Consider the following 57671-nt stretch of genomic DNA (forward strand, 5'->3'; position numbering starts at 1 on the left):
GGATCAGGCTGCCCCCAGCTCCACCGCCCTGCTGCGACAGGGTCAGCGGCGAAGGTCTCTCACCTCCACTCGAACCACAGCGCCTCACGGCGCACGCACGACCTGCGCCACACCGCGGCCAGCATCATGATCGCCGCCGACATCCCCGTCGCCGTCGTCTCCAAGACCCTGCGCCACTCCACCATCGCCATCACCATCAACCTCTACGGCCACCTCCTCAAGGACTCCGCCGACGAAGCCGTCAAGGCGCTCTCCGCCGCCCTCGACCACGCGGACGCCCAGGCAGCCCGCCAGACGGACCCCGCCGTCGGTCGCAACTTCGGACAGGCGGCGTGAGCCGGACGGAATCCACCAGTGCACCGGGCAGCGCAGGCATGGGCTGCCCGGCGGCGTCTGGGGCACGGGATCGACCGATCTCCCGTCGTCTTCCAGGTCAGGGGCAGCTGCACGGGGATTCCGGAGGTCGTCTCCACTCGCGCGACCAGGTCGGTCGGGATCGGCACATCGAGCCGTACTGCGGCCGGTGTGTAGAGGTCCGTCTCGATCTCAGGCGTCGTGAGGGACACGAGGAGGTCGTAGGAGGCTGGCTGGCCGACGCGGTCGGATCTGTTGTGGGACTTCCACCAACCACCGGTCGGGTAGACCGCCAGGGCTCCGCAGTCGGCGAGTCCGGCCGCGGTGCCGCGCCAGATGTCGGCGGGCAGGGAGCCGCGGTTGCGGTTCTCGGAGCCGACGAGCCAGGCCTTGTCACCCTCGAACTTTCCGGGGTGGTCATGCCGTCGTCCTCGGCCTGTGCGTCCTTCCCGATCCGTGTTTCGAAGTCGGCCAGGTTCTCCATGCCCTTGACGCGAACCGCAGCCGGTGGGACGCGTAGGTGTGCTGGCCGAGGACGCCCTGCCGGCCGGGATGCCCGCAGAGCAGTCGCCACCATGTGCGCCGCCAACTTCGCCACCGCCGGACGCCGGTAAAGCCGGTCCTCCACAGAACCATGACACGCGGCCCCGCCCCAGAAAAGGCCGTTCCCCGCATCGCTGCGGGGAACAGCCTTCCGGCCTGCATGAGCGTAACGCCGACCGGGGCAGCAGGATCTGAATCTGTGCCCCCTTCCCCCCATTCACCCTGTGATCTTTCCCGCCGAAAAGGCGGACATTTTTTCGATCACGAGTCGCAGAGCCAGGGATCCTGCCTCAGTGATCTGCATATTCGCCTCCTCGCGATCGTCCTACCGGTAAATTCTCCCGGCACTTTCGAGGATACTCCTTGCTGCGAGAATTCGAGCCCACCATGCACATTAATATTTGAAAATTCCTCCGCGTGGAGTTAGCCCAGAAATTCCACCCGAGAGATTTCCTGCGCCTCACCCCACAGTCGCAGGATCCACCCTGGCCGAGGTGTCGCGAAGTGCCGGTGAGGCGTACGCCGATCCGCGTGGAGACCAGGCGGTGAAGCCGGCCGACGGAGAGGACCGCTACGGGCAAACCGGGGTGCGTGGCGGAGTTCGAGACGAAGGTCGACCAGCGGCGACCCATCGACCACCCCTGCTCACCCCGGAGGGCGGGGCTGCGGCCGGAGTACGGTGGAAGAGCGCACCGTCCACGAGCTGCAGACTTCTGCGGCGCCCTGGCGGTAGCACGTGGCCGTTCACGAACGAGCCCGAGGCAGGTGTCTCGACATGACCGCGACCCCCGATCCCGCCGCCACCCAGCCACCTGGGCCAGGGCCGACGGTCCGCCTGTCACTGACACCCAAGGGCGCCACGCGCGGCCGGCTGGACGGAGCATGGTGGCCGCGCTCGCACGATCTCCTGCGCGAGCTGCCCCCGCTGGCGGCAGCACTGGACCCCACGTGGGGGAAGGTCACCCGTGTCACCGTGAATCCGACGCACTGGCCGGTCATCCCCCGACGCGTCCAGGTCGCAGGCCACGTCATCCACGTCGGGTGGTTCGAACAGGAGCAGGACGCGGACGAGGTGATCGTGTGTTCCTTCACCCCTCTGCGCCTGGAGCTCCTGGTGATTCCCCCCGAGGCCGAAGCCTCCGCCGCCGAGTGGCTGATGACAGCGGCGTCCGACCCGGCCAACACGCGCACCGGCACCGACCTCCTGACAGCCGCGGGCGCGCCGACCGCAGACCCGCGGGCAGACGGGTGACGCCGTTCACCAACGGACACACCACACCGACCATCGTCGGCCCCGGCCCTCCTCCCCCGGTCGGCTGCGGGCTGCTCCGGCTACTTGCGTGACCACTCGGTCCCGGCCTGGGGCTCGCCGACCGTGTGCTGCCCCTCCCAGACCCGGACCCTGATCGCCGACGGTGGCCGTACCGAGTCGCCCTGCCGGCACACCGGGCAGATGGCGGCGGCACACGCCGGAGGGAGAATGGGAAGTGCCCACCGACATCGGAGGTTGCCGATGTTCGAAGCGGCTGACATCCGGGAATGGCGCGGCCCTCGACGCGGTGGATGCCGACCGCCACAAGATCGGCACGCTGGAACCCGTCTACGTCGACACCGCGACGGATCGGCCGGCGTTCGCCACCGTCACGGTCGGGCTGCCCACACGCCGCCGCCTGGTCTTTGTTCCTCTCGCCGACGCGCGGGTCGGCCCGGGCTATCTGCAGGGTCCGGCCCAGGAGCCGGGTCAAGACGGCGCGGGGATCGGCATCGACGGCGTACTGCCGGCCGAGCACGAGGCGGCGATCTTCGCCCACTACAAGCTGGACTACGCGCCGGGCACGAGCGGTGAACGCCGCCTGGCACGCCGATAGGACCCGCGCACGCATCGAAGGAGCCCGAACGATGGCACTGGTGCTGTTCCTGATCATCCTGGCGATCGTGCTCGGCATCGTCGGCGTGGTCATCCACGGCCTGATCTACCTGCTGTTCATCGGCATTGCCGTACTGATCATCGCCGTGGCCATTTCCGCCGTCCGGTTCCGGCACGGCGGCCGCTCCTCCAACCGCTGAGACCCGCCGGTAGTCCGCCAGTACGGGGAACCGCTTCGCAGTAGGTGCCTGCGACACGCCGAGTCGGGGCCGCCGGTCCGGAACCGGGTGAGGCGAGCGAGGCACGGCCCTGCGCTCCGAGCACGAGACAGCCTGCGTGCGCCTTGCCCCCGGCAGGGGACGCCATGCGTAACACTGTGTGCCGTGTCGGATACGAGTCGAGGCGGCGAGGGCGGCGCACCGAGCCCCGACGCCCTGCTGTCGGCGCTCGACGCGGAGCAGCTCGGGGTGTTGCGCCGGGTGGGGCTTGAGTGGGGTCGGGTTGCCGGGGATCCGCAGGCATGGCGGCGTGCGCTGCCGGTGGATCCGGATCTCGGTCGTTATCCCGCTCCTTCGGAGATCCTGCCGGTCCGCTTCGGTCGTTTCGTGCGGGTCGCCGCGGTTGGCGGAGGACCGCCTGCGGTTGAGGCGACCAGCGAGGACACACGGACTTCTCGGCTCGGCCGGGTCGGTACCGGGGTGCGACACGTGGTGCTCGGGGCTCCGCTGAGGAGCACCGCGATCGCGCATGAGCGGATGCGCAAGCTGGTGGCGTTGCCGGTGCTCTCCGCCGACGCGCTCTCCTCGGTCGCGTACGGGCCTGAGGCGATGCTGGGCGTCCTCGTCCTGGCTGGTGCTGCGGGTTTGCGGTACTCGGTGCCGATCGCCGTGACGATCGTGTTCCTGATGCTCGCGGTCGGGGTGTCGTACCGTCAGACGATCCGGGCGTATCCGCACGGCGGTGGTTCGTACATCGTCGCCACCGCCAACCTCGGCCGCGTTCCCGGGTTGGCGGCCGCTGCCGGACTGATGACCGACTACATCCTCACGGTCGCGGTCTCGATCGCCTCCGGCATGGCGGCGATCACCTCTGCGATCCCCTCGCTCCAAGGCGACGTCGTGCCGATCGGCGTCGCCGTGATCGCCGTGCTGCTCGCCGGGAACCTGCGCGGTGTGCGGCAGGCGGGTGCACTGTTCGCCGCACCGACCTACGCCTTCGTGATCGCGGTCCTGGCACTCGTCGCCGTGGGTCTGTCCGACGCGGCCGGCCGCGGTTCCCACCCGGCGGCGACACCACACCTGACCGCGACCGAGGGCGTCAGCCTGCTTCTGGTCCTGCGTGCCTTCGCCTCGGGTTCGACGGCGATGACAGGCATCGAGGCGATCTCCAACGCGGTGCCGGCCTTCCAGCCGACCGAGTGGCGCAATGCCCGCACGACACTGACCTGGATGGTCGGCCTGCTCGTCGCACTGTTCGCCGGCACGGTCACACTCGTCCACCTCGACGGCATCATCCCGAACTCACGGGAGACGGTCCTGTCGCAGCTCGCCCATCGCACCTTCGGCTCGGGCTTCGGCTACGTGTTCACCCAGGCCGCCACCGCCGCGATCCTGCTCCTCGCGGCCAACACCGCCTACAACGACTTCCCCCGCGTCCTGTACCTGCTGGCCCGTGACAGCCAGGCACCGCGGACCTTCCTGCGACTGGGCGACCGCCTGGCCTTCAGCAACGGGATCATCCTGCTCTCCGTCGCCGCGGCCGCGATCTACGCGGCGTTCGGCGGCAAGACCGGCCCCCTGATCCCGCTCTATGCCGTCGGCGTCTTCCTCGCCTTCACACTGTCACAGACAGGCATGGTCGTGCACTGGTGGCGCCTGCGCGACCGCCACTGGCGCAAGAGCCTGGCCTTCAACGCCACCGGCGCCCTGCTCTCGGCGATCGTCCTCATCACCGCCGGCATCACGAAGTTCACCGAGGGCGCCTGGTTCGCCGTGCTCACGGTGGGACTGTTCGTCCTGGTCACGACACGAATCCGGCACCACTACGACACGGTCGGCGCGGCGATCGCCCTGCATCCCCATGCCGTCGAAGTCCCCAGCCGTACCATCACACCTCCGAGTTCGGAGGGGCGCACGGCACGAGGCACCGCACGGGCATCGGGCGCCGCGCCCGGAGCGCCGTTCGAGACCACGGCCGAAGCCGAGAGCGAGGAGACGCCCGAGGAGATCCACCCCCTGTCGATCGTGCCGATCGCCACCCTGGACCAGGCCGGCATGCGGGCCCTCGCCTACGCCGCCTCGCTCCAGCAGCCGGTCCTCGCGCTCCACATCAGCTCCAGCGCGGACGAGGCCCAACGCTTCCGCGCGTACTGGAACCTGTGGGGCGACCACCTACCCCTGAAGATCGTCCTCTCCCCCTATCGCGCGATCGTCGCACCGCTGGTCAACTACATCGAGTCGCTGCACCACCAGCGCCCGGACCTCACCCTGACCGTCATCCTCCCGGAGATCGTCGTACGGCACTGGCGCCACCGCCTCCTGCACAACCGGCTCGCGGCCAGGCTACGGAGAGTGCTGCGCCCCCTGCCGAAGGTCGTCATCACGACCGTCCCGTTCCACGTGTAGGACAGCGGCGGCACCGAGCAACCCGGAGGTGTCCGATCGCGCGCAGTGGCACATCCGCTTCGTCGTGCCACCGGGACGGTTCCTCGTCCGCCCCCCGGAAAGGCCGACCCTCGGCAAGGGCGGGCACAACGGATAGTTGGCCCCGGGCCGACCAGGGCACGGAGGTGGACTCCGGGCCCCTTGGGCGGGCATGACGGGGCTCCGGTGGTGGGCCCGGGCTCAAACCTGGACAATCAGGTCATGGCAAGCCTTGAGGCGGACCCCGGAACAGTGCATCTGGCCCATGGGGCGGGATACGTCAGCCCCGGCGTTGCGCTCGGCGAGTCGGTCCGGGGCATCATTCGTATCGACAAGCACGGATGGGTGCACGTTACTCAGAAGGACGGATCTCGGGTGTCGTTCCCGCCGCATGCTGTGGAACGCATCGACTGGGGCGAGGGCGCTTCCTAGACACAAGGCTCCGAGCCTTGCCGCGGGCAGAGCACGGCCGCCCCGTCGCACGCGAAGGCGCCTGTGCCGTGCCGGTGAGAACGCCGCAAGGGCGCACCGTTCAGCCACGGCCGCCGACCCGCCACCGCGAGCCGGGTCCCCAGGGCGGTCGTCCCGGCCCGGGTCGGCGGGCCGGCTCATCCGGGGGCTCCTTTCGGAGTCTGGTCGTCGACGATCTCCGCATCGACGACCTCCTCCTCATCGCCGCTCTGCGTCGGGCCGGTGCCGGCCGCGGCTTGCGGGCTGCCGGCCTGGGCGTAGAGGGCGGTGCCGATCTTCTGTGCGACAGTGGCCGCGCGCTCCATCGAGGTGCGGATGGCCGTGGCGTCCTCGCCCTTGAGCTTGTCCTTGAGATCCGCCAGGGCCCCGTTGACCTCGGCCGTGACGTCTGACGGGATCTTGTCCGGGTTGTCCTGGAGGAGTTTCTCGGTGGAGTAGACGAGGTGTTCGGCCTGGTTGCGGGTCTCGGCGGCCTCCTTGCGGCGACGGTCCTCCTCGGCGTGCTGCTCGGCCTCGCGCATCATGCGCTCGATGTCCTGCTTGGGCAGGGAGGAGCCACCGGTGACCGTCATCCTCTGCTCCTTCCCGGTGCCGAGGTCCTTGGCCGCGACGTGCATGATGCCGTTGGCGTCGATGTCGAAGGTGACCTCGATCTGCGGCAGGCCGCGCGGCGCCGGCGGCAGGCCGGTCAGCTCGAACATCCCGAGCTTCTTGTTGTACGCGGCGATCTCGCGCTCGCCCTGGAAGACCTGGATCTGCACGGACGGCTGGTTGTCCTCGGCCGTGGTGAAGATCTCCGAGCGCCGGGTGGGGATCGTGGTGTTGCGCTCGATCAGCTTGGTCATGATGCCGCCCTTGGTCTCGATGCCGAGGGACAGCGGGGTGACGTCCAGCAGCAGGACGTCCTTGACCTCGCCCTTGAGGACACCGGCCTGCAGGGAGGCACCGACGGCGACGACCTCGTCCGGGTTGACGCCCTTGTGCGGGTCCTTGCCGGTCAGCTCCTTCACCAGGCCGGTGACAGCCGGCATGCGGGTCGAGCCGCCGACGAGGATGACGTGGTCGATGTCGGACACCTTGATCCCGGCGTCCTTCACCGCCTGCTGGAACGGGGTCTTGCAGCGTTCCAGCAGGTCAGCGGTGAGCTGCTGGAACTCGGCGCGGGTGAGCTTCTCGTCCAGGTGCAGCGGGCCCTCGGCCGAGGCCGTGACGTACGGCAGGTTGATCGTCGTCTCGCTCGTCGAGGACAGCTCGATCTTGGCCTTCTCGGCGGCCTCGCGCAGCCGCTGCGCGGCCATCTTGTCCTTCGACAGGTCGATGCCGTAGCCGTTCCTGAACTGCTGGACGAGGTGGTCGACGATCTTCTGATCCCAGTCGTCGCCGCCGAGGCGGGTGTCGCCGTTGGTGGCCTTCACCTCCACCACGCCCTCACCGATCTCCAGCAGGGAGACGTCGAAGGTGCCGCCGCCGAGGTCGAAGACCAGGATCGTCTGGTCACTCTCCTTGTCCAGCCCGTACGCGAGGGCCGCGGCGGTCGGCTCGTTGACGATGCGCAACACCTTCAGGCCCGCGATCTCCCCGGCTTCCTTGGTGGCGGTGCGCTGGGAGTCGTTGAAGTAGGCGGGGACGGTGACGACGGCGTCGGTGACGTCCTCGCCGAGGTAGGCCTCGGCGTCGCGCTTGAGCTTCTGCAGTACGCGGGCGGAGATCTCCTGCGCCGTGTACCGCTTCCCCTCGATGTCGCCGGCGTCGGGGAAGCGCCAGTGCGGGTCGCCCATGCGGCGCTTGACGGAGCGGGCGGTGCGGTCCACGTTCGTGACGGCCTGGCGCTTGGCGACTTCGCCGACCAGCACGTCGCCGCCCTTGGCGAACGCCACGACTGACGGGGTGGTGCGCGCCCCTTCCGCATTGGGGATGACCGTGGGCTCGCCCCCCTCCAGGACACAGACGACGGAGTTCGTGGTGCCCAGATCGATACCGACGGAGCGAGCCATCGCGGGGCCTCCTCCCGCACGAGCGGATTCCTTGAGCCAACCCCCTCTGCCTCACTCGTAAGACGTGAATCGCCCGATGTCAAGGGCTTGCGGGAGTCCGGCGGCGGGGGCCCGCGCCGGACCGCTGGGGCGGTGGCCTGCGCTGTTCAGCGTCGGGCTGCCCGCCGCGGGGCGGGAGGGGCCCGAACGCCCGGTCGAGGAGCGCGAGGCCGTCGGGAGCAGTTCGGGGAGGAACAGCTCATCGACCGGGTCAACCGCGTCGAGCGCTCGCAGGACGGGGTGCGGGCCGTGGTGCGCGCGCTCTCCCACGTCCTGAAGGAGAAGCGGGGCGGGCACACGAGCGACGGCCGCCCTGTTCCTGATCGAGTGGCGCTGAGAGGGTCGGCACCCTCCACCACGGCTTTCGTGACCGGCCGGGCCAGCCCGGTGCGGGCGGAGTAACGTGGGGATATCGGAGCGGCCCGAGCCACCGCTCCCCCGAGTGTCGGCCCTCGATCAGCGGGGGCCGGGCCACGTCTGCGGATGGGTGGCGGGCCATGTCGGACGAAGCCGGTGCTGCGTTCCCGGGACTTCTGCCGGACCGGTTCCAGCAGGCGACGAAGCCGGGGACGGTCCTGTTGCGGCTGGAAACCACACAGTCGCGCGAGGGCGTGCTCGACGGAGCGTGGTGGCAGCGTTCACGGGCCGTCGGCGCCGAGCTGCCTGGTCTGGTCAGGGCGTTGACCGAACACCTCGGCCCCATCGCGAGCTCGGCCTGGACACGGAAGCCTGGGACGACGTCCCGGCCCGCCTGGTCGTCGACGGCCGGTCGGTGCACATCGACCGGTACCCGGTCGGCGACGACACCGTGATCATCACGCGGGGCGACCGCGATCACTTCAGCCTGCTCGTCGTCCCCCCGCAGGCGAGCCGGGAGGCGGCCCTGGCTGCGATGGCCCACGCGGTCGAGGCCGGCGGAACCGACTCGGCACGGCAGATCCTCATCGCCACCGGCATCGGTCCCGAGCCACCAGCCGCAGCGTCCTGAGGGACGGCCTCGTGGGCCGGGCTCCTCGGGCAGACAGGAGAGGCGGGACGCAGAGATGTCCGTCTACGTGAAGCTCTCGGCCGACGCCCGGGCGCCGGCGGAGCCGTCGAAGGGGCCGCTGGACCTGCAGTACGAGGACGGCACGGACGACGGTGTCACCTTCGAGTACGACCTGCATCCGAGCGGCGCGCTGCGCGTCCTGCGGGTCTTCGAGGACACGCCGCACCGCATCGAGGCGTGCTTCAGCCCGGGGGCGTGGCTTCAGGTCGTGGGCACCTACCTGCGAAGCGGCTCCGAGTACTGACGGCGGTCCACTCCGGGCGAACCGCAGGCCCTCGGCGGCGGTTCGCCCGGAGTGCGGTTGCGGGTGAGGCGCGGGATGGCCGGGTACTTGCGTTCGCCGGCCCTCCCCGCTCCGGTGTCAGCGTTCGGGAGACGGATGCATCCTCGGGGACGCCATCGGTGACCCGTCGAGCCGGAGGTCCTGCACTTGGGGTGGGCCGGTCACGACGGGAGCATGCCCGGTTCGGCCCTGTCGCCGCCATCGGAGGCGGGGCAGGCTCACGGTAGGACCGCAAACCGGTCCCGCGCCTCCCGGTCGCTCCGCTCGTGGCGACGCGTTCCCGAACCTGGCTGTCGACGCAGGTGCGCAATGGAAGGGAGCTGAAATGACCGCCGTGATCGCAGTCCTGGTGGTGCTCGTCATCCTGGTCCTGATCGGGCTCGCGATGTCGATCCGCATCGTCCGCCAGTACGAGAAGGGGGTCGTCTTCCGGTTCGGCCGGATCACCGGAGCACGCGACCCGGGACTGCGCCTGATCATCCCGTTCGCCGACGTCATGCACCACATCTCGCTGCGGATCGTCACCATGCCGATCCAGTCCCAGGGCATCATCACCCGCGACAACGTCAGCGTCGACGTCTCCGCCGTCGCCTACTTCCGCGTCGTGGACGCGATCAAGTCGGTCATCGCCATCGAGAACGTGAGCTCCGCGATCAACCAGATCGCCCAGACGACCCTGCGCAAGGTCGTCGGCCAGCACACCCTGGACGAAACCCTTTCCGAGACCGACCGCATCAACCTGGACATCCGCCGCATCCTGGACGTCACCACGACCGAATGGGGCGTGGACGTCACCTTGGTCGAACTCAAGGACATCCAACTGCCCGACACGATGAAACGCGCAATGGCCAAGCAGGCCGAAGCCGAACGGGAGAAGCGCGCCAAGATCATCAGCGCACAGGGAGAGGCCTTGGCCGCCTCCGCACTCGGCGAAGCCTCCGACACGATGATGGCCCACCCGCTCGCCCTCCAACTGCGCAACCTGCAGAGCCTCGTCGAGATCGCCGTCGACAAGAACAGCACCGTCGTCTTCCCCTCACCCCTGATGAGCACCATCGGCGAACTCGGCTCCTTCCTCTCCCGCGAGGCAACCGCCGCCGCTCCGGCACCGCAGCCGCCCCTGGACCGCCCGGACGCCCAACTCCCGGCCAAGCCCGTCCGGCTCCCTGTGCCCGACCCCGTTCACGTCCCGGCACCCAACGGGGCGACCGGGACCCCGTAGACATCGCTGTCCCTTCCGGCCGCGGTGCTCTCCGTCCGTCGCCGGCGACGGACGGAGAGCACCGCGCGAAAGGCCATCGCGAAGATGACTCCGCCATTGCACACACCGCGCCACGGGCCGCGCCGCCTCGTCGAGCGTTGGAAAGCCGCAGCGACCGACCGCCGCGCGCGTGCCACCGCCCGGCGGTGGCGGCACGTCGGCACCGAACCGCGCTGGGCGCGCAGCGATCTGCCGGCCCGGCGACTGCTCGGACGGATCTTCGCCCCGTTCTTCCTGCTCGGGACCATCGTCTTCACACTGCTTGCGGCGAACGCACTCCCCGCACCGAGCGCCGACCGTGCGTTCTACGCGGGCCTCGCGGTGCTGTGCGCCGTGTCCACCGCCGTCGCGGTGATCGACCTGATCGTCATCCGGCGCCGGATGGCAGAGCAACGGCGGTGGCACCGCTGACGACGCGGCCGAGCGGAAGGCATAGTCGCAGCGGGACCACCGCAGGAGCGGAACGGCGTCCGCACAAGCCATAGCCCCTCCCGATCACCCACCGCGGCCAACCAAGTCCAGCCCTGTGGGCAACACCGTGGCGGGAGGCCGTCCGAGCGATGCCGCGACAGCTGAGGAACAGCGGCGCCCGTCGCAGTCGCCGTCGGCGACGGGCCCCGCCTACGGTTGGAAGCAGGACGCGCCGATGTCCGGCTTCCGGTTGCGCAACGCGTCGAAGGTACGGTCGTCCAGCAGAGGAATCGAAGGTGGGCCGGGTGGATCCGGAGGATGGATCCGGGCGGGCGGATGTTCCCGACCGCAGCCACCGACTTGACGACGAGATGGACGAGATCGTCGGACGTCTGCGGAACCTGGCTCACACCCAGCGCCGTTTCCAGGACCTGCTGGACGCGGTGATGGCGGTGGGCCGGGAGCTGGACCTGCCGGTCGTGCTCCGCCGGGTGATCACCACCGCGATGGGCCTGGTCGACGCCCGCTACGGCGCACTCGGGGTGCTGAGCGACGACGGCGAACACCTGGAGGAGTTCATCCCCGTAGGGCTGAGCGAGCAGCAGGTCGCAGCGCTGAGCGGGGTCGCCCTTCCGCACGGGCGCGGACTCCTGGGACATCTCATCGAGCACCCCGAACCGCTGCGTGTCGCGGACATCGGCGCCCACCCGGACGCGGTGGGCTTCCCGCCGGGCCACCCGCCGATGCAGACACTGCTCGGGGTGGCACTCACCGGACGCGGACGGGTCTACGGCAACCTGTATCTTTGCGAGCGGCGCGACGGGCAACCCTTCGACGACCACGATCAGGACATCCTCGTGGCGCTCGCCGGCGCGGCCGGCCTCGCCATCGAGAACGCCCGCCTCTACCGGCAGGTCCGTGCCAACGCCGAGTACTTCCAGCGCCTCCTGCTTCCCAGCCTGCCCGACGTGGCGCCCTTCTCCGTCGCCGCGATCTACCGGCCCGCCGCCGCCCCGGACCACGTCGGCGGCGACTGGTACGACGCCCTGATGCTCCCCGACGGCGCCTGCGCCCTGGTCATCGGCGACGTCGCCGGACACGACCTGAAGTCCGCCGCCACCATGGCCCAGACCCGCAACATGCTGCGCGCCCTCCTCTACGACCGCCTCACCCCGCCCAGCGCCGTCCTGACACAGCTCGACCGCACCCTCCAAGCGATCACCGACAACCCGATCACCACCACCTGCCTCGCCCGCATCGAACCCGCCGAGAACGGCTGGACACTCCACTGGAGCAACGCCGGACACCCGCCACCGCTCCTGATCGGCCCCGACGGCACCACCCGCTACCTGCACGCCGACCCCGGCCTGCCCCTCGGCGTCGACCCCGACGTGCCCCGCCCCGACCACAAACGCCCCCTGCCCGGCAACGCCACCCTGGTGCTCTTCACGGACGGCCTGGTCGAACACCCCCACCGCCCCCTGGACGCCGGCCTCACCGCCCTTGCCCAGGTCACCGCCGCCCACGCAGGTCTGCCCCTCGAGGACCTGTGCCGGACCCTGGCCGACGCCCACCTCGCCGATGGACGCGACGACCTCGCCGTCCTCACCCTGCGCACCCCGCCCACCACGCCGACCCCCGGGACGCCGGCGGCACACTCCCGAGCCCGGGAACAGGACGTACCCCGTAGGCCCGCAGCCCGGTCATGAACCGGCTTGCCGCTTTATCCGCACCGCGGGGCGGAGGGACTCGGCCACCTCTCGATCGAACGGTTCGGTGTCGGGGGTGAGCACTGCTGCGGCGGCCGCCGCCACCCCGAGGGCACAGGCCTCGACCGGATCGTCGCCCGCGGCCAGCCGAAGAGTGAGTGCGGCCACCATGGCGTCTCCGGCCCCGGCGTCGCTGAGCGGCTCGCCGGGCAACGGCGGGACTCTCAACTCGGTGTGACCGTGCCTGGTCGAACAGAGTGCGCCGAGTTCCCCGAGGGTGGTGACGGCGATCTCAGTCGCTCCTGTAGCGAGTAGGGACTCGTTGACGGTGCGGGCGTCGTCGAAGCTCCGAACCGCCCGGCCGGCGAGGCTGGCGGCCTCGTGATTGTTGCACCTCCGCAGAAAGACGCCCTCGTGCAGCGACTCGCGCAGGGCCCGCCCCGAGGTGTCCAGCACCAGCCGGGCCCCGGCCTCCTTGACCCGACGGGCGACAGCCGCGTAGAAGGTGTCGGGCAGGCCGCTGGGCAGGCTTCCACTGGCCACGACGTACTGGTGACCGCCGGCTGCTCGGCCCAGCGCGTCCAGCAGACGCCCTCCCTCCGAGTCGTCCAGTCGCGGGCCCGGCGGCACGATGTGATAGCTGCGGCGTGACTCGGTCTCGAACAGCACGAACGCTTCGCGGGTCTCACCCGCGATCCCGAGGGAGAGGTGGTCGACCCCCTCCTCGTCCAGTAGCCGGTTGAGGCGCCGGCCGACCTCGCGGCCGGCGGTGTGGACGGCGGTCGCCCGTCCTCCGAGCCGCGACACGTCCCGGGCGACGTTGATCCCTCCCCCGCCGGCGGCCACGAACCTGACCCGGGCGCGGGTCTTGCCGATGTCCGCCAGGCGGTCGACCTCGTAGCAGATGTCGACGGTGGGGTTCAATGTCAGGGTGAGGATCGGAGGCACGGTCTCCGGCAGCGGACTCCTGCCGCGGCTCTCTGCCGCCGGCGCGCCGGACACCTCAGGGCCGCTCACCACGGTGGCACAGCGGTTGTGACGTCAATCGTCCGTGGCTGCCCGCCCGGGCCCTCCGGACAGGAGCGCGACTTCGTGGGAAGGTCCGGGCACGATGGCCACCAGCACCCACCACGGCGTAGCAGTTCGGCGGCCATCTCGATCTCCTCACTCGGTCACTCCTTCCATCGTGCTGTGCGAGGACGGGAGGCGCGATCGGGAGCACCCGGCAGCCGCCGGCCTGTGTGCTTGCCTGCGGACCTCAGACCGCACGGGCAGGTGAGCACGAGGGCCGGCCTGAGGTGTCGTTCCGCCGACGGGCTCCGGACCGGACCTAACGTCTGTTCGGTGAAGAGCCGACACGAAACATGGGTGCGGCCGCCCGGGCTCGATCCCGAGGAGGCGGCAGAGCTGCTCCTGCGCGATCTGCACAGCTCGCGGGTCGGACTGACCTCGGTCGAGGCGCAGCGGCGGCTGTTGCAGTACGGCCGCAACGAGCTGCGCCGGCGTGGCGGCCGACGCTGGCCGGGGGAGCTGGCCCGTCAGTTCACGCACCCGCTCGCCCTGCTGCTGTGGCTCGCCGCGGTGCTGCTCACGGTCGTGGGTTCGTTCGTGGTGGCGGTCGCGGTCGTGCTGATCATCTTCCTCAACGCCGCGTTCGCGTTCGTCCAGGAGGTGCACGCCGAGCACGCGGTCGAGGCGCTGGCCGCCTACATCCCCCAGCGGGCGAAGGCCCTGCGGGACGGTGTCCCGCGGGAGATCGACGCCACCGAGCTGGTCCCGGGCGACATCGTCGTCATCGAGGCGGGTGACCGGATCGCCGCCGACATCCGTCTCCTGCAAGGGGCCATCGAGGTCGACATGTCGGCGCTGACCGGGGAGTCGGTGACCACGTTGCGCTCGGCCGCGATCCTGGACGTGGACGTCCCGGTGCTCACGGCACACGATCTCGTCTTCAGCGGCACCAGCTGCACCGGCGGCGAGGCTCATGGCGTGGTCTTCGCCACCGGGATGAACACCGAGATCGGCCGCATCGCCGCGCTCTCCGAGCGGGTCGAGCAGGAGCCCAGCCCACTGGAGCGCCAGGTGCGCCGGGTCGCCTGGCTGATCGCGATCGTCTCGGTGTCCCTGGCACTCGCCTTCATCCCCCTGGCCACGTTCGGCATCGGCCTGTCGCTGGTCGACTCCGTGGTCTTCGCGGCCGGCCTGCTGGCCGGCATGGTCCCCGAGGGGCTCCTGCCCGTCATCACCCTCGCGCTCGCCGTGGCAGTCCGGGCGCTCGCCGCGCGCGGTGCCCTCGTCAAACGGCTCAGCGCGGTGGAGACCCTCGGCTCGACCGACGTCATCTGCACGGACAAGACCGGCACCATCACCGAGAACCGCATGCGTCCCACCCGTGTGTGGACCGCCTCGGGCCTCCTCGACCTGGACGACGCCGCGGCGCTCCAGCGCGGCACCCCGGCCGACCCGGTCCAGGCCACGGTCGGGCGGATCGCGGCCACCTGCAACAACGCCCGCCTCGAACCCGGTGAGGAGCCCAGCGGTGATCCCACCGAGATCGCCGTCCTGCTCGCCGCCCGCGAGCTGGGTGCCGGCCTCGCAGCCACCGAGCGCGAGTCGGACCGCTGCTGGCAGTTCCACTTCGACCCGGAACTCAAGCTGATGTCGACCATCGACCGACACCACGGCCGGCTCGCCGTCCGCACCAAGGGAGCACCCGAAGCACTCCTGCCGCACTGCACCACGTTCCTCGCCGCCCAGGGGCAGCAGCTGCCGCTCACCGACTCCGACCGGCAGCGCATCGCCGCCCAGGTCGACGCGTTCGCGGCCGACGGCCTGCGCGTGCTCGCCCTGGCCGAACGGGAACTTCCCCTCGACCGCCGGCCACCGCACCGACGGAGCGACGCCGAGACCGACCTGTGCTTCGCCGGACTGATCGCCATGCTCGACCCGCCCCGCCCCGAAGTCGCCCAAGCCGTACGCGACTGCCGCACCGCCGGCATCCGCATCATCATGATCACCGGCGACCACCCGCTCACAGCGGCCGCGATCGCCCAGCGCGTCGGCATCACCGGCAGCGACCCCACCGTGATCAGCGGCCAGCAACTGGAGCAACTCGGCGAGAGCCAGCTGCGCACCCTGGTGAGCCGGACGCCCGACATCGTCTTCGCCCGCGCCTCCCCCGAGGCCAAGCTCCGCATCGCCGACGCACTGAGCGAGGAGGGACACGTCGTCGCCATGACCGGCGACGGCGTCAACGACGCCCCCGCGCTGCGCCGCGCCGACATCGGCATCGCCATGGGCCGCTCCGGCACTGACGTCGCCCGCGAAGCCTCCACCATGGTGCTCACCGACGACAACTTCGCCTCGATCGCCACCGCGGTACGCGACGGCCGCCGGATCTACGACAACGTCCGCAAGTTCATCATCTACATCTTCGCCCACGCCACACCCGAGGTGATGCCGTTCCTCTTCTTCGCACTCGGCGGCGGACGCATCCCGCTCCCCCTGACGATCCTGCAGCTCCTCGCCTTCGACGTCGGCAGCGAGACGCTCCCCGCCCTCGCCCTCAGCCGCGAACCCGCCGAGCCCGGACTCATGGACCGCCCGCCCCGCCCGCGGTCCGAAGGCGTCATCCAGGGCCCGATGCTGCTGCGCGCCTGGCTCTTCCTCGGCGCCATCGTCGCGGCACTCCAGATGACCGGCTTCTTCTACGTCCTCACCCGGGCCGGCTGGACCCCGGGCGACCCCACCGGCCCGGGGCAGCCCCTGCACCACGCGTACCAGCAGGCCACTACCATGACCTTCCTCGGCATGATCGCCGGACAGATCGGCACCGCCTTCGCCGTCCGCACCAGCCGCGCCTCGCTCCGCTCCGTAGGTGTCCTGTCCAACCGCTACCTCATCGCCGCCATCGCCGGCGAACTCCTCCTCGCAGCCGTCTTCGTCTACACCCCGCCGTTCCAGAAACTGCTGGGCACCGCCGCCCTCCCGGCGAGCGACCTGCTGTTCCTGCTGCCCTACCCCTTCATCGTCTGGGGCGCCGACGAACTGCGCCGCTACCTGATCCGACGGCACAGCTCCCGTTCTCCCCTGCGGCAATAGCCTCGACCCCGCACGCGTCCCGGAACCGCACGCACGTCATCGAACCGTCGCACCTGCGAGGGCCTGACCGGCGGCCCCGGCGGGCTCGTCCCACCCGGGCCACCCGCGGCCCGGCCCGCGCGGTCAAGCCCGTTCGGCGGCAGCCACGTGCTCCTTCACCGCCACGAAGCTGTCCGGCGCCACCGAGATCGAGTCGATCCCCGCGCCCACCAGGAACCGGGTGAACGCCGGGTCGTCACTGGGCCTCTGTCCGCACAGCCCCACCGGGCGGCCGGCCGCGTGCGCCGTGGCGATCAGGGTCTCGATACTCCGGGTGACGGCAGGATCGGTCTCGTCGAAGAGATGCGCGAGGGCGTCGGAGTCACGGTCGACGCCCAGGGTGAGCTGGGTGAGGTCGTTGCTGCCGATCGAGAAGCCGTCGAACCGTTCGGCGAACTCCGCCGCGAGGATCACGTTGGCCGGGATCTCCGCCATCACGTACACCTCAGCCCGTTGCCACCGCGCGGCAGCCCCTCGTCTGCCATCACCGCGAGCACCCGGTCGGCCTCCCCCGTGGTGCGGCAGAACGGGATCATCACCACCACGTTCGTCAGGCCCATCTCCTCGCGGACCCGGCGCAGCGCCCGGCACTCGAGGGCGAAGCCCTCCCGGTAGCCCTCGCTGTAGTACCGGCTTGCGCCTCGCCACCCGATCATCGGATTGGCCTCAAGCGGTTCGAAGGGACGCCCGCCCACCAGTTTGGCGTACTCGTTGGTCTTGAAGTCGCTGGTGCGCACGATCACCGGGTCCGGCCAGCGCGAGGCCGCGATCCGGGCGATGCCCTGGGCGAGGCGGTCCGTGAAGTACCGGGTCCGGTCCTGGTAGCCGTCGGTGAGCGCGTCGACGCGGCGCCGCTCCTCGGCGTCGAGGCGTTCGGGATGGATCAGTGCCATCGGATGGGCCTTGACCTGGTGCGCGACGACGAACTCCATCCGGGCCAGTCCGACGCCGTCCGCCGGCAGCTGCCACCAGCGGAACGCGGCGGCCGGGTCGGCCAGGTTCAGCATGACCCGGGTGCGCGTCTTCGGCAGCCCGGCGAGGTCGATCTCGGACTGCTCGTAGTCGAGCCGTCCGGCATAGACGTGACCGTCCTCGCCCTCGGCGCAGCAGACGGTGACCTCCTGGCCGTCGTGGAGCAGCTCCGTCGCGTGGCCGGTTCCCACGATCGCGGGCACGCCGAGTTCGCGGCTGACGATGGCGGCGTGCGAGGTGCGCCCGCCGTGGTCGGTGACGATCGCGGCGGCCCGCTTCATGATGGGTTCCCAGTCCGGGTCGGTGATCCCGGTGACCAGCACGGCCCCGGCCGGGAAGCGCTCGAGCTCGACGGGTGTGGTCAGCGCGCGGACCGCGCCCGTGCCGATCGCCTCGCCGACCGCGATCCCGTCGACGAGCGACTCCCCCGAGCCGGTCAGCCGGAAGCGGTGCAGCATCGTCGCGCGCCGCCGGGAGACCACGGTCTCGGGGCGGGCCTGGACGATGAAGATCTCGCCGGTCCGGCCGTCCTTGGCCCACTCGATGTCCATCGGGCAGCCGTAGTGCCGCTCGATGGCAACGCCCCAGCGCGCGAGAAGGCGCACCTCTGCGGCGTCCAGCACCCGGCGGACGCGCTCCTCGGCGGTGGTGTCCAACGTGCGGGTGAGGCCCCGGTCGGCATAGACGGCCTTGCGGCGCTTGGCGCCGATCTCGGTGTGGATGACCGGGTCGAGTCCGGGGTTCTCGAGGAGCGGTTTGAAGACCAGGTACTCGTCGGGGTCGACCTGCCCGCTGACCACCGTCTCGCCCAGCCCCCAGGCCGCGCTGACCACGACGGCGTCCGGGAAACCGCTCTCGGTGTCGAGGGTGAACATCACCCCGGCCCCGGCCAGGTCGGAGCGGACCATCAGCTGCACGCCGACCGAGAGCGCCACGGCGAGCTGACCGAAGCCCATCCGCTCGCGGTAGTCGATCGCCCGATCGGTGAACAGGGAGGCGTAGCAGCGTCGACAGGCGTCCAGCAGGGCCTCGCGGCCCCGGACGTTGAGGTAGGTGTCCTGCTGCCCCGCGAAACTCGCCTCCGGCAGGTCCTCGGCCGTGGCGCTGCTGCGCACCGCGACGTCCGGGTCCTCCCGGCCGGCCTCGCGTCCGAGCCTGGCGTACGCCTCGGCCAACTCCTCCTCCAGGGCGGGTGGCAGTGGTGTGCCGAGCATCGCGGCGCGGATCGCCGTGCCCACCTCGTCGAGTGGCGCGCCGCCGTTCAGCAGGTCGATCTGGTCGGTGATCCGCTGCCGGAGGCCGCCGGTGCCGAGGAACTCCCGGTAGGCGTCGGCGGTGCTCGCGAAGCCGTCCGGCCCCCGGACACCGGCCGGGCCCAGGCTGACGATCAGCTCCCCGAGCGAGGCGTTCTTTCCCCCGACAAGCCCGACATCCTCACGGCCGAGACCGGAGAACCGGATCACACGGCGGGTCGCGGGCATGGATTCCTCCGCTGGTGCGAGCGAGACGGCGACGGGTGTGCCCTGGCCTCGTGTCCGCACTGACGTGCGGCAGGCCGGGAGTCGGCCGGCAGCCTCAGTACACACTGGCCGTCCGAACCGCGCGAGCCGACCCGATCGACGAGCGGCCGCGCGTCAGCAGCGCGACATCGGCCGCCTCCAGGTCCCGGCAGTCGATCTCCATGGCGCGCGCTCCGACCCGGGAGTAGGTGGTGTGGTCGGGTTCCCTGGCGTCGGCGTACGCGTGGCAGGCGTTCCCCAGCCAGCTGTCTGCTCGCCGGCCGGGGAAGGCGGCACGACCGGGGCATCCCCGAGCGGCGGCGCAGCCCGCCGTCCCTGCCCGCCCTTGCCGATGACCTCATCCACCCTGGTCAGAGGTGGTTCGGAACGGAACCATCACGGTCACGACCACGTGCCCCTGACGCCGACCGCGGACCGGGCGGCGGATCTCCGGCGCAGGACACCGGCCTCCCACCGGTCAGCCGGAGCGCAGGCGTTGCAGCAGCAGGACCGCCTGCAACCGACTGGTCACGCCGAGTTTGGCGTTGACCCGGCTCGCGTAGGTCTTGACCGTCGAGACGGACAGGCCGAGGCGCTCGGCGATCACCGCGTTGGACAGGCCCTCGGTCAACAGGTCGAGCACCGCCCGCTCCTGCTCGGTGAGGCCGGCCAGCGCGGCCTCGGCGGAGGCCGGGGTGTGCCCGGCCAGCGCGCTGTCCTGCTGGACCATGCGGGCCACCACCCGCCCGGCGACCCGGGAGGAGAGCACCGTCTCGCCGGCCGCGCAGGCCCGGATGCCGCGCAGCAGTTCGTCGGGCGGTGAGGACTTGAGCAGGTAGCCGGCGGCGCCCGCGTGCAGGGCGGGGAAGAGGTACTCGTCGCCGTCGAAGGTGGTCAGCACCAGGACGCGGGTCCCGCCGACCGCCTCGGGCCGGGCCCGCAGGGCCCGCAGCACGCCCGGACCGTCGAGCCGGGGCATGTGCAGGTCGAGCAGCAGCACGTCGGGGCGGTGTTCGGCGAGTGCGGTCAGCGCCTGCTCCCCGTCGACGGCCTCGGCGACCACCGCGATGTCGCTCTCCGCCCGCAGGAGCAGCTTCAGTCCGGCGCGGACCATGCTCTCGTCGTCGGCCAGGACGACGCTGATCACGCGGCGGCCCCCGCGAGCGCGGCGAGCGGCAGCCCGGCCCGGACGGCGAAGCCGCCGCCGGCGGTGGGCCCGGCTTCCAGGGTGCCGCCGAGATCGTCGGTCCGGGCGCGCATGCCGTCCAGACCGTGCCCGCCGGAGGGCAGTCCGGGGCCTTCGGCGGACGTGCCCCGGGTGTTGACCACGGTCACCCACAGCCCGTCCGGGCGGACCTCGACGGTGACGGCGGCGGTGGCGGCCGGGGCGTGCTTGTGGACGTTGGTCAGCGCCTCCTGGACGATCCGGTACGCCGCGTACTGGACGGCCGGGCCGGGCTCTGTCCCGCCCTCCCCCAGGCCCGCCACGGTGAGCGTCACGGCGAGGCCGGCCTGCCGGGACTCCTCGACCAGGGCGGGCAGGCCGCTCAGCGACGGAGCCTCCTCCGAGGCCGGGGTGAGGACCCCGAGCAGTCCGCGCAGTTCGGTGAGCGCCTGGAGCCCGAGGCCTCGGATGAGTTCCAGGGTCTCCCTGACGGTCACCGGGTCGTCGGCGGCCGCGTGCCGGCAGGCGCCGGCGTGCAGGGTGATCAGTGAGACCCGGTTCGAGACGACGTCGTGCATCTCGCGGGCCAGCCGGGCGCGTTCGGCGGCGGCGGCCCGCTCCTCGCCGTGCCGGCGGGCCTCCTCCAGCAGACGGTTGCGCTCGGCGAGCGCGGTGACGGTGCGGGCCCGCTGGTGGGCGGCCAGGCCCAGGGCCAGCGGCACCGCACCGAACACCAACGGGTCCTCGACCACGGTGGCGAGGGTGGCGGGCGCGGCGAGGTCGCCGAGGTCGAGCGGGATCGTCAACCGCAGTCCGGCGAGGAGGCCGAGCACCGCGAGAGCACGGGTGGGGCCGCGCCGGGCGGCCAGTCCGTACAGGGCGACGGCGAGCGGCAGTTGACCGCTGAGCAGGGTGACCGCGGCGACCGCGAGCGGCGCCCACCTCCGGGCGGCCAGTGCGATCGCGCCACCCGCCATCAGGGCCGCGTTGACGGCCGTCGAGCCGGTCGGCCCGACGTCCGGGTCGGCGGCGGCCAGCGGGACGAGCAGCAGGAGGATCAGCACCGGAGGTGCGAGGTCCACGACCGGCCGGGGCAGCCGGGCGTACGGGCCGGCCACCCCCGTGGCGGGATCGGGTTTCGGCCGGTCGGCGGGCTGCTGCATGAGGGCATTGGATCATGCCCGGGTGACCTGCCGGCGCTCACCTGTCCGCGCCGAGGGCGTCCCGAACCGCGGCCACAGCCGGCTTCGGCCCCAGTTCGGTGTCCCACATCAGCTCGTCCCCCGGGGCGAGCGGGTAACTGTCGTGCGCGGCGGTGGAACCGTAGCGGTCGCCCACGCCCCAGGTACCGAACGAGGTGCAACCCGGCGTCTGCGCACAGACCCTGGCCACCAGACCGAACTGGCCGGCCTGCGCCTGCCGGTCCTCGCCGTGCACGTCGATCTCGGAGATCCGCACCGTGAGCCCGAGTTCGGTGAGGTCCTTGAAGTGGTCGGCCAGCGTCTCCGGTTTCACGTGGTCGCCGGACGCGTGGATGTGCGCCTGGAAGCCGACCCCGTCCACCGGCACACCGCGCTGCTTGAGCCGCTTCACCAGCGCGAGGAAGGCGTCCCAGCGGGCGCCGTCCTCCTCCAGGCCGAACTCGTTGAGGTACAGCCTGGCATCCGGGTCGGCCGCGCGGGCGGCCCGGAACGCCTTGTCGATGTACCGCTCGCCCATCGCCTGCTGCCAGATGTGCCGGCGCAGCCCGTCCCGGCCCGGACCGTAGTCCCCCTCCTCGACGGACATCGGCTCGTTGACCACGTCCCACTCGGCGACCCTTCCCTTGAAGTGCCCTGCCACCTCGGCGATGTGATCGAGCATCACTTTCTCCCGCCCGTCGGCCGGCGTCTCCCGCATCCAGCGCGGCAGCGCCTCGCCGAAGACCAGGGTGTGGGCGTGCACCTGCATGCCGTTGGCGGCGGCGAAGTCGACCAGGGTGTCGCCCTCGGTGAAGTCGTAGACGTCCTTCTGCGGGTGGACGAACTGCGGCTTCATGTCGTTCTCGGGCGTCAGCACGGAGAACTGCCCGGCCAGCAGCGACCGGTAGGCCCGGTCGGCGGCCAGCGGCGCGCTCGCGGCGGCAGCGCCGACGCCCAGCGGGCGGGGCCGGTCCGCGCCCAGCGCGCGCAGCGAGTGCGCCTCAGGCCGCTGCTCGACCGACGGAGCGCCGTCCACCACGGCGACGGCCCCGCCCTCCAACGGCCGCACGCGCAGGGCGGCGAGCCGCCATCCCTGGCCGCCGACGGCGGCGTCCGCCCCGAACCAGACCTGCGTCGAACCGAACGCCCCGGCGATCGGCAGCTCACCGAGCGTCCCGTCACCGACCGCGAACCGCACGGTGTCGCCCTGACGGCTCATGGTCAGCACGATGTCGTCCGGCAGGCCCGAGCCGAAGGCCCGCACCAGCACCGGGTCCGCCTTGGTCCCGTCGAAGACGGCCACCTCCAGCCGCCCGTCCACCACTCCGAGCCGCACACTGCGCCGCTCCTGGCGCCACTCGTCGTAGACCACCGGCACCTCGCCGTAGAGCTGGAGGTAGGCGCCGGCGTGCGAGGTGCCGCGCAGGTCGGCGGTCAGCTCGAAGTCGCCGCTGGTCTCCAGGTGCGGGCCGCGCAGGTTGACCGGGGGGTTGGGCTGGCCGCCGGAGCCGTCCTGCCGGACGATCATCCGGCCGAGCGGGCGGATCCGGAGTCCGTCCGGCCCGGCGGTGGCGCCGGCGAAGTGCGACCAGTCGTGCCCGCCGCCGAGCAGGTCCGTACCGCCGACCGGGTCGGCCGGGGTGACGGCGCCCCCGGTGGGGGCCGTGACGGTCGGCGCCGGGGCGGCACCCCCACCGCCGGGCGCGTCACAGGCGGAGATGACGAGGACACCGGCGAGCGCGAGGGAGGTGAGCACGGCGACCCTGTTCGCAACGGTGGCGGGTACGGAAGGCACGGATGGGCTCCTGTCGGGGCTTCGTCGGGGTACACCATCGACCCTATGGACGGGGAAGGTGCGGTTCGGTCGGCCGGGAGGTGGAGATCGGGATGGTCCCTTGGTTGACACCATGCGGACCGCGCCACCGGCGTGACGGTCGCTCGCGGCGGCCGTCCTGGTCAGCGGCCGTCGGCCTGCGGCTCCGTCCTGCACGTTTGCGGCGGTGACCGCCACAGTGACGGCGCGCCACGGAACCAGGCCTCTCCCCAGGGCCGAGGATGCAGGCGGTCGGCGCCGCAATGCCGGTAGGGTCGACGTGCAGGATGGCGTCGAGGAGGTCGCGCGGACCGGTTTGTCGGCCACGCGTCCCGGAGGCCCCCGAAAACTCGGTGCTGCCGAGCAGGCCGGCGGGTCCCGGGTCGCGCCAGGCGGGCCGAGGCGGGGGCGCAGCGGCCGTCGCGGGGCTCCCGCGACGGCCGCCCGCGCTCAGGAGGCGAGGCGACCGAAGGTGAGCGCGGCGGCGACGAGCAGGACGGCGGCGGGCGCCCCGGCGATCAGGCTGAGCACCGTCCGCCGCCTGTCCAACACCCCGGCGCGCAGCAGTGCCGCGTAGGTCAGTGCGCCGTACAGCACCACTGCGGGCAGGGCGGTGATCACCCCGAGTGGGTAGCCGCTGCCACTGAGCCCGAGGTAGACGTGGTGGAGTCCGTGCAGGGTCCAGCCGCCCAGCAGGACGGCGTAGGCGTCGAGCGCCCAGCCACCGGGGCCGCTACGCCCGGTGCCTCCGGCCCGCAAGGCGCGGTCGGCGAACAGGGTGAGGGCCCAGACCACGGCGAGCTCCGCCAGGATCGCGGTGAGCGACTGCGCGACCGTGAAGCGTGTACCGCCTTGGTCCAGGCCGCCGTCGAGCGCGATCGCGACGGCCTCCTCCCCGTCGTGCACCACGAAGGAGAGCGGCAGCCCCCAGATCCACCACCGGGCATCGACTCGTGCCCGTACCAGGTCCATCGTCATGTTCCCCTGCTCACACGTCGGTTGCCGATTGGGTCATCGACGTTGACTCAAATTAGCCCCCGACTCCGATTCGGTCAACAGCGTTGATCAAGTCGGGTAGGATCCAGCCATGTCGACATCAGCTGAGCCGGGCGGCGCACCGCTCGCCGCCTCCAGAGCAGAGCGCCGCAGGCGCGGAGAACAGGCGGTGCTGTCCGCCGCACGGGAACTCTTCCGCCGGGACGGCTACGACGCGACCACGGTGCGCGCCATCGCCGCTCGGGCGGGCGTCGACGCATCGCTGGTGATGCGCTGGTTCACGTCCAAGGAGTCGCTGTTCACCCGTGCGGTCATCGAGCAGTTCCAACTGCGCGGCGCCCAGTGGCAGGAGGAGGGCGGCACGGACGGGGACCCGGGAGAGGGGCTCGGGGAGCGGATGCTGCTCGACTTCCTTCACGCCCTGGAGGACACCGGCGGCAGCGCACTCCACGTCGTCCGCGCGATGCTCTCCCACGAACAGGCGTGGTCCACGCTGCGGGCCGCCTTCCTCGCCGACCCGGACCGTGACCCCATGGTGGCCGCGATCCCGGGCGAGGAAGCCCAGTTGAAGGCGGCCCTGCTCGGCTCGATCATCCTCGGCATCGGCATCGGCCGCCACGTCCTTCGCTTCCCGCCCCTGGAGGAAGCCTCCCCCGAACACATCGCGAGCGTCATCGCCCCCGCCCTCCACGAACTCCTCGCCCCACCGCAGCGGCCGGAGGGCGACACGGAAGGCTGAGCACCGCCTGCCACGGCCCAGCCGATTCGCGTGACGCCCGCGCACCGCTCGCCTGCGACCTCTCCCGGCTGGCCGTCACGGGCTTCGCCCCGGCTGTACCCGTGGTCGCCTCGAAGGAGGCGGGTCACGGGTCGTGGACGGCGTAGCCACGCGTCGGACGGTTTCGGTCCTGCGGCTCGGACGGGGTGGGGCGTCTCCGGCCGTGCCTGCGGTCAGGGAAGCCCGAGCCTTGCGCCGACGGCAGAGACCCCGTGCTCGCCTGAGTCCGGGCGGAGCATGTCGAGAAGGTCGTGAGCTGCCCGGCCCGGGAGGGTCATCGTCGGCGGGACCGGCAGCCGGGCTTCACGCAGGAGGGATCCCTCCTTGAAGGTGACTCGAGCGCAGGTCACGGGGTCGTCCCAGGTCAGACGCCATCGAACCACTGTGGGTGGTCGCACGGCGGTCCCGCCTCCCGCCGCGATGCCGCTGCCCGGGGCCAGAGGGCCAGCAGTTCCACCACTCCCCGTGAAGTGGTCTCCACGCGTTCCTCAGCCGAGCGCGGCCGCGTCTACCGCCGGCGTCGGCCGCCGTGACCAGCACCGCGAGCAGCTCGGCGCCCGCTGCCCTCAGCTCGCCACCGACCCCTACCACGGCACACGGCCCCGCCCCAGAAAAAGGTCGTTCCCCGCATTGCTGCGGGGAACGACCTTCCGGCCTGCATGAACGTAGCGCCGACCGGGGCAACAGGATCCGAATCTACGCCCCCCTGACCAAAATTCACCCTGTGATCTTTCCCGCCGAAAAGGCGGACATTTTTTCGACCACGAGTCGCAGAGCCAGGAATCCTGCCTCAGTGATCCGCATATTCGCCTCCTCGCGATCGTCCTACCGGTAACTTCTCCCGGTACTTTCCAGAATACTCCTTACCGCGAGAATTCGAGCCCGCCATGCACATGAATTATTATTTTGAAGATTCCCATGCGTGACGTTCGACCGAAAAGTCATCCGAGGGACTCCTTCGCCGTACCCCACGACGACAAGATCATTCCTGGCTGGGATGTCGCGGGGTGAGGTCCAGTGCCATGCTGGGACAAGGGAAATTCCGGTGCGACGTGCGCCGATCTACGTGGAGGCAAGGCGAGGAAGCCGGCCGAGGAAGAGGACTGCTGCGGGGAAACCGAGGTGCCCATGGCGGAATTCGCGCGGAAGAACCGCAGGGCTGCGGTGGACCGGTCGGAAGGATTCGGTGAGCGGCTGCTGGGGCGTCTGCTGGACCGGGCTCACGAGATGCCGCCCCGGCTCATCGCTCCGCTGGTGGCCGAAGAGGTGCGTGCGATCGGTGGCCGGGACGTCTCGATCCTTCTCCAGGACTACGGCCAACTCATGCTCGTGCCGCTCCCCGGCAGGGGACTTGCCGTTGGGGATCCGGTGCCCATCGACGCTTCCCGGGCCGGCGAGGTCTTCCTCCGTGCCACCCCTGCCGAGCACCCGCAGGTTGACGGCATACGAATGTTCCTGCCGCTGTTGGACGGCGGTGACGAGGTCGGGGTGCTCGCCGTCACCCTCGACAGCGTCGATGACGATGACCGCCGGTTGCTACGCCGTCTCGCCAGGCTGGTCACCGACATGCTGGTCACCAAGAACGGCTACACGGACCAGTTCTTCCAGGCGCGACGCCGCGAGCCGATGAGCGTGGCTGCGGAGATCCAGTGGTCGCTGCTGCCCCCGCTGGCGATGAATACCCCGCAGGTCGCAGTCGCCGGGATCCTGGAGCCCGCCTACAACATCGCCGGCGACAGCCTGGACTACGCCCTCAACGACGACGTCCTGCACCTGGCCATGATCGATGCGATGGGCCACGGCTTGAACGCTGCCGTCCTGGCGACCGTCGCCGTGGGCGCCTACCGGCATGCCAGGCGCGCCGGTGTCGGGCTCGCCGAACTGTACGCGTTCATGGACGCCGCCATCGACCAGCAATTCGGCCCCGACCACTTCGTCACAGCGCAGATGATGCGACTCGACATCGGAACGGGTCACCTTCAATGGGTCAACGCCGGCCACCCGGCACCGTTGCTGATCCGCGACCACCGGGTCATCCAGGCCCTGGACAGCCCCGGAACCCTGCCGGTCGGCTTCGGCGGTGACACACCACAGATCAGCGAGCGGCGGCTCCGGCGCGGCGACCGGGTGCTGTTCTACACCGACGGCCTCGTCGAGGAACACGAGACCGGCGGGGAGCAGTTCGGCGAGGAACGCCTGATCGCCGTCATCGAGCGCGTCGGGCCCGCCAATGGCGGGGTGCGGGAGATGGTGCGGGACCTCTCCCACACCCTGATGCGGGAGAGAGGTGGGACCACAACCGATGACGCGAGCCTCTTCCTGGTCGAGTGGCGCGGCGGCACCGCCGATCACCTCGCCGTACCAGCCCGGTAGGCGGCCCCTCGGTGGGACCGGCCGCAGCCCCGCCCGACAGCACAGCGCGCGCACCCTGCGCCCGTGCGTACCTGCGTTGTTCGGACGTTGCCGGCAGCTCCCGTCGGCGCACCGGTCCGGCCTTCACGGGAGTCGAAGGTCGACCGACGGCGGGCCCATCGACCGGCCCCTGCTCGCCCCGGAGGCCAGGATTGTGGCCGGGTAATACGGTGGAGGAATTCACCGTCCACGGCCTGCGGATTACTGCGGTGCCGTGGCGGCAGCGCCAGGCCATCCACAACGAGCCTGAGGCGGGTGTTCGACATGACCGCGACCTCCGATCCCACCGCCGCCCAGCCACCGGAGCCAGAACCGCCGGTCCGCCTCTCACTCACACCCGAGGGCGCCACCCGGGGCCGGCTGGACGGCGCCTGGTGGCCCCGCTCGCACGACCTCCTGCGTGAACTTCCCCCGCTGGCGGCGGCACTGGACCCCACGTGGGGGAAGGTCACCCGTGTCACCGTGAATCCGACGCACTGGCCGGTCATCCCCCGACGCGTCCAGGTCGCAGGCCACGTCATCCACGTCGGGTGGTTCGAACAGGAGTAGGACGCGGACGAGGTGGTGGTGTGCTCCTTCGTCCCTCTGCGCCTGGAGCTCCTGGTGATTCCCCCCGAGGCCGAGGCCTCCGCCGCCGAGCGGCTGATGACAGCGGCGTCCGACCCGGCCAACACACGCACCGGCACCGACCTCCTGACAGCCGCAGGTGTGCCGACCGCAGACCTACGGGCCGACGGGTGACAACGATCGGCAGAGGACGAAATCATTCCGTTCGCCGCCGGGCCCGACTCCGACTTCCCGCCGTCGGCTCCCGCACCCGTCGGCATCACGGATCATGCCAGGCAGAGCGCGGACATCGCCCGGGCATGCACCGCCGCGCGCCCAGATCATGCCTTGCTCCTCGGCAGCCTCGCAGTCGATGATCGGAGCCGTACCGCACGGAGGGACGTCCGGCGCAGGCACCGGTGATGCGGCGCGCCGCGCCCGTCCCTCTGGCCGCGACTGATCCCGCTACTCGCGCGACCACTCGGTTTCGGCCTGAGGCTCGCCGACCGAGTGCCTCCCCTCCCAGGCTCGGACCCTGATCGCCCGGGGGCCGGGAGCGGGGCTGGAGACCGTGCGGACGAACACGTCCCGCAGGTGATTCGCCGCCTGCTGGGGCGGCCCGTCGTACTCCAGGGGGTTCGGCATGGGAGCGCCGTCCTGCTGGGCCCAACGGCCGTCGTCGTCCTGGGTCTCGAGTATCCACCGGTAGTACCGCATCCTGGCCTCCCACTCCCGACGAGCCTGCGCCAGAACACGACCGTAGGGGTCGGACAGGCCGCCCGCGACCGGGGAGGCTCGGAGCGCCATCAGGATCGCCCGGCCCGTGAGGCATCACCCGGGCGGATTCCGAGGGCCCCAAGGCAAGGACGGTGGTTTCCGGTCACGCATACTCGATCCCCGCACGCCCCCTCCCCCGGGGGCGAGGCGGACACGAGGAAGTCGGCCACAGGCTGACAGATGGTGTAAAACCCTTCGGGGCCCCGGGAGCCGAAACGGCCCCGGGGCCCCTCAGCACGTCCCCGGACACAACAAGAAGAGGTGCAGTGACCACGGCAACCATCCGACCCCACGCCCCCGACGCCGTCAGCTCGTTCGACGATGACGACTACCCCGCCTACACCATGGGCCGCGCCGCCGAGATGACCGGCACCACCCCCGGCTTCCTGCGCTCGCTCGGCGAGCAGGGCCTCATCACCCCCCTGCGCTCCGACGGCGGTCACCGCCGCTACTCCCGTTACCAGCTTCGGATCGCGATGCGCGCCCGCGACCTCGTCGACCAGGGCACCGCCATCCAGGCCGACGAAACCGGCCTGCGGTGAGCAGCAGGTGCTCACCGCAGGCCGCCCGGGACACGAGCCCCTCGGTTCCGGTTCGCCAGCCGACCGTTCTCCACCGGCACGGCCGCCCGACACCCTGCTTCATGGCGCGGACCACGCAGACTGCTTCCGCACAGGGGGATTCCAGGTTCGCGTGGGTCCGCACCGGCCCGGCGCATCCGCTGGTAGGGGCGAAGCGCGCTGCGGGCGGATACCGCGATGGGCCGGCGCGTCGGCGCCGACGCGCCGGGCCTAGAAGCTGAGCAGGCCGATGGCGTGGCCGTCGGGGTCCACCACCGGCCACACGGCCAGGCCGCGGGAACGCATGGCGGCGGCCGCAGTGCCGGCGGGCATGTCGGCGGTGGCGAACGGGGCCCGGTCGAGGATGATGTCGCGCACCGGGGTGCGCTCGGTGGACCGGGAGCGGGTCTGGAACGGCGCCAGGTGCAGGCGGGTCAGCAGCCCCGCGCAGCGGCCGTCGTCGTCGCGGACCAGGAGGTGGTCGGCACCGGAGCTCTGCAGGATGTCCATCGCCATGTCGACCATGACGTCGTCGCTGATCTGCAGCTCCGGGCATTTCATGAGGTCGCCGACCGTGGCGGTGGTCGCGGGGCGTTCGAGGGTGATCGTCATGGGCAGACTCCTTCGCGTATCCACCGCCGGGACCGGCGGTGGTCAGGGCACTGGCGGTGGGACGGCCGGCGGGTGCGCCGGAGCGGGCCGAGGCTGCTCTGCGCTTGGTGGGTGGTGGGGGCCCGGACTGCGGCGGCAGTACGGGCCCCCACGTACGCGCTAGGCGGCGAGGGCGACGCGGCGGGGTGCCCGGCGGCGGCCGGAGGAGCCCTGGTTGTCGCGGCCTGTGGCGGTTGCGCGGGCGTCGGCTCCCGCGCGGGTGGGTCGGCCGCGGCGCCCGCGGCTCGCGGAGGCGCTGCGGCGGGGGCGTTCGACGACGGGGGCGGCGATCACGGTGGGGATGCCGGTGGGGACACGGGCGCCGGTGATGCGGGCGAGCTCCTCGTCGCCGGCGCCGACCCTGGTGGTGACGGGGGTGATGGCGGCCGTGGCCATCATGCGGGCCATCTCGCGGCGCTGGTTGGGCAGGACCAGGGTGACGACGGTTCCGGACTCGCCGGCTCGGGCGGTGCGACCGCCGCGGTGCAGGTAGTCCTTGTGGTCGGCCGGCGGGTCCAGGTTGACGACCAGGTCGAGCCCGTCGACGTGGATGCCACGGGCGGCGACGTTGGTCGCGATCAACGCGGTCACCTGGCCGGTGCGGAACTGCTCCAGGGTGCGGGTGCGCTGCGGCTGGGACTTGCCGCCGTGCAGCGCCGCCGCCTTCACCCCGCTGGCGAGCAGGTCGAGCACCAGGCGGTCCGCGCCGTGCTTGGTGTCGATGAACATGATCACCCTGCCCTCGCGGGAGGCGATGTGCGCGATCGTGGCGGCCTTGTCGAAGTTCTGCACGTGCAGCACGTGGTGCTCCATCGTGCTGACCGCTCCCGCGGACGGGTCCACCGAGTGGGTGACCGGGTCCTTGAGGAACCGGCGGACCAGACGGTCGACGTTGCGGTCCAGGGTGGCGGAGAACAGCATCGTCTGGCCGCCTTCGGCGACCTGGTCGAGCAGCTCGGTGACCTGGGGCAGGAAGCCCATGTCGGCCATCTGGTCGGCCTCGTCCAGCACCGTGATGCCGACCCCGTCCAGCCGGCAGTCACCGCGCTGGATCAGGTCCTTCAGGCGTCCGGGGGTGGCCACCACGACCTCCGCGCCGCGGTTCAGCGCCTGGGCCTGGCGGCCGATCGACATCCCGCCGACCACGGCCGCCATCCGCAGGCGCACCGCGTGGGCGAAGGGGGTGAGGGCATCGGTGACCTGCTGGGCCAGCTCGCGGGTGGGAACCAGCACCAGCGCCAGCGGACGGCGCGGCTCGGCCTTCCGGCCGGCGACGCGGGCCAGCACGGCGAGGCCGAACGCGATGGTCTTGCCCGAGCCCGTCCGCCCCCGGCCCAGCACATCACGGCCGGCCAGCGAGTTCGGCAGTGTCGCGGCCTGGATCGGGAACGGGGAGGTGACGCCCTGGCGGGTCAGAGTGGCGAGCAGCGCTTTCGGCATGTCCAGTGCGTCGAAGGACTCGACGGCCGGCAGCGGCGGGGTGGTGCTCACCGGCATCGCGAACTCGCCCTGTGCGGAGGAGCCCTGACGGGCACTGCGGCCGGCGGAGCTCCGGCCGCCGGCAGGCCGGTCGCCGTAGAAGGAACTGCCGCCGGAGCGGGATCCGTAGGAGCGGGCGGAGGCCGAGGAGCGGGAGTTGGTGTTCTGGTACGGGGAGCGACCGGAGCGGTTCATACGAAACCTTCCTGGGACGGCACGTCGCGAGGCGACTCCGCAGCGCGTGGCGCCGGCAGGAGATCGTCAGGGAACGGGCCGAAAAGACGGGGAGCGGGGCGTGGACGGTGAAACCGTGCGGCACGTCACCTCAGGTCGACGCTCACCGCGGAGAGCGGGAGCGAAGATCCACGAACCGTGGGATGTCACGGCAGGGCACCGATCCGGACGCGGCGCTGGGCGTCTCGCGTGGGGATGGCCGCCGGTGGCGGAGCCAGGGGGCCTGAACGGCCGGGGAACGCGTGGTGGAGCAATGCCGAGGGGCCCGCACCGGGCATCGTGTACGCGGTGCGGGCTCCTCGCTACCAGGCGGGTGCCGTGGCAGGAACTACAGCGGACGAATGTTCTCGGCCTGCGGGCCCTTCTGGCCCTGCGTGACGTCGAACTCGACCTTCTGGCCCTCGAGCAGCTCGCGGAAGCCGTTGGCGTTGATGTTCGAGTAGTGGGCGAACACGTCAGGACCGCCACCCTCCTGCTCGATGAAGCCGAAGCCCTTTTCCGCGTTGAACCACTTCACAGTGCCATTAGCCATAAAGAAATCTCCTTCAAGGGGCTGTCCGAAACCCGCACAGCGCGCGTTTCGAGTCGCCGCGATGAGCACCCACCCGGGGAAGAGCCGGGAAACAAAAAGGCGCCTGCGATACATCGGCAGGCGCACACAAAGTTCATGGGAACCACTACTGCAACTAAAACGACTCTAGCAGGCCCCAGCCCGCCGCGGGCGGATATTTCACTCCCGGTTCCGCGAGGTCCTTCCCGGGGGCCACCGATCGCGAGGCGCCAGGACCATCAACACACATGGAGAGCAGTCCCGTTGAGCATGCCTCCCGCCCTGCCTGCGCCGCCGACGCCAGGGCGGGGAGGGCGGCCGACGCGGGCGCGGAGCGCCTGCCCTGACCGCGAACAGCGAGGCGCCGCGCCGCGCCCGCCTGCGCCATCCGGGGGCCCGCTGGACAGCGCACGCGTCACTCCTGTCGAACCCCGAAATGGAATGCGCCGGAAGGACCCGCTCCCGCAATTTCCGGCGCATACTGCAGGGAATGACGAAATCTGCAGCAGTCCGCCGCGTCCTGCCCACCAGCCCCTTCAAGGCCCGGATCGAAGCACCGCGCAAGCACTTCGCCGTCGGCGACCGCGTCACTCACGACCAGTACGGCCTCGGCCGGGCCATCGGCGTGGAAGGCGACAGCGACATCGCGGTACTCGTCGACTTCGGGTCGCGGCGGGAACGCATCACCCAGCCCTACGCCGCCATGTTCAAACTCTGACCCAGGACTCACACGTTCTCGGCCGAGCGCGCCGCACCGCGCATGGCGCGGAGACACCGCCGCGCGCCCCTGGATCATCGCGCCGGTCCGCCGTCCAGGAGCGCGCACCCAACCGGTCGAACAGGCACCCCCGGTCCCGTCTCGGGCCGCACCGGCGACAAACTTGAACAGTACGTGACACCTTGTCACCGATGGCCGACTGCGGGGTGGGCAGTGCTTCGGTCCGTGTCCCGACCGCAGGCGGACGGGGGCGCCACCGAGCGGTGGCGCCCCCATTCTGCCCGCCGCGCGAAAGCCGGACGCCCGGCGTCGCCCGGCCCATATCCACACGCATACTCGGGCGCCTCATCGTGGACCTCCTCACCGCGTCGACGAACAGACCGTCATCGGGGCGGACATCGGGGCGGCCGCGCTGACCGTGCCCAGCCTGGCCGGCTCACTGCGAGCTGTCCTCGACGACTCTCCCGGCGGAGTGTCCGGGTCAGCTCCGGTCGGGGAGGCGGGGCGTGGGGCCGCCGTTGACGTTCGGGTCTGCGACCGGTGCGCCGGTCGTCGAAGCCGTCGAAGTCGCTGTGGTCGCCGCGGAGTGCTGGAGGGACCGTAGGATGGCCAGCCCCTGGCTGGCGATGCCGGCCGCGATCTGGTTCACCCCGTCGGTGCCGTTCAGGACGGTCAGATCGGCGCCCGCCATGCCCCGAGCCGCCGCGTCGGCGAGTGCGGGGAGGGCCTCCACGATCCGGTTGGCCGCGATCAGTTCCTGGTTGCCGTCCCGCAGTGACGCCGCGCGGGCGGCGTTGGCGTCCGCCTGAGCCTGGGCCAGGGTCCGTTCGGCGTAGGCGCCGGCGTCGGCCTCGAACTTCACCCGGTCGCGGTCCGCCTCGGCCAGCGTCCGCTTCCGGTAGGCCTCGGCGTCGGCGGGGCGCCGCACCTCCGCCTCCAGCCGCTGCGCCGTGAGCGCCGCATTGCGCTGCGCGAGGGCGGTCTGTTCCTCGGTGACCTCCTGGGTGGCCCGTGCCTCGGCGAGCGGCCCGGCCTGGGCGGCGCGCGCCCTGGACTGCTCGGTCTCCGCGAGGAAGCCGGCCCGCTTGATCGCGGTGTCCCGCTCGTACTCGGCCTTGAGCGCGGCGGCCTGCTGCTCCCGTTCGCTCGCCTCCTGGTCGGCCTTGGCCTGGGCGATCCGGGCCTGACTGGCCACCGCCGCCGCGTGCGGCGCGGCAAGGTTGTTGATGTAGCCGGTGGCGTCCTCGATCTCCTGGATCTGCAGGGCGTCCACCACGATGCCGAGCTTCTCCATCTCGCCGTGACTGCCCGCCATGACTTCCTGGGCGACCCGGCTGCGTTCCCTGATGATCTGCTCCACGGTCAGCCCACCGATGATGGAGCGCAGGTGGCCTGCGAATATCCGTCCGACCAGTTCCTGCATCTGGTTCTGCTCGGACAGGAAGCGCCGGGCCGCGTTGGCGATCGACACGGCGTCGTCGCCGACCTTGAAGACACAGACCGCGCGGACGGTGAGCCGGATGCCCTGCTGGGTGACGCAGTCCTCGGCGATCTCCGCCTCCTGCAGGGCCAGGGACAGCATGCGGGCCTTCTGCTTGACGGGAACGACGAAGCTCCCGTGGCCCGTGACGATCCGGAACTGGGTGTCCTGCGACTGCCGCTTGGAACCGGAGATGAGCATGGCCTCGTTGGGCGCGGGCACGTGCCAGAACAACATGACGAACCACCTGACCTGCAACAGCTCGACGAGGACCGCAGGGCCGCCGGACTCAGGGCGGCAACGGCTCGACGAGCACCGACCGGGCGGAGATCGTGTCGATCACAACCACCCGGGTGTTCACCGCGACCGGCCCGGCGGACCAAGCCGCGAACACCTCCGACCCGCCGCGCAACCCGACCAGCACCTCGCCCGGCCCGTCCGTCGGGATCGGAACCGTAACCCTCCCGACGGCTCCGACCGGGCTTTGCTGGGAGTCATCGGCCATGTACACGACACCTCGTGCCGTAAGACACGACGGCGCAGTGGGCGGCCGTAACACGAACGGCCACGGGCGGCACCCCTCCTGGAGGCACCGGGCCCCCGGTCGAGTCCTTCGGCGGAATGCCTGCGAGCAGCGCGCGCGGCGCGACCGCCCCGACCCCACCCACGGTACTCCGGCCGCAGCAGGGAGGCGTTTCTCGGGCACCCGCTCGGATCTCCGGCCCGGGAGTCCCGGCCCGGAGCCGACCGCCGGCGGAGTGGAAGCCGCCATCGGCACGGGCGACAGCGGTGGGACGGACAACGGCAGTGCGGATGACGAGGCCGCCGCGGAGGACGGGTCCGGCGCAGCGTCGGGTGACAGACCGGTGCCGCAGGCCGTGGCCATGCCGAGGAGCGCGCCCGCGACGGACAGCGCTGTGGCCCTCGGCACGGAGCACTTTTTGATCATGAAGCGGGGCATCGGGTCAGTGTGGGCAGTCGGTGATCTCGGCCGATCGCGGCACCCGCCACGGTCGGGAGAAACCAAGGATCGTAGACGTACTGCACAGGCCCCGCCCCGTGGAACAGCACGTGACCATGAAAGAATCCTGCAGGTGAGCCCTATATCACCCGGGAACCCGGTTCAGCTGTGTTCGGATCCTGGTTGTTCGCAGCCGACCGCGTACCGGACGCGTTCGCGCGATGCCTGGTGCGACGATCACATCACAGGCATCCTCCGCGTCGGCGGACTGGAGCCGTTGGAGCCGTTCGCCAAGCCGACGGCGTGGCGTCTGACCCGGTGCCTGACGTGTGGCTGCGAGGCTCACTACCGCTTCGAGTACACCCTCTCCAAGAACGCGGAGGACGAGGCGACCTGCCGGGCGTGCTACTGGCGCCAGTGGGCGCAGGACGAACGACGGCGCCACGGCGCGTTCGCGGATCTGACGCCGGTCCCCGCGGCTGAGGCGAGGGAGCACGCGGAGAAACACGGCTACGACTACCTAGCAGCACTGACCGACCCGTCCTACGGCGACGACCCTCATCACGTCCGGTGCCGGTACTGCGGCCGCCTCGCCGCCGAACGGATGGGGGACATCGCGTTCGGCTGCCGGTGCCAGACCAACCCGAGCCGCGCACGACAGACGCCCAACCCGCCCGGACAGAAGCAACGGGCGCTGCTCAAGGACTCCAGGCTGCCGGTCCTCGACTGGTGGGACCACGAGACGAACGACCTCGCGCAGTGGGAGAGCGTCACCGTCACGGCCCGCAGGGAGGCGGCCTGGCGCTGCCCCGACTGCGGCCTGCGGTTCACCGCCCGGGTCCACGACATGATCCACCGGGCGCAGTGCCCGACCTGCGAGCCGAAGCGCCACGCCGCGTGGCAGGCGGAGTACGAGCGCTACCAGGTGACGCCCGTCTCCGAGGTGCCCGAACTGCTCGCGGCGTGGGCCGACGACGAGGACCCCCGCACCGTCACCGTTGCCGAGCTCGGGCCGCTGCGACGGTTCCGCTGTCCGCGGGGACACCACCCGCGCATATCCCCGTACACGTACCTGCGCTCGGGCTGCCCCTCCTGCCGGAGCCAGGAGACACGCACCGCCCGGCTGGAAGCCGAAGCCGCCGGTCCCGCGCCGGTCAGGATCAGCCCTGAGATCGCTTCCCAGTGGCACCCGACCCGCAACGGTCACATCAGCCTGGCCAAGCTCTCCCCCAGGTCGCGCAGGACGGTGTGGTGGCAGGATCCCGGGTGCGGCCACGAGTGGCAGGACACGCCGGAACAGCGGGACAAGGGACAGCGCCTGCGCTGCCCCGAATGCCGCACGATCCTCGACTCGCTCGCGTTCCACTTCCCCGAACTCGCCGCCGAGTGGTCGCCCGTGAACCCGCTCTCGGCCTGGCACGTCCGGCCGAGCGGACAGACAGCCTTCGTCCCGACGTGGGTGTGCGCCGCCGACGCGGCGCACGTGTGGCAGGCGTCCTTGGCCTCCCGCGCCGCCGGCAGCGGGTGTCCCGAGTGCAGGGAACACGGAAAGTCCCAGATCGAGCTCGATCACCACGCGGCCGCGGAACGAGCATTCGGCAGGGCATCGTCCGGTCAGGCCGTGCGCCACGACGGGTTCGTCCGGCGCGGCGTCTGGCACGTCGACATCACGGTCGAACTCAGCGGCGGCCGGAAGCTCGCCGTGGAGTACGACGGGTCCTACTGGCACGCGGACAAGGCCGATGTCGACGAGGAGAAGTCCCGTGACCTCCTGGCCGCCGGGTACCTCGTCGCGCGACTTCGCGAGCATCCGTTGCCCGCTCTGCCGATCAACGACCCCAGGTACGCCGAGTTCACCGTTCACTCGACGGCTTCCGACCCGGACGGTGTCATCGAGCGGGTGAAGCGGTGGGCGTCCGAACGCTGATCGATCACGGAACTCGTCGTAACGGCAGAAGGTAGGTGCGGCCTCGGCCGGGCCCTCGGCCCGTCCCGGAGGGCGTCGGTGCGGCCACGCCCGGTCTGCTCGTCGGAGAGGACTGCGGGCGGGCTACGCCGGATCTCATGCAACCGTCCATGAAACCACCGCGATGCACAGCGATCTTCTGCTCCACGGTGAGCAACTTCCACTGCCCTTCGCACTGTTCCTTCGGGTACGTCACCCCGCCCTCCCGTGTCAGGACGTCCCGGGCGGCGCGCCCCACGGGAACCGATGCCTCCCGACTGCTGGGCTTTCCGACCAGTTGCTGAGCCAGGAACGCCGGCGTGCCCGGGGTCGGGCCCGGCAAGGACACGGTGCGCGCTGCTGCCGTGGATGTAGCCGTGGCGCTCGATTGGTCGTCGGCTGCACAGGCCGATGCGCTGCCGATGACCGTCGCTGTCAGGACGGCGGCCACCAGGCTGCTTCTCGCGTTCAGGATCGGAGAAGTTACACGCCTACGAACGGCACAGGCCCCTCCGGGTGATAGCAAGGCGCCCTCTGCCAGGACGGAGCCGGGCACGGATCGGGCACGTGCCGCAGCCGACTCGCTGTCGCTCCCGGCGTACTCAGCTCCTCAATCCCGCTGGGTGGCAGCGGCCAGCCTTCCGGCCAGAGCCACAGGGACATGCGGTGTTCTTCGGGACCGAACGCCCCGGTCCCGTGGGCTTGGCTTTGGGAGCCGTACGGCCAGTCGTCTGCGCTATGCCGCGCGCCCGCCAGCGAGCAAGCGCCGCAGGAAGGTGGTCACCTTGCTCGAGTAGCCATTGGGCCGCCGCTCGGCCGGATTCATCGGGGAACGTCTCCGCTGCATTATGCAGCCCATCGTCGGCGAGGAACGCTGCCGCGATGGTGGCGTACGACGACCCCTGGAAGGTCTTCATCCCGCTCAGGCGGAAGACGTTGCGGGCGTATCCCGCGCCCGCCATGACGGCCGCGCCGGTGACCGTCGCGCCGGGATCATCTTCGCCTGCTGGCGTGCTGGTGGCATTGAAACGATCCACCAGGGTCTTCTCGCTGGGAGAGACCTCGATGTGCGTCTCCGCTGCCAGCAACTCCTGGTAGTGATCGTGTAGTTCGCTGCGGTCGGAGTAGGTGAACTTGTCGATGGCGGAGGTGTGGGAGAAGTGCACGACGTACATGTCGTCCTGCAGTCCGGAGGTCTTGATCTCCACCGCATCTGTGCTCGCGTAGCCGGCCGCGAGCACGCCGGCCGGTCGACGCTGGCCTCGGCGACCGTCGTCACCCAGGCGCGCGCCTGGAGACGACAGGAACGGACAGACCTGTGCTGCGTAGACACCGCAGATCTCGTGCACGGGGGCCTCGCCGCTCCAGATGGCGTCGACGCTCCCTCCTTCCGGCATATGCATGACGAACTGCCACCGTGCTTCGTCGCGGAACGGCAAGCCGCAGACCGCACACCAGTCGAACGTCGCGAGGACCAGTTTCCGATGCTCGTCGATCGAGCCGAAGTCGACGCCGTCACTGCCGCGGTCCACCGTCGCGATCACTGGATACCCGCGAGGGTCACGACTGAGATGCCCCAGACGCTGAGGGATGGTGATGTCTCCAGGTTTCACGGCTGCTCCTAGATGATCTCCGCTGTACCTCGCAGCGAGCATATGGGCGATGTACGACAAGCACCCGGGAGGCCAAGGAACGCACCCACGACCGAGAGCCGTTGCATCACTGATGCCCATCTGAAGCCGCGGCCCGTTGGCGCCCATGAGCACTCATCGCGGGTGGCCCCGAAGTGATCCCAGGCCGAGCACCTCGCCGCAGTTGCTGCCGACGGCGCGGCGGTCAGAGCGTGTCACGACGCTGCAGCGCCTGGGCCTTGTTCTGGAGATCATTGACGATTCTGCGCCATTTCCGGGATCCGCGCCCGGACCAGTGGCTTTCGCCGATCGGGTGCCAGTCGGCGAGTGCGGCCAGCTGTTCGGCGGTGGTCTTGGGGTCGGTGTGGTCGTGGCCGGGCCCATGCTGGTCGAGGTCCCGGGCGAGGTTGTGCAGGCGGTGTGCCGCACGGTAGTAGGAGAGCTGGGTGTCGGTGAGCCTGCGGACGGCGTACCCGCCGCACTTGCTGCACCAGTGGTAGTCGAGGTCCTCGCGGCCGAGCAGGTCCGCTGGGGTCAGGAGGTCGTCGTCCTCCGCGACGCCGCGCTCGTTGGAGTGCCTGCACAGGGGCGAGTGGCCCTTGCCCTGGATCCGCGGATTGGCGTTCGTGGTGTAGATCTGGACGTCCGTGAGAACGCCGAGCGGGATGCCGCTTCCCCTTCGTCGCCAGTCGCCGGTCGCGGACTCGAACGGTTCGAGGTCGAGGGTTTCTTCGGCGAGCAGGCCGTGCCACACCGCGCTGGGTACTGTCCGGCGGTGGCCGTCACGGTCGTAGCCACCGTCGACGGTGCGCAGGTCGTGAACGCCGCGGAGGATGGCGAGGAGCCGCAGGTTGCGTTCTCGGTCACGATCGTCGAAGGCGAGCCAGGCGGCCCGCGGTTCGCCGTACTCCAGACCGAGTTCAGCGCCGAATCGCGGGTCGTCCGCGTCCGGTACGGGTTGGGGCCAGAGAGAGGTGCCCGTCTCGGGCCGGGCGCCGATGCGCTCGGCCCAGGGATGGATCAGGCTTGCCGGCAGGTCGGAGGCGCCGGCGACGATCACGCCCTGCCATCCGTCGGCCAGCCGCTTCTCGATCACGGCCAGCGGCAGGACTTCGGCGCCGCCGCTCGTCGAGAAGACGATGAATAGCTGATCGGCGTCGGGCGCGAAGGTCCGCAGGGCACGCAGGTGCTCCGCCGTGACCGGTAGACGTTCCAGGACCGGGGTGTCGTCGAACACCCCGGGCTGGAGGCTGCTCACGGGGTGGTGCGCGTCGCCGTTCGCGGGCTCGGTGCCGTCGGTGTGGAGTTCGCAGGCGAGCGGCCAGGACCTGGCGAGGAGGCGTTCCGCGACGAGGGCGGGGACGTGGAGAGTGAGGGTGCGGCGGCCCCAGTCGGCGTCGGTGAGATAGGTGACCAGGACGCCGAGCGTCCACGAGTCGACGTCGTGGAGGAAACCGTGCTCGGGCCTGTGCGGGGTCTTCTCCTTGATCTCCGGCAGCGTCACCTTCACCGGCTGTGCGGACGCGGGGTCCGCCGCGGCGACGGCGGTGCGGGTGTGCTCCACCCAGGAGGCGACGAGCAGTTCGGCGGCCTCGCGGGCCTGGTCGTACCCCTTGCGGTTGCTCCGGATTCCGTGCATGAGGTTCGCCACGGCATAGGTAGGCCGAGCGGAACCGTCCCTGCCAGGGGAGGCTTCGGCCTGCCAGCCGCGCCAGAGCGCTGTGAGGGCCTTGGCGATGTCGCCACTCTTGCCGAGCGCGCCGAACGCGGGATCGTTCACCGGGAGGTCGGGTTCGCTCATGCCGGCTGCGGCCGCGCCGGTGAGGAGCCCTGTCGGGTCGACGAACGCCGCTGCCTGGCCGCGGAGTTCCTCCAGGTGGTGCTTCTTGGCCGCCAGCTTCGGCTTCACCCAGTCCGCGAGCCAGGGGAACATCGCCGCGGTGCTCTCGGCCTGGTGCAGGCTCTGCGCGGCGGCGCGCCACCGATCGAAGATATGGTTCCGCAACCACTCGGCGTCGCGTCGACCATCCTCGTCGGGGGCTTCGTCGTCCTCGTCGTCTTCCTGATCCGCGACCGCCGAGCGAAGAAGATCAGCCGCGGCCTGGACCTCCTCGCTGTCCCAGTGGACATCCTCGTCCCGCCCGGCGTAGCACTGCAGTTGGAACAGCAGCCCGACCCCGCCGAGCGCCCGCAGGAAGACGCCCAACCCGCTCCCCGACCTCGTCCACGGCCCCCAGGACCAGCACTGGGCGCACAACCGCTCGACCGTCGCAACATCCAGCGGGAGCCTGGCTTCCGTGACCGCCGCGGTCCGGAGCAGGGAGCAGTCCGTCGTGGTGTGCAGCTTGGCGTTCCTGCCCTTGGCCGAGTGAACGGTGACCAGTGCCCCCTCGAACGGGCCGAGCGGGATGTCGACGGTCAGCGAGTTGTCGTACACGAAGCCCCCTGTCGATGGCGGTCCCGGAAGCCTATTGCCCGGCACCGACACCATCGGCCGGTTCGCAGGATGAGGCACGCGACGGCACCGCTGCTGGTATCGGGCCACCCGGTGGGTGACAGCCGGCGATCAGATCCGCCGACCCGGGCCGCGGTCGATCTCCAGGACGTCGTAGAGGTGCTGTCCGGCGCCCCAGCGCGCGAGGCGCTCGCGGTCGACGAGGTGAAGGTCACGCGCCCGGGCGGCCGCCTGGCCGGACGCGCCGGGAACAGCAGAAAGGGTGGTTTCCTCGGGCGCCCCCCTCTTCCGGTTCGCATGGGTACAGAATGTCCGCACCGGCCAAATCTGATTGTCTGTCATATAGCCGGAGGGTCCGTACCGGTCGAGGCAGGGGGTGTCAGATGGCGGAGGAACAGATCGGTTCAGGGGCTGCACCGGTGGGACGGCGCGGCGTGCTGCGGGCGGTGGGCCTGGGAGGCGTGGCCACCGCGCTGGGCGCGGTGCGCGGGGGCAGGGCCTCCGCCGGAACGGCCGGACTGTCGGAGCGGGTACGGGAGGCCCCGCGCACACCGTCCGCGGTGAACACGGTGAACCTCCGGATCGCGGGCTCGCCCGTGCCCTACGCCCTGGACGACCTCGATAACGGCAGCATCGCGCTGCAGGCCGCGCTCGGCATCACCGCGTTCCCGCCGACCGGATACGACCAGTACTACCTGCAGGCCTACCGCGCCTTCGGTATCGACCTGGGATCCGGCTACGTGGCGTCCTACTTCAGCGACATGCAGAACCGCTTCGGCACCGCTGGACAGGTCCCCATCGGCAGCACAGGGGTCCCGCCGTACGACAACCTGACCACCGTGGTCGACGACGTCAGGATGCTCGCGGGGCCCGGCGCCACCACGATCCCAGTGTTCGACCTGGAAGGCGCCGTGCAAGCCTTCGGCCCCGGCGGCGTACAGTCCGTCGTCCAGGCAGGCCACGATCCGATGACCGCCAACCAGCTCACCGCGGCCACCCGGATGACCGCGACCGGTGCCGCGGCACGTGCGCTATTCCACACCCTCGACACGGTCGCCACCGCGGCGACACCCCTCGCCACCGGGAAACAGCCCCTCCCCTACCCCGAAGCCTGCAGGTAGGAACGGTGATTCAGTCAGCGCTCCTACGCGGCCTGATCCGGCGGTTGGCGAGCAGGCCGGTCAGGACATCGCGCATGGCCGTGGTGTCGGCCGGCGCCCTGGCCCTGGGCTTGGCCTGTCCCGGCCCGGGCGCCGCTCAGGCCGGCCACCCCCTTTACGGGCCGGTCCAGAACGGCTGGCTCAGCGCGTTCACCTACTCGCTGCAGCATCCCGACACGCTCCCGCCCGGCGTCAACAACCCCGCCTGCACGCCGACGCCGGCCCATCCCCGGCCCGTCGTGCTCGTCAACGGCACCGTCGAGAACAGCTACGCGAACTGGTCCCGGCTCGCACCCCAACTCGCCGCCGACGGGTACTGCGTCTACGCCTTCAACTACGGCGGCACACCCGGCAGTCCCATCCAGCAGACCGGCCCCATGCGCGAATCCGCCCGGCAACTGGCCGCGTTCGTCGACACCGTCCTCGCCGCCACCGCCGCCGCCCGGGTGGACCTCGTCGGACACTCCCAGGGCGGCCTGCTCCCCCTCTACTACATCAACCGCCTCGGTGGCGACACCAAGGTCCACCGCATGGTCGGCCTCGAACCCGCCAGCCAGGGAGTCCACGCCTACGGACTGGCACCCCTGATCGCCGCACTGCCCGGCGGCTCCCCCGTCCTCGGTGCCGCCGTCCCCGCCGCCGTCGACTTCACCGCCGGATCCGACTTCCTTCGCGAGACCGCCCGCGGCGGCTACACCCGTCCAGCCGTGCAGTACACCACCATCATCTCCCTCACCGACGCCCTCATCACCACCGCCGAGGCACAACTACCGCCCGCCCCCAACGTCACCAACATCACCACCCAGGACATCTGCCCGGACGACAACACCGACCACACCAACGCCCCCTACGACGACATCTCCCTGCGCATCACCAGAAACGCCCTCGACCCCCAGCACCCCATCGCACCCCGGTGCCACCCCGTCCTCCCCCTCCTACCACCCCAGCCGTAGGTCGCGTCCCATGAAGTGGTGTAGTGGTCGTAGGCCAACGGTCATGAAGTAGGCGGGAGTTCGCTCCGGCTGGGCTCGTTGGGGTAGATCTTCTCCATGCTGGCCTCGGGCAGGTAGCGACGGGGGAAGGCGATCCATTCGTCGTGCATCTCGAAGAGCACGGCGGTGACCAGCCGTAGGAGCGCGTCGTCGTTGGGGAAGACCTGGATGTCAATCCCCTGTAATCGTGGAGTCTTTCGCTATGCGGCCTGAGCTTCCTGACGGGCCTCGGCTCGGGCCTTGCTGATGATCCGTTCGAACTCCACGGGCGGTAGGCCGCCGGCTGCGCTGTGCCTGCGGCGGGTGTTGTAGAAGTCGGTGATCCACGTAGCGACCTTGATCCGGGCCTCGGCCCGGGTCGCGAAGCGGTGCCGGTGGATGTACTCGACCTTGATCGTCGAGTGGAAGCTCTCGGCGGCGGCGTTGTCCAGGGCCGATCCGACGCGCCCCATGGACTGGACGACGCCGAGGCGGTCGCACAGCTCGTTGTAGGCCTGGCTGCTGTATTCGCTGCCCCTGTCGCTGTGGAAGATCACACCGTCCACCTGGCCGCCCCGGGTGGCCGCGGCCATCTTCAGCGAGGCGCTGACCAGGGCGGCGTCGTGGTGAGCGCCCATCGCGTAGCCGAGCAGGCGGCGGGAGAACAGGTCGATCACGGTAGCCAGGTAGAGCTTGCCCTCGCTCGTGTCGATCTCGGTCATGTCGCCGACCCACAGCACGTTCGGCGCCACCGCGTCGAAGTGGCGATTGACCAGGCCACGGGCCGCTTTCCGCTTGCCTTGGCGGGTCAGAGAGCGGCGCCGACGCGGGGGCTTGCGGCCCTGCAGGCCCATCTCGGCCATGATCTTGGCGACCGTGTTCTCCGAGACCTGCCAGCCCTCGGCCCACAGGTCCAGGGTGATCCTGGGCGAGCCGTAAGTGTTGCCGGATGCGACGAAGAAGTGCTGTATCCGTTCGGACAGTTCAGCCCGCCGAACCTCGCGCATCGTCGGCTCGGCCGGGCGGCGGCGCCACTTGTAGAACCAGGACTCGGACACACCCAGGGCCCGGCAGGCGGTCGTGTGCGGGACGCCGTGCTCGGTCCTCTGGTCGGCGATGAAGCCCGCAACCGTCACTTCGTCGCCTCCTTCACCCACAGGACCACTGATCGCTTGAGGACATCGCGCTCCATCCCGAGCTCGGCGATCTCCTTGCGCTGGCGGGTGTTCTCCTCCCGCAGCCGGCGCAGTTCGTCGCGTTCGGACTCGCTCAGGCCTCCCGCCGCATCCGCGTCCGCCCGGGCCCGCGCGCGGTGGACCCAGTTTCTGCAATGTGCTCGGCTGCACGCCAAGGTCCCGCGCGACCTCCGCGGCCGACTTCCCGGTCTCTGTCACGATCCGCACCGCACCCGCGCGGAACTCCGCGTTGTACGAGCGCCTCTTCCCCGCCATGACCCTCAACTTCCCCTCTGGTCACGACTCCACGCTACGAGGGGAATGTCAGTGGCGGCGGTGGTGGGCCTGCTGGCGATGGCCACCGCCGCGGCAGCCGGCGTCCTGCTTCGGCTGTTCGGCCCGGTCGGCATGCCGGTGGCATCCGTGGTCCTGCTCATTTTCGGCAACGCCACCTCCGGCGGGATCCTGCCCCCGGCCTACCTGCCGTCATGGCTGTCCCCGCTGTCCCAGATCATGCCCCCCGCCGCCGCCGTGCGGGCCCTGCGCGGCGCGGGCTACTTCCATTCCGCCCACCTGACCAGTTCCTTCCTCGTGCTCGCCGGCTGGACGCTGGGATGCCTGGCCATCCAGTACGCACTGGACCTGCGCGCCACCCGGCGCACGGTCACCGCGCCCTGACCACACCCGCCGCGCGCCCGCGCCCGACGGCCAACACGTTCACCGCGCTCCACCGGCCGTCCAGCGCGCAAAACCCGCACGACCTCGACGACGAGCACGTCGGCCCCCCACACGACCGCAGCCGCAGTCACTTCGCCCACCTCGTCCGCGATGCCGCAGCCGCCCACTGCAACGACTCATCTGACCGCGTACCGCACCCACCCACCCGTGGATCCCCCGGAGTCCCGTCCGACCCCGGGCCGGTCGACGCCCGCAGCGCGCCCCCGACCCCGTCAGCCCTCCCACCTCGGCCTAATGCCGCCGACGGCCGACCCGCCTGACCCGCCATTCGGGCCTTCGCCCGTGAAGGTGGACACGCGGCTGATTGTCACGCGGCGAGTGTGAGCTTAGCTGCGTGGTGTCGGTGTTCGTATTCGTTGGGGCTGAGGTGGCCGTTGGCGGAGTGTCGGCGGCGGGTGTTGTAGCGGGTCAGCCAGGCGAAAACGGTCCTCCTGCAACCGGCGGGGTCGCCGAAGTCGCGGGCGCCCTGGAGCGTCTCGCGTTTCAGGGAGGCGTGGAAGCTCTCGCAGGCCGCGTTGTCCGCGCTGCTGCCGAGGGCGCCCATCGACTGGGTGGCTCCCAGATCCGAGCACAGCTCGGCGAAGGCCCTGGACCCGTATTGGGCCCCGTGGTCGCTGTGGAACACCGCCCCGTCCAGGCCACCGCGGGTCGCGGCCGCCATTCGCAGCGCGTCGGCGGCCAGGTCGGTGCGCATGTGGTCGGCGATGGACCAGCCCACGACCTTACGGCTGAAGCAGTCCAGCACCGTCGCCAGGTAGAGGAACTCCCCGCCGGCCAGCCGCAGATACGTGATGTCGCCCATGTACTTGCGTCCGGGCTCCGGGGCGTTGAAGTCCCGCTGGAACAAGTCACGGGCCGTCGTTGCGGCCGGGTCCGGAACAGTGGTGCGGACCCCTCTGCGCAGACGGACGCCGACGATGGAGTGCGCCCGCATGACCCGGGCGACCCGCTTGTGGTTGACCCGCGCACCCGTGTCGCGCAGTTCCGCGGTCACCCTCGGAGAGCCGTAGGCGCCACCGGAACCGGCATGGATCCGGCGAATCTCTTCGGCCAGGACCCGATCCTGGCATCGACGAACTCCTCTGGCGTCGGCCCCGGCCAGCCACTTGTAGTAGCTGGACCGGTTGACGTCCAGGACCTGGCACAGCCGCTTCACCTCGTAGGTGTCCCGGTGGTCATCGACGAACTGGAAACGGCTCACCAGTTCGTCTCGCCGGCGAAATACTTGGCCGCCTTGCGCAGGATGTCCCGCTCGGTGGCAAGCTTCCGCTCACTCGCCTCAAGCTCGGCCACCCGGGCCTCCAGCCGGCGGATCCGCTCGTCCGGATCGGCGGACGCAGGCGACTGTACTGCTCGGGCCGGTGCCGTCCCGCCCCGCCGGGCGTCGGTAGGCGCGATGCCACGGCGGTCGCGGTCCCGCAGCACCCACTCGCGCAGCGTCGCCCTGTTGATGCCCAGGTCAGCGGCGATGTCCTTGTAGGTCGCCCCGGGCGTGGACTCGTACAAGGCCACGGCGTCCGCCTTGAACTCGTCCGAGTAGTCCTTCATCGCCATCGGCGGTGTTCTCGCTTCCTCCGGATCAAGCAAATCCAGTATCAGCGTGTCCACCCATCAGGGCGAAGGCCCTTCAGTCACAGTACGTAGAACACCCTCGACGAGATCAAGACCCACCAGCGCGGCCCCAAGCTCGTCCTGCGCTCCAAGTACCCATGGGGAGTCGAGCAGGAGGTCTACGGCCTCCTGCTCGTCCGCTACGCGATCCGGCAGTTGATGCACCAGGCGGCCCTGCACGAGGGCATCGCCCCCGACCGTCTGTCCTTCACCCGCAGCGGCCCCACATGCAGGGGTCACCTGCAGAGCCACGGCCCCACTGGTTGCCTACCTGTCCGCAGGCTCGCCGACGGTGCTCACGCCCCTGCATGCCGCCCCCATTACGGCCAGGCGATCGACTCTCGATAAGACATGTCGAGTACAGAGCATAGAAAGGAGAAGAATGACGCATATGCCGTTCCAACTAAGACAAGCCCCCGTACAGCATCATCCACCGAATCGGAGATAGTACCACTCCCCCGAGTTGTATCGGCTTAGCGATACAGAAGCACCTCGCTTCACCGGAACAATGATGGAATCCTTCGTGTCCTTCGACATGTTGGTCGGAGTCCCAAACCCTCCATAGACGTGGACTTCACTTCCGTTTCCGAACCCGAAGACCAGACCTGCACTGGGTGCCGTAAAGGCGGCAGTGATCTTTTGTGCACCATGGAAGATATCTGCGGGACCACCAAGCGCCAGACGACTCTTGATCCAAAAGTACACGTCTTTGCCAGCCACGGTTTCGGCAGTGACGTTGCCGCGAGTCACGAGATCGTTCGACACGGAAAGCGCCCCACCGTTGTTTCCGCCCAATGGGCTGAAGAACTGGATTGGCTTGTCGCCACCAGGTTGCCCATATCCCACTGAGGCCATATACGGCGCACTCAGGACACCTGTGTCAGGGCCATTATCCTTGACCCAGAGATTTTTATTGGCCGTGATCAGGCCGCTTGCGGTGATGGTGGTGGCAGAGATTCCCCCGTTGACGGTGAGGCCAGCATCGACGTTGATGGCACCATCGGCGGTCCTGGCGTTGATGTGATCGGCGTCGAGCGTCTTACCTACGCCGAGGCTGAGGTCGCCAGTGGTGACGATATTGTTGCCGATGGCGAGTTTTCCGGTTGTTGTCGTGGCATCGACTTTGTCGACTTTGAGGATTTTTCCAGTGTCGAGGACGAGATTGTTCTTGACACTGATGCTACCAGTTGCAGTCGTGGCGTTCACGTTATCGACTTTGAGGGTTTTGCTCGTGTCGAGGGTAAGGTCGTTGCCGACCTTAATGGCGCCGTTGGCGGTGCGGGCGTTGATGTGATCGGCGTCGAGCGTCTTGTTTGGGCCGAGAGTGAGGTCGCCGGTCGAGACGATGTTGTTCTTAACACTGATGCTGCCGGTTGCGGTCGGGGCGGCCACACTGGTGACGGCGATATCAGGGTCGTTGACCTTGATATAGGTGGTGAGGTAGCGGACTTCGTTGCCCATCTCGGCTTGGAGGATGAAGCTTGAGTCGTCGACCAGGTCCACCGGGGAGGTCCAGCTGTCGCCGCTGGCCGTGGCTGATCCCTGGGTGCCGTCCGGTTTCCGGTAGTACATGGTGTATTTCGCCTGCGCAGTGCCGTTCCAGTGGAGGGTGGGCTTGGTGCCGCGCTTGATGGCCACGGTGGCCGGGCGGAAGCTGTGTAGGTAGAAGGAGTCGTCGCTCTTGCTGATCGTGCCTGTCCCGGCGCGTTCCTGGTACGGGCCGTCCTCCCCAGTGGTCGAGGTGGACTCCTCCCAGGTGATGTCGACCTTGCCGACGCCGCCGTTGACCTCGATTCCCCACAGTTTCAGATCGACGCTCCAGGTTCCGTCGAACGCGGCGGGCTCGTCCGGCGGCGGCGAGCAGGTGAAGACGACCTTGTTGGGGTCGCGGGTGTCGGCCTCGACAGTCCAAGCCCGCCTCCCTGTGGGAACGGTCAGCTCGTAGTGGATCAGGCTCGGTTCGCTGGTCAGGGCGGTGGCCTGACGGCCGGTGGGGATGCTGACCGTGAACGACTTGCAGTGCACGGGCCAGCTACCGCTGGGCTTGACGTTGCCGTAGGTGAACGTCAGGTCGGCGTACTCCGGCTTGGCGAAGGTGGAGACGTGGATCGGGTCCGAGGGCTTCAGGACTGGTGGGAGGAGCATGGGGGGCTTGGGGGTGGTCACGGTTCTATGCCTCCTGGGTGGCTGTGGTGGCGTTGCCGGTGCGGCGCTGCGGGCTGCTGTCGCCGGGAGCGGTGTCCTCGGTGATGCGGCTCTGGGTGCCGGGCGGGGTGCTGATGTCGAGGGTGAGGGTGAGGGTCCAGCTGCCGTCGAAGTGGGCTGGCTCGGCGGGGGTGAGGGTGATCAGGGTGGTGGCCGGGTCGGTGGTGGTGGTTTCGACCAGCCATTGCCGCCCGCGGCCGGGGCCGTGTTCGAGGTCGAGCCGGGTGCGGTAGACGACGGGCTCCCCGCTCCGCACGGTGGCGGAGTCGGCGAGAGGCAGGCTGACGGCGATCCGGGTGCACTGCACCGGCCAGCTGGTGCGGCCCGCCGGGTCGTCGCCGATGGTGAGGCGGACGCGGTTGAGGGCCACCTCGCCCGGCTGTTGGGCCGCTGCCGGGGTGTGTTCCAGGTGGTAGGGCAGCAGCAGGGCTGAGTCCGGGCTGGTCACGACGCGGTTCCTTCCTGGGCCGGCGACGGGGCCGACGAAGAAGCTGGGGCCGGCTGGAGTTGGAGGTAGCCCGAGCGGGCGACGGGCGGCGGCGCGTCGGGGTGGGAGAAGTGGTCGGCGTTGTAGATGAGGTGCTCGTCCCACTCCGGCAGCGGCTGGCCGCTGCCGGTGCCGTCCACGGGGAGCGGTTCGGCCCAGGTCCAGTCGCCGTGCCAGGCCGCGGGGCGGGGCATGACGAGGGACTTGTCCGGCGGCTCGCCCTGCACGCTGAACTCGCGGACGGCGCAGGGCCCGGCGGCGGCAGCGATGTGCCGCAGGCGCAGGAAGCGGACGGTGAGCGGCGTCTCGGGCTCATAGTGGATCTCGTCCACCTGGGCGGAGCCGCGCAGCACCGTCCACTCCTCGCCGTCATCACCGCAGGCTTCCAGCTCGGTGGCCACGGGCTTGCCGCTGCCGTCCGGGCGGCCGAGCAGGAGGTCGATGGCTTCCACCCGGCGTTCGGTGTGCAGGTCGAGGCGGACCCAGTCGCCTGCCGCCGGCACATCGCCGCTCTCGTAGCTGGTGGTCGGGTCGCCGTCCGTCATCGCGGAGGCTGGGTGGCCGGGTTGGGCCTTGAGGGAGGCCGTGGCCGCCGGTGGGCCGAACCGGTCGGGGGCGAGCAGCGGGTTGAGGCGGAAGGAGGCGCGGATGCGGGCGAGGGCCCGGTGCGTGGTGTCGGCGTCCACGGAGACTTCGGCCACGGGGAGGATGTCGGTGGTGGCGTGGACGGCGGTGTGGGGGCAGGCGAGCAGGGTGAGGTGGTGGGTGGCGGGGCGGTCGGCGGGACGGGCGGGCAGGGTGAGGTGGGCGCCGGCTCCGATTGGCGTCACGTAGGGGTTGGCCGGGCCGTTCGGGTCGACGGCATGGAAGCGGTGGTAGCGGGTCGGCTGGTCGTGGTCGTCGGCGGCGAAGTAGCCGATGAGGCCGTCGGAGAGTCGGTCTGGGTCGCCGAGGCGCACGGTCCAGCGGTAGTCGGGGTAGTTCGCCGCCGGCGGGTTGAGGGCCTGCTTCCAACTGGGGTCGGTCAGCGGTTCTCCCATCAGGTCCAGGCTGAGCTGGGTGCGGATGAGGGCGATGGGGCGGCCGATCAGGCGGGCCGGGGAGCGGTCCTCGTCGGGCGCGGGTTCGAGGATGTGGTCGAGCGCGGTGTCGATCGTCCTGGCCAGCGCCTCGAAGGCTTCCGGTGCGTGGCCGAGCAGGCTGCGGGCGAAGGCGGCGAGGTGCGGGTAGGCGGCGGCGAAGTCGGCGTCGCGCGGGTGGCGGTAGGGGGCGTGCGGGAGCGCGTTCCAGGCCGTGGTGCGGGTGTTGTGGACGTCGCGCACGACACGCAGTTCGCCCAGCGGCTCTCCGTCGGGGCCGTAGGCCAGCAGGGTCTGGTCGAGGTGGTTGACCAGCAGCCAGCCGGCCACCGGTGCCTCGGCGCCGGGGAGTTGTGCGGCGTCACCGGCCTCGGCGACCTCGGCGGGTGGCTGGTCGCCGCGCAGCGGCACGGTGTCCAGCCGGACCCGGGCCGGTTGGATGAGGCGGGGCGGCAGTTGCACGAAGCGCTGCGGGCCGGGCGGGTTCGGGAACAGGTCTTTGTCCGGCAGGACGCTGTCCGCGCGGACCGGTTGGAACTGGATGGGCTGGCTCTGGGTCGGCTGCACCAGGGAGCACACCCGGCCGAAGCGGTCGATGACGACCAGCTCGATGAAGTAGAACTGGCCCGCTCGCACGGGTTGGAAACGTTGATCGCCGTGGCCCTCAGCGCCGTCGGGGACGTGGTTGCTCTCCCCGGCCTGGGACAGGACGGCTTGGTCGGTGACGGCCTGGGCGGCCCCGTCCAGCTGGATGAGCCAGTCGTGGAAGCCGTCGAGGGCCTGGGAGAGCACGTCGATGCCGTCCAGTTCCGCCCGCATGGCGTGCAGTTGGCCGGCCAGCTGCGGCGGGGCGTGTTCGGCGAGCCGGCGGGTCTGCTCGCGCAGCACGTACCGGGTGGCGGGGGTGACGAAGGCGCGCGCGCCGAAGGCGTTCCAGCGCCGTCCGCCGTCCCCGTCGCCGGGCGCCGCGCCGCTGCCCTTCCAACGGTAGCGGTAGCGGTCCGGCTCGGGGTCGCCGTCCTGTCCGAGGCCGAACTCCCAGTTGGGGGTGGCATTCTGGCTCTTGTAGGGGGTGGCGCAGTGCTTGATCTGCCACTGGAGGTAGAGGGGGAGCCAGGGCTGGCGCCAGACGTGGGTGTATTCGGGCCAGGGACCTTCGGTGTGGGCTGCCGGGTCGGCGACGACGGCGTGCAGCGCGGTGTCGGTGCCGCCGGTGGCCGGGGTGCGCACGGCTTGGTCGAGCAGGGCGAACTCGGCGACCACCGCCTTGATGATGCCCGGTACTTCGGGCGTGTTGGCGGGCAGCAGCGGGTTGGCGGGGACGGGCACCAGGGTTCCGTTGATCTTCACCTTGGCGAGGAGGCGCGACGGCAGTCGGCAGGGCAGCGGGTCGTCCTCGTCGCGGCCGAGCGGCTGGGTGGTTCCCGTGCCGGTCAGGGCGAGGACGGGGTCGGCGGGGCGGTGGTAGCTCTGCCGGGGCGTGCGCTTGAGCTCCAGCTCTTCGGGCAGCCGTTGGGTCTGGGCGTGGCGGTCGATCGCGGTCTGCGTCTCTTCGGGGGTCAGGCCGTGCGGGACCAGGCCGCTCAACCGCTTGACCTCGGTGTCGAGCGCCGTCACGCGCGCGCGGGCCTCGTCGATCTTCTGGTCCCAGGCCCGCTCGTCGAAGGCGTAGTCGAGGGGTCGGCGCTTCTCGGGCAGGTTGCGCAGCCACCACAGTGACCACAGCCGCCATTGCGCGGCGGCGAGTTGGTGGCGGGCCTGGTCGTAGTCGTCCTGGTCGCGATTGAGGGTGGTGATCCAGTCCGGCTGTCCGGGGGGCGGGGCCTGGGTGTCGGCCGTGTCGCTGGGCCGGTTGACGACGTGCCAGGTGGCGCCGCCGTCGTGGCCGCTGAACCAGGAGCGGCGGGTGAGCTCGTCCAGCGAGTTCTGCCAGTCGGGGCCGTCGAGACCATCGGGGTTGCCGTGGAACAGGGCGCGGACCTGGTCGGCGAGCTGGGTGCCGGCGGCCTGGTGGTCGACGAGTGCGGCGACGGCGTCGGCCGTGCTGTGCCCGATCGCGACCTTGACGTCGCGGGTCTTGGGGCGGTCCGAGTCCGGGTGTCCGCCCTCGCGGTTCCACGGGATGCCGAGGGCGGTGCCGACGTAGCGGGTGCGGGTGACCGTGGCGGGCATGCCGTCGGGGGCGGCCCAGCCCAGGGCGCGCAGCACGTCGGCCACGTTGTCGGGGTCGGCGTCGGGGGGCAGCAGTCCCTTGATGTCGCGTGCGGTTTTGAGGATGTCGGCGCTGTCCTTGCTGTACCAGCCGGTCACGCAGTAGCTGACGGTGCAGGGCGGCGGGTAGCTCTCGCTGGCCTTGAGGTCGGCGAGGGTGTCGTGGAAGAGGAAGACGTTCTCGTGGTACGGGGCGAAGGCCGCGAAGGCGGGCAGGCCGCTGCCGATGGCGGTCAGGAACAGCGGCCGGTCGGCCGGCTCGCTCCAGCGGCCGGCGGTCAACGGGTGGACGCGGCCGATGTAGTCGGCGCGGGGCGGCCGGTCGGGGTTCGGGTCGACGAAGGGGGTGAACGCCGACTCGACGGGCCCGCCGTCGGCCTTCTCCAGGTAGTCGCTGTGGACGAGGAAACCGGCGGCCTTCATGACGCCGCGCACCTCGGCGTAGCGCACCACCAGCCACCTGTTTGGCACCAGCGGGAAGGTGCTGACGCCGGTGGCTGGGTCGATCACGCCGGTGGCCAGGGCCTCGGGCAGCTGCCACTGCACGTGGATGCCCTCTTCGGGGTTGCCCTCGGAGTGCTGGATGGGCGGTTCGGCGTTGCTGCGGAAGTCCTTGGAGAAGGTCCACGGGTAGCGCGGACTCCAGCGCCGGAAGTCGTCGAAGTTGGCCACGTCGCGGGTGGCCAGTAGCGCGTGGACCTCGACGGGGACGATCAGGTCGGTGTCGGTCATCGGGCGCTCTCCTGGCCGGGCGTCGGGTCGAGGGTCAGGCGTTGCTCGACGGGGGCGTTGACGAGTTGCAGGGCGAACTCGCCGGGTGCGAGGTCGCCGAGGGCGGGGTCGAGGACCTGGGCGAGGGCGGGCACCAGGCCGCGTTCGCCGCGCAGGGCCAGGACGTCCGGGGCATCGTCTCCGGCGCGCGGGCGCAGGTGCTGGGTGAGCAGGCCGCCGCCCTCGGGGTAGTCGCGGCGCAGCGGGTAGCCGAGGTCGTCGCCGGGCCGGTGGTCGCGCAGGTGGATGACGCTGTTGTCGTCGCCGTCGTCGCCGTCCTCGCCGTCCTCGTCGCTGGTGCTGTCGATGCCGAAGTGGATGCCCTGGCCGGGTTCGCGGATGACGATCTCGTCGGGCAGGGCGTCCAGGAGTAGCAGCAGGGTGTCGGGAGCGAGGTGGTCGCGGCGCAGCTCGGTGTTGTCCGCTCCGGCGGCGGTGGTGAGGATGTCGAAGACCGGCCAGGCTTTGACGAGTTCGGAGCGGATGAGCAGCCCGGCGCGGCGCGGTTCGGCGGAGCGGGTGCGGCGGCGGTCGACGGCGGCGGTGAGCGCCGGGTCGACAGCTGCGTCCAGGGAGGTGTGGACGCCGACGTCGCGGGCGCCGGCGAGCAGTGCTTCGATCCAGTTCTCGTCGATGCGGAACAGCCGGATCGACTCCGGGGGGAGCATCGCGGGGTGCGGCACCAGGTAGTTGAACGGCACCCGGCGCAGCAGCGCCAGTTCGTCCAGCCAGGCCGGCAGGGTGCGGGCGTGCCGTGCGGCGGTGGCCTGCAGGGCCGCCATCCGGGGCTCGGCGGTGAGCGCGGCGCGGGCGGCGGCCTGGGTGAGCTGGGTGCGGCGGCCCCGGCGGGCCGAGACCTGGCCGGCCGGGACGAGCGGGCTGGCGAGCGCCTCCAGTAGGCCGGCGGCGAAGGTGGGGGCGGCGAGGTTCCGCAGGGCGCGCCCGTCCAGGTCGCCGGGGTCGGCGGCGGCGAGCACCGGATCGGCGGCCAGGGCCATCACCGTCGCGGCGGTGTTGGCCAGTTCGCGCCGCGCCCGGGTCATCTCCTCGCTGTAGTCGGGGTCGCTCAGTGCCAGGGTGCGGCCCAGCGTCCAGGCGGCGGCGTAGGAGACGTCGAACAGGCCGTGCTCCGGCTCGTAGATCAGCGCGTGGTCGGCGGTGGTCTTCGGCTCGTCGCGGGCGAAGTCACGGGTCGCTGGCGCGATCACAGGGGTGAGGGGGCCGCGGTACCAGCCGTAGGTGGTCTCCCCCGACAGCAGCCGGTAGGGCAGCGGGGTGTAGCCCAGGTGCAGGCGGCGGCGCGCGTACTGCTCGGCGTCCGCCGTGGAGCGGGCCGCCACGCTCCCCTCGGGGCGCAAGCGCAGCGCCAGGTTCTCCCGGTCCGCGCGGGCGGGTGCCACGAGGTTGCTGAGCAGCGCCGCGGCGTCGCGGGTGCCGGCCGGGTCACTGGTGAACGTCCACGAGTGCAGCACGCACAGCCGCACCGCTCGGGTGCCGGTGGGGAGTTGTCCGGGGTCGAGCCTGCCTTTGAAGCCCTCCAGGGAGACAAGGTGCGCGGTGTAGGTGCCAGCCTGGCTGGGGAAGCGGTTGGCGGCCAGCACGGCGTACTGGCCCTCGGTCAGGATCTCTTCGTTGTCCAGCATTTGCGGTCGGGTGGAGACGTCGCGGACGTGGGCGAGGTAGTGCAGTTCCTCCTCTCGCGGCACCAGGGTGGTGAACAACTCGGCTGGGACGTCGATGCTCTGGCAGCGGCTGGCCTCGATGTCCGGGGTGATGCCGGTGTCGCTGAGGTCCGGCCCGAGGATGCCCGGTCCGGGGCGGCGCAGCTCGGCGACGGTGCGGGTGGTGGTCTGCCCCAGACCCTCCGGGTCGTCGGGCAGTTCGCCCGCGCGGACGACCATCAGGGCCAGCCACGGGGCCTGCTCGGGTACCGCGCGGGCGCGCAGCAGCCGCTCCCAGGGCAGGATCGAGCGGTTCAGGGTGATGTGCGGCAGGGTGCGGCTGAAGTCGCCGCTGGCTCCGTCGGCCGGGTAGTGGGCGTGCACGGACGAGGGATCGAGGACGAAGCGGACCGCGCGGATCTCGAACTGCTGCGTGGCGGTGGGGATGGCGGGCGTGTCGACGCGCACGCCGTCCTTGGTTAGGTGGTGATCCGCCGTGAGGGTGTAGACGCCGGCGGTGGCCAGCGGGCGGCGGTAGTCGTGGAAGGCGACGCGGAGGTCTTCGGTGCCGCTCAACGTCGGTTCACCTCTCGGCTGTGGTGGTCATGGGCGCGTGGGTGAACGTGGTCTGCGCGAGGTCCGCGTAGCGGGTCAGCGCGTCGTCGGTGCCCGGGGCCAGGCCGAGGCCGGCCAGGGCGGCGTGCACCGAGGCGCGGCGGGCCGCGGTGGGCGGCGCGGCGATGCCGGTGGCCGGGTCGACGATGGTGGCGATGCTGCCGTCGTCCGGGGTGGACGGCGGGCCTTGTGCCGTCGAGCCCAGCTGCGGGATCGGCGCGTCCGGCAGCCCGTCGACGTCCAGGGCCTCGGCGTCGACCCAGCCGACCGCCGGGGCCAGTTCGGGCTTCGGGATCTCGAAGGTCAGGCCGGCCAGGCAGCCGCTGAGCAGCCCGTCGCTGCCATCCAGCACATCGCTGGGCTTGCCCAGCGGCTTGCCCCACATCGCCTTGGGCATGTCCTGCCGGTAGACGGCGACACCCCATCCGGTGGGGGTGTAGTAGTCGGGGGAATCGTTCCAATGCAGGGTGACGTGGTGTTCGGAGGCCACGCCCTGACCCTTGGGCCCCATCGGCCGGATGTCGATGGTATCCGTGGCCGTGCCCTCGAAGGTCTGGCCGTTGAAGACGATGCGGCTGGCGGGGACGGCGGCCTCGGTGCGGACGGCGAACCCGTCCATCGAGACCAGCAGCGGCTCCCCCGTGGCGGAGCGGATCGCGCTCTCCTCGGGGTCGACGTCGACCAGCAGCCCCCGCAGCGGGGCGATGGAGAGCGGGGCGGGCAGCTGGACGCTGAACTCCGCCCAGTCGATCGCCGGTACGCCGTCGCGGCCGGTGCCGAACTCGACGGTGAAGCTGATGAACCAGACCTTGATCTTGGCCCGCCCGCCGATCGGCGGCCCCCACAGGTCCAGCTCCACCCCGACTTCCAGCGAGACCCGGACCCGGATGAAGAGCACCTTGACGGTGGCCGCGACCCCGATGTTGAGGCCCATCGACAGGTCGAAGTAGAAGGGCTTCCACTGCACCAGCGCGTCCAGCCAGGCGGTGAACCATGCCTGCAGCTGGATGCCGTGGCCCTTGTCGTAGTTCGCGGACAGCTCGCCGCCGGCCATGAAGGCGCCGTCGGTCAGCGCCGCGTACACCTGCCTGCGGATCGCCACCGGGCCGCGTGCCCACCGCCAGCCCACGCGGGGCGGGTCGGGGTAGTAGTCGGGCTTCTTGAAGTTCTTGTGGTAGCCGCCGAGGGTGAACACGAAGCCCTTGCCGCCGCCGAGGGCGGTGCGGTCCTGGCCCCAGATGTAGAGCGACAGGCCACCGGTGAGCTCGGCCGCCGGGTCGATGACGTACGAGCCGGGCGCGATCACCGCGTCCATCGAGAACAGGCCCTGGTCGTGGTGGTAGCCGATGGCCAGGTCGATGACGATCCGCGCGATCGGCTTCTTGGCGGCCTTGCTTCGCGGCAGGTCGATGGTGGTACGGC

The 57671-nt window shown here is 70.7% G+C and carries 44 protein-coding genes and 6 pseudogenes (1 of these 50 running past the window's edge); 23 read left to right on the forward strand and 27 right to left on the reverse strand.

What is annotated here, in order from left to right:
• The 6 genes and pseudogenes from ACZ3YL_RS33125 to ACZ3YL_RS33150 form a co-directional block, all read left to right on the forward strand.
• On the forward strand, positions 1-336 hold a 336-nt coding region (locus ACZ3YL_RS33125), incomplete at its 5' end, for a tyrosine-type recombinase/integrase (protein WP_465660995.1).
• A gap of 1336 nt (positions 337-1672) precedes the next feature.
• Entirely contained in the window at positions 1673-2149 is a 477-nt protein-coding gene (locus ACZ3YL_RS33130) for a DUF5994 family protein (RefSeq protein ID WP_465660997.1), read from the forward strand.
• Between the two features lie 261 nt (positions 2150-2410).
• Positions 2411-2765 (forward strand): annotated as a pseudogene (locus ACZ3YL_RS33135) (PRC-barrel domain-containing protein).
• Between the two features lie 31 nt (positions 2766-2796).
• The gene (locus ACZ3YL_RS33140) at positions 2797-2964 is read left to right on the forward strand and encodes a hypothetical protein (RefSeq protein ID WP_465660999.1); all 168 of its coding nucleotides are present in this window, start codon (positions 2797-2799) and stop codon (positions 2962-2964) included.
• Positions 2965-3519: 555 nt separating this feature from the next.
• Positions 3520-5388, forward strand: a complete 1869-nt coding sequence (locus tag ACZ3YL_RS33145) for an APC family permease (RefSeq protein WP_465661001.1) — start codon at positions 3520-3522, stop codon at positions 5386-5388.
• A 240-nt stretch (positions 5389-5628) separates the two neighbouring features.
• A complete protein-coding gene (locus tag ACZ3YL_RS33150) occupies positions 5629-5838 on the forward strand; it encodes a hypothetical protein (protein WP_465661003.1) in 210 nt (69 codons plus the stop codon).
• A gap of 176 nt (positions 5839-6014) precedes the next feature.
• Here ACZ3YL_RS33150 and dnaK read toward each other — a convergent pair whose 3' ends face one another.
• Positions 6015-7871, reverse strand: a complete 1857-nt coding sequence (dnaK, locus tag ACZ3YL_RS33155; protein WP_465661005.1) for a molecular chaperone DnaK — start codon at positions 7869-7871, stop codon at positions 6015-6017.
• Positions 7872-8407: 536 nt separating this feature from the next.
• On the opposite strand from dnaK, the pseudogene ACZ3YL_RS33160 reads away from it, so the two are divergent.
• The 5 genes and pseudogenes from ACZ3YL_RS33160 to ACZ3YL_RS33180 all read left to right on the forward strand — a co-directional run bounded on the left by ACZ3YL_RS33160 (position 8408) and on the right by ACZ3YL_RS33180 (position 12622).
• Positions 8408-8898: pseudogene (locus ACZ3YL_RS33160) on the forward strand (DUF5994 family protein).
• A gap of 55 nt (positions 8899-8953) precedes the next feature.
• Entirely contained in the window at positions 8954-9202 is a 249-nt protein-coding gene (locus tag ACZ3YL_RS33165) for a hypothetical protein (protein WP_465661007.1), read from the forward strand.
• 364 nt (positions 9203-9566) lie between these two features.
• Positions 9567-10463: a slipin family protein gene (locus ACZ3YL_RS33170; RefSeq protein ID WP_465661009.1), complete on the forward strand. Its 897-nt coding sequence runs from the start codon at positions 9567-9569 to the stop codon at positions 10461-10463.
• A 24-nt stretch (positions 10464-10487) separates the two neighbouring features.
• The gene (locus ACZ3YL_RS33175; RefSeq protein WP_465661011.1) at positions 10488-10913 is read left to right on the forward strand and encodes a hypothetical protein; all 426 of its coding nucleotides are present in this window, start codon (positions 10488-10490) and stop codon (positions 10911-10913) included.
• Between the two features lie 371 nt (positions 10914-11284).
• Positions 11285-12622 carry a PP2C family protein-serine/threonine phosphatase gene (locus tag ACZ3YL_RS33180; protein WP_465661013.1) on the forward strand — a complete coding sequence of 446 codons (1338 nt, stop codon included), beginning with the start codon at positions 11285-11287 and terminating at the stop codon, positions 12620-12622.
• Here ACZ3YL_RS33180 and ACZ3YL_RS33185 read toward each other — a convergent pair.
• Complete coding sequence (locus ACZ3YL_RS33185) at positions 12617-13642, reverse strand: 1-phosphofructokinase family hexose kinase (RefSeq protein ID WP_465661015.1); 1026 nt, start codon at positions 13640-13642, stop codon at positions 12617-12619. The two genes, ACZ3YL_RS33180 and ACZ3YL_RS33185, sit on opposite strands and share 6 nt — an antisense overlap.
• 324 nt (positions 13643-13966) lie before the next feature.
• On the opposite strand from ACZ3YL_RS33185, the gene ACZ3YL_RS33190 reads away from it, so the two are divergent.
• Complete coding sequence (locus ACZ3YL_RS33190) at positions 13967-16723, forward strand: cation-translocating P-type ATPase (RefSeq protein ID WP_465661017.1); 2757 nt, start codon at positions 13967-13969, stop codon at positions 16721-16723.
• A 123-nt stretch (positions 16724-16846) separates the two neighbouring features.
• Here the strand turns inward: ACZ3YL_RS33190 and ACZ3YL_RS33195 are convergent, their stop codons facing one another.
• The 6 genes from ACZ3YL_RS33195 to ACZ3YL_RS33220 all read right to left on the reverse strand — a co-directional run bounded on the left by ACZ3YL_RS33195 (position 16847) and on the right by ACZ3YL_RS33220 (position 24370).
• The gene (locus tag ACZ3YL_RS33195; protein WP_465661019.1) at positions 16847-17197 is read right to left on the reverse strand and encodes a putative PEP-binding protein; all 351 of its coding nucleotides are present in this window, start codon (positions 17195-17197) and stop codon (positions 16847-16849) included.
• Positions 17197-19215 carry a phosphoenolpyruvate synthase gene (gene ppsA, locus ACZ3YL_RS33200; protein WP_465661021.1) on the reverse strand — a complete coding sequence of 673 codons (2019 nt, stop codon included), beginning with the start codon at positions 19213-19215 and terminating at the stop codon, positions 17197-17199. Before ppsA ends, ACZ3YL_RS33195 begins: the two co-directional genes overlap by 1 nt.
• Positions 19216-19711: 496 nt before the next feature.
• The gene (locus ACZ3YL_RS33205; protein ID WP_465661024.1) at positions 19712-20380 is read right to left on the reverse strand and encodes a response regulator; all 669 of its coding nucleotides are present in this window, start codon (positions 20378-20380) and stop codon (positions 19712-19714) included.
• Positions 20377-21561, reverse strand: coding sequence for a sensor histidine kinase (locus tag ACZ3YL_RS33210; RefSeq protein WP_465661026.1), 1185 nt, complete (start codon positions 21559-21561; stop codon positions 20377-20379). The genes ACZ3YL_RS33205 and ACZ3YL_RS33210 overlap by 4 nt, the downstream gene beginning before the upstream one ends.
• Before the next feature lie 37 nt (positions 21562-21598).
• A complete protein-coding gene (locus ACZ3YL_RS33215; RefSeq protein WP_465661027.1) occupies positions 21599-23374 on the reverse strand; it encodes an endo-1,4-beta-xylanase in 1776 nt (591 codons plus the stop codon).
• Positions 23375-23842: 468 nt separating this feature from the next.
• Positions 23843-24370 (reverse strand): hypothetical protein, encoded by a 528-nt coding sequence (locus ACZ3YL_RS33220; protein ID WP_465661028.1) that lies wholly within the window; start codon positions 24368-24370, stop codon positions 23843-23845.
• A gap of 109 nt (positions 24371-24479) precedes the next feature.
• Between ACZ3YL_RS33220 and ACZ3YL_RS33225 the strand changes: the two genes are divergently transcribed.
• From ACZ3YL_RS33225 to ACZ3YL_RS33240, 4 genes are all read left to right on the forward strand, one after another.
• On the forward strand, positions 24480-25127 hold the full coding sequence (locus ACZ3YL_RS33225; protein ID WP_465661029.1) for a TetR/AcrR family transcriptional regulator: 648 nt from the start codon (positions 24480-24482) through the stop codon (positions 25125-25127).
• 1167 nt (positions 25128-26294) lie between these two features.
• Positions 26295-27539 (forward strand): PP2C family protein-serine/threonine phosphatase, encoded by a 1245-nt coding sequence (locus ACZ3YL_RS33230; protein ID WP_465661030.1) that lies wholly within the window; start codon positions 26295-26297, stop codon positions 27537-27539.
• 303 nt (positions 27540-27842) lie between these two features.
• Entirely contained in the window at positions 27843-28127 is a 285-nt protein-coding gene (locus tag ACZ3YL_RS33235; protein ID WP_465661032.1) for a DUF5994 family protein, read from the forward strand.
• 54 nt (positions 28128-28181) lie between these two features.
• On the forward strand, positions 28182-28319 hold the full coding sequence (locus ACZ3YL_RS33240) for a hypothetical protein (protein ID WP_465661034.1): 138 nt from the start codon (positions 28182-28184) through the stop codon (positions 28317-28319).
• Between the two features lie 270 nt (positions 28320-28589).
• Here ACZ3YL_RS33240 and ACZ3YL_RS33245 read toward each other — a convergent pair whose 3' ends face one another.
• Positions 28590-28841 carry a hypothetical protein gene (locus tag ACZ3YL_RS33245; protein WP_465661036.1) on the reverse strand — a complete coding sequence of 84 codons (252 nt, stop codon included), beginning with the start codon at positions 28839-28841 and terminating at the stop codon, positions 28590-28592.
• A 404-nt stretch (positions 28842-29245) separates the two neighbouring features.
• On the opposite strand from ACZ3YL_RS33245, the pseudogene ACZ3YL_RS33250 reads away from it, so the two are divergent.
• Positions 29246-29422: pseudogene (locus tag ACZ3YL_RS33250) on the forward strand (MerR family DNA-binding transcriptional regulator); the annotation flags it as partial.
• 270 nt (positions 29423-29692) lie between these two features.
• Here ACZ3YL_RS33250 and ACZ3YL_RS33255 read toward each other — a convergent pair.
• From ACZ3YL_RS33255 to ACZ3YL_RS33265, 3 genes are all read right to left on the reverse strand, one after another.
• A complete protein-coding gene (locus tag ACZ3YL_RS33255; RefSeq protein ID WP_465661038.1) occupies positions 29693-30073 on the reverse strand; it encodes a CBS domain-containing protein in 381 nt (126 codons plus the stop codon).
• A 159-nt stretch (positions 30074-30232) separates the two neighbouring features.
• Positions 30233-31786, reverse strand: a complete 1554-nt coding sequence (locus ACZ3YL_RS33260; protein WP_465661040.1) for a DEAD/DEAH box helicase — start codon at positions 31784-31786, stop codon at positions 30233-30235.
• A 367-nt stretch (positions 31787-32153) separates the two neighbouring features.
• A complete protein-coding gene (locus tag ACZ3YL_RS33265; RefSeq protein WP_030918248.1) occupies positions 32154-32357 on the reverse strand; it encodes a cold-shock protein in 204 nt (67 codons plus the stop codon).
• A gap of 508 nt (positions 32358-32865) precedes the next feature.
• Between ACZ3YL_RS33265 and ACZ3YL_RS33270 the strand changes: the two genes are divergently transcribed.
• Entirely contained in the window at positions 32866-33093 is a 228-nt protein-coding gene (locus tag ACZ3YL_RS33270; RefSeq protein ID WP_209415310.1) for a hypothetical protein, read from the forward strand.
• Between the two features lie 481 nt (positions 33094-33574).
• On the opposite strand, the gene ACZ3YL_RS33275 is transcribed toward ACZ3YL_RS33270, so the two are convergent.
• Together ACZ3YL_RS33275 and ACZ3YL_RS33280 are read right to left on the reverse strand one after the other, a co-directional pair.
• Positions 33575-34810, reverse strand: a complete 1236-nt coding sequence (locus tag ACZ3YL_RS33275; protein WP_465661042.1) for an SPFH domain-containing protein — start codon at positions 34808-34810, stop codon at positions 33575-33577.
• Between the two features lie 52 nt (positions 34811-34862).
• Positions 34863-35078: a hypothetical protein gene (locus ACZ3YL_RS33280; protein WP_465661044.1), complete on the reverse strand. Its 216-nt coding sequence runs from the start codon at positions 35076-35078 to the stop codon at positions 34863-34865.
• A gap of 253 nt (positions 35079-35331) precedes the next feature.
• On the opposite strand from ACZ3YL_RS33280, the gene ACZ3YL_RS33285 reads away from it, so the two are divergent.
• Positions 35332-37461 carry a zinc-ribbon domain-containing protein gene (locus tag ACZ3YL_RS33285; protein WP_465661046.1) on the forward strand — a complete coding sequence of 710 codons (2130 nt, stop codon included), beginning with the start codon at positions 35332-35334 and terminating at the stop codon, positions 37459-37461.
• A 620-nt stretch (positions 37462-38081) separates the two neighbouring features.
• On the opposite strand, the gene ACZ3YL_RS33290 is transcribed toward ACZ3YL_RS33285, so the two are convergent.
• The 3 genes from ACZ3YL_RS33290 to ACZ3YL_RS33300 form a co-directional block, all read right to left on the reverse strand.
• Positions 38082-39092 (reverse strand): SEC-C metal-binding domain-containing protein, encoded by a 1011-nt coding sequence (locus ACZ3YL_RS33290; protein ID WP_465661048.1) that lies wholly within the window; start codon positions 39090-39092, stop codon positions 38082-38084.
• Between the two features lie 223 nt (positions 39093-39315).
• Entirely contained in the window at positions 39316-41601 is a 2286-nt protein-coding gene (locus tag ACZ3YL_RS33295) for a hypothetical protein (protein ID WP_465661050.1), read from the reverse strand.
• A gap of 75 nt (positions 41602-41676) precedes the next feature.
• Complete coding sequence (locus ACZ3YL_RS33300) at positions 41677-41907, reverse strand: hypothetical protein (protein ID WP_465661052.1); 231 nt, start codon at positions 41905-41907, stop codon at positions 41677-41679.
• 41 nt (positions 41908-41948) lie between these two features.
• On the opposite strand from ACZ3YL_RS33300, the gene ACZ3YL_RS33305 reads away from it, so the two are divergent.
• Positions 41949-42686, forward strand: a complete 738-nt coding sequence (locus ACZ3YL_RS33305) for a hypothetical protein (RefSeq protein ID WP_465661054.1) — start codon at positions 41949-41951, stop codon at positions 42684-42686.
• Between the two features lie 74 nt (positions 42687-42760).
• The gene (locus tag ACZ3YL_RS33310) at positions 42761-43678 is read left to right on the forward strand and encodes an esterase/lipase family protein (protein ID WP_465661056.1); all 918 of its coding nucleotides are present in this window, start codon (positions 42761-42763) and stop codon (positions 43676-43678) included.
• A gap of 41 nt (positions 43679-43719) precedes the next feature.
• Here ACZ3YL_RS33310 and ACZ3YL_RS33315 read toward each other — a convergent pair.
• The 4 genes and pseudogenes from ACZ3YL_RS33315 to ACZ3YL_RS33330 all read right to left on the reverse strand — a co-directional run.
• Positions 43720-43887, reverse strand: a pseudogene (locus tag ACZ3YL_RS33315) (transposase); the annotation flags it as partial.
• A gap of 30 nt (positions 43888-43917) precedes the next feature.
• A complete protein-coding gene (locus tag ACZ3YL_RS33320) occupies positions 43918-44832 on the reverse strand; it encodes an IS3 family transposase (RefSeq protein WP_465661105.1) in 915 nt (304 codons plus the stop codon).
• Positions 44829-45047: a hypothetical protein gene (locus ACZ3YL_RS33325; RefSeq protein WP_465661114.1), complete on the reverse strand. Its 219-nt coding sequence runs from the start codon at positions 45045-45047 to the stop codon at positions 44829-44831. Before ACZ3YL_RS33325 ends, ACZ3YL_RS33320 begins: the two co-directional genes overlap by 4 nt.
• A 31-nt stretch (positions 45048-45078) precedes the next feature.
• Positions 45079-45147: pseudogene (locus ACZ3YL_RS33330) on the reverse strand (hypothetical protein); the annotation flags it as partial.
• Positions 45148-45198: 51 nt separating this feature from the next.
• Here ACZ3YL_RS33330 and ACZ3YL_RS33335 point away from each other — a divergent pair.
• The gene (locus tag ACZ3YL_RS33335; RefSeq protein WP_465661058.1) at positions 45199-45549 is read left to right on the forward strand and encodes an ABC-2 transporter permease; all 351 of its coding nucleotides are present in this window, start codon (positions 45199-45201) and stop codon (positions 45547-45549) included.
• Between the two features lie 367 nt (positions 45550-45916).
• Here the strand turns inward: ACZ3YL_RS33335 and ACZ3YL_RS33340 are convergent.
• Positions 45917-47163, reverse strand: a protein-coding gene (locus tag ACZ3YL_RS33340) for an IS3 family transposase (protein ID WP_465661107.1) whose coding sequence is annotated in 2 segments (ribosomal slippage) — positions 45917-46821 and positions 46821-47163 — 1248 coding nt in all. Because the reading frame shifts where the segments join, the coding sequence is not laid out codon by codon here.
• A gap of 90 nt (positions 47164-47253) precedes the next feature.
• Here ACZ3YL_RS33340 and ACZ3YL_RS33345 point away from each other — a divergent pair.
• Positions 47254-47439, forward strand: a pseudogene (locus tag ACZ3YL_RS33345) (IS4 family transposase); the annotation flags it as partial.
• Positions 47440-47646: 207 nt separating this feature from the next.
• On the opposite strand, the gene ACZ3YL_RS33350 reads toward ACZ3YL_RS33345, so the two are convergent.
• The 5 genes in view from ACZ3YL_RS33350 to ACZ3YL_RS33370 are tightly spaced (at most 7 nt apart) and all read right to left on the reverse strand, a layout consistent with a single transcriptional unit that may run on beyond the window.
• Positions 47647-49386, reverse strand: a complete 1740-nt coding sequence (locus ACZ3YL_RS33350) for a DUF4097 family beta strand repeat-containing protein (protein WP_465661059.1) — start codon at positions 49384-49386, stop codon at positions 47647-47649.
• 4 nt (positions 49387-49390) lie between these two features.
• Positions 49391-49873 carry a hypothetical protein gene (locus ACZ3YL_RS33355; protein WP_465661060.1) on the reverse strand — a complete coding sequence of 161 codons (483 nt, stop codon included), beginning with the start codon at positions 49871-49873 and terminating at the stop codon, positions 49391-49393.
• Positions 49870-53934, reverse strand: coding sequence for a discoidin domain-containing protein (locus ACZ3YL_RS33360; protein WP_465661061.1), 4065 nt, complete (start codon positions 53932-53934; stop codon positions 49870-49872). The genes ACZ3YL_RS33355 and ACZ3YL_RS33360 overlap by 4 nt, the downstream gene beginning before the upstream one ends.
• Entirely contained in the window at positions 53931-56210 is a 2280-nt protein-coding gene (locus tag ACZ3YL_RS33365) for a hypothetical protein (protein WP_465661062.1), read from the reverse strand. Before ACZ3YL_RS33365 ends, ACZ3YL_RS33360 begins: the two co-directional genes overlap by 4 nt.
• Positions 56211-56217: 7 nt before the next feature.
• Positions 56218-57671, reverse strand: partial view of a DUF6603 domain-containing protein gene (locus ACZ3YL_RS33370; protein ID WP_465661063.1) — the end only. It continues 2866 nt past the right edge of the window; only the last 1454 of its 4320 coding nucleotides appear in the window; its start codon lies off the right edge, out of view; it ends in the stop codon at positions 56218-56220.

The organism is Kitasatospora sp. NPDC023176 (assembly GCF_055560495.1).

What these genes read in the sequence shown, in the direction of transcription:
- ACZ3YL_RS33265 (WP_030918248.1), bottom strand. Translation starts at nt 32,357, where the DNA reads ATGGCTAATGGCACTGTGAAGTGGTTCAACGCGGAAAAGGGCTTCGGC.
- ACZ3YL_RS33360 (WP_465661061.1), bottom strand. Translation starts at nt 53,934, where the DNA reads ATGACCGACACCGACCTGATCGTCCCCGTCGAGGTCCACGCGCTACTG.
- ACZ3YL_RS33180 (WP_465661013.1), top strand. Translation starts at nt 11,285, where the DNA reads ATGGACGAGATCGTCGGACGTCTGCGGAACCTGGCTCACACCCAGCGC.
- ACZ3YL_RS33270 (WP_209415310.1), top strand. Translation starts at nt 32,866, where the DNA reads ATGACGAAATCTGCAGCAGTCCGCCGCGTCCTGCCCACCAGCCCCTTC.
- ACZ3YL_RS33130 (WP_465660997.1), top strand. Translation starts at nt 1,673, where the DNA reads ATGACCGCGACCCCCGATCCCGCCGCCACCCAGCCACCTGGGCCAGGG.
- ACZ3YL_RS33170 (WP_465661009.1), top strand. Translation starts at nt 9,567, where the DNA reads ATGACCGCCGTGATCGCAGTCCTGGTGGTGCTCGTCATCCTGGTCCTG.
- ACZ3YL_RS33140 (WP_465660999.1), top strand. Translation starts at nt 2,797, where the DNA reads ATGGCACTGGTGCTGTTCCTGATCATCCTGGCGATCGTGCTCGGCATC.
- ACZ3YL_RS33145 (WP_465661001.1), top strand. Translation starts at nt 3,520, where the DNA reads ATGCGCAAGCTGGTGGCGTTGCCGGTGCTCTCCGCCGACGCGCTCTCC.
- ACZ3YL_RS33220 (WP_465661028.1), bottom strand. Translation starts at nt 24,370, where the DNA reads ATGACGATGGACCTGGTACGGGCACGAGTCGATGCCCGGTGGTGGATC.
- ACZ3YL_RS33300 (WP_465661052.1), bottom strand. Translation starts at nt 41,907, where the DNA reads ATGACAGACAATCAGATTTGGCCGGTGCGGACATTCTGTACCCATGCG.
- ACZ3YL_RS33210 (WP_465661026.1), bottom strand. Translation starts at nt 21,561, where the DNA reads ATGCAGCAGCCCGCCGACCGGCCGAAACCCGATCCCGCCACGGGGGTG.
- ACZ3YL_RS33165 (WP_465661007.1), top strand. Translation starts at nt 8,954, where the DNA reads ATGTCCGTCTACGTGAAGCTCTCGGCCGACGCCCGGGCGCCGGCGGAG.
- ACZ3YL_RS33245 (WP_465661036.1), bottom strand. Translation starts at nt 28,841, where the DNA reads ATGCGGTACTACCGGTGGATACTCGAGACCCAGGACGACGACGGCCGT.
- ACZ3YL_RS33260 (WP_465661040.1), bottom strand. Translation starts at nt 31,786, where the DNA reads ATGAACCGCTCCGGTCGCTCCCCGTACCAGAACACCAACTCCCGCTCC.
- ACZ3YL_RS33275 (WP_465661042.1), bottom strand. Translation starts at nt 34,810, where the DNA reads ATGTTGTTCTGGCACGTGCCCGCGCCCAACGAGGCCATGCTCATCTCC.
- dnaK (WP_465661005.1), bottom strand. Translation starts at nt 7,871, where the DNA reads ATGGCTCGCTCCGTCGGTATCGATCTGGGCACCACGAACTCCGTCGTC.
- ACZ3YL_RS33280 (WP_465661044.1), bottom strand. Translation starts at nt 35,078, where the DNA reads ATGGCCGATGACTCCCAGCAAAGCCCGGTCGGAGCCGTCGGGAGGGTT.
- ACZ3YL_RS33310 (WP_465661056.1), top strand. Translation starts at nt 42,761, where the DNA reads ATGGCCGTGGTGTCGGCCGGCGCCCTGGCCCTGGGCTTGGCCTGTCCC.
- ACZ3YL_RS33255 (WP_465661038.1), bottom strand. Translation starts at nt 30,073, where the DNA reads ATGACGATCACCCTCGAACGCCCCGCGACCACCGCCACGGTCGGCGAC.
- ACZ3YL_RS33150 (WP_465661003.1), top strand. Translation starts at nt 5,629, where the DNA reads ATGGCAAGCCTTGAGGCGGACCCCGGAACAGTGCATCTGGCCCATGGG.
- ACZ3YL_RS33305 (WP_465661054.1), top strand. Translation starts at nt 41,949, where the DNA reads ATGGCGGAGGAACAGATCGGTTCAGGGGCTGCACCGGTGGGACGGCGC.
- ACZ3YL_RS33295 (WP_465661050.1), bottom strand. Translation starts at nt 41,601, where the DNA reads ATGGTGTCGGTGCCGGGCAATAGGCTTCCGGGACCGCCATCGACAGGG.
- ACZ3YL_RS33230 (WP_465661030.1), top strand. Translation starts at nt 26,295, where the DNA reads ATGGCGGAATTCGCGCGGAAGAACCGCAGGGCTGCGGTGGACCGGTCG.
- ppsA (WP_465661021.1), bottom strand. Translation starts at nt 19,215, where the DNA reads ATGCCCGCGACCCGCCGTGTGATCCGGTTCTCCGGTCTCGGCCGTGAG.
- ACZ3YL_RS33195 (WP_465661019.1), bottom strand. Translation starts at nt 17,197, where the DNA reads ATGGCGGAGATCCCGGCCAACGTGATCCTCGCGGCGGAGTTCGCCGAA.
- ACZ3YL_RS33235 (WP_465661032.1), top strand. Translation starts at nt 27,843, where the DNA reads ATGACCGCGACCTCCGATCCCACCGCCGCCCAGCCACCGGAGCCAGAA.
- ACZ3YL_RS33225 (WP_465661029.1), top strand. Translation starts at nt 24,480, where the DNA reads ATGTCGACATCAGCTGAGCCGGGCGGCGCACCGCTCGCCGCCTCCAGA.